This is a genomic window from Pseudomonas sp. NFACC41-3, from assembly GCF_900109505.1.
Taxonomy (GTDB): domain Bacteria; phylum Pseudomonadota; class Gammaproteobacteria; order Pseudomonadales; family Pseudomonadaceae; genus Aquipseudomonas; species Aquipseudomonas chlororaphis.
Genome location: NZ_FOAE01000003.1, coordinates 731,341 through 789,011, shown reverse-complemented (window position 1 = coordinate 789,011; position 57,671 = coordinate 731,341). Strand labels below are relative to the sequence as shown.

General features: G+C 61.8%; 48 protein-coding genes and 1 tRNA gene (2 of these 49 only partly in view). 30 read left to right on the top strand and 19 right to left on the bottom strand.

All coding sequences use genetic code 11. The features are described 5' to 3' along the window. From BMY68_RS17885 to BMY68_RS17865, 5 genes are all read right to left on the bottom strand, one after another. Nucleotides 1-21, bottom strand: the 5' end (the start) of a protein-coding gene (locus BMY68_RS17885; protein ID WP_009045872.1) for an ABC transporter permease. It extends 1,227 nt beyond the left edge of the window; 21 of the gene's 1,248 nt are visible here — the first part of the coding sequence; it begins with the start codon at nt 19-21; its stop codon lies beyond the left edge, outside the window. A 68-nt stretch (nt 22-89) separates the two neighbouring features. Further along, nucleotides 90-1,133 carry an ABC transporter substrate-binding protein gene (locus BMY68_RS17880; protein ID WP_009045873.1) on the bottom strand — a complete coding sequence of 348 codons (1,044 nt, stop codon included), beginning with the start codon at nt 1,131-1,133 and terminating at the stop codon, nt 90-92. Between the two features lie 44 nt (nt 1,134-1,177). After that, nucleotides 1,178-2,302 carry an ABC transporter ATP-binding protein gene (locus BMY68_RS17875; RefSeq protein ID WP_007926151.1) on the bottom strand — a complete coding sequence of 375 codons (1,125 nt, stop codon included), beginning with the start codon at nt 2,300-2,302 and terminating at the stop codon, nt 1,178-1,180. A gap of 318 nt (nt 2,303-2,620) precedes the next feature. Next, a complete protein-coding gene (locus BMY68_RS17870) occupies nt 2,621-3,250 on the bottom strand; it encodes a response regulator (RefSeq protein WP_007926150.1) in 630 nt (209 codons plus the stop codon). Nucleotides 3,251-3,305: 55 nt separating this feature from the next. Continuing rightward, a complete protein-coding gene (locus BMY68_RS17865) occupies nt 3,306-5,699 on the bottom strand; it encodes a PAS domain-containing sensor histidine kinase (RefSeq protein ID WP_085533148.1) in 2,394 nt (797 codons plus the stop codon). Nucleotides 5,700-5,773: 74 nt separating this feature from the next. On the opposite strand from BMY68_RS17865, the gene BMY68_RS17860 reads away from it, so the two are divergent. After that, entirely contained in the window at nt 5,774-6,772 is a 999-nt protein-coding gene (locus BMY68_RS17860; RefSeq protein WP_085533146.1) for an alpha/beta hydrolase family protein, read from the top strand. 93 nt (nt 6,773-6,865) lie between these two features. Here BMY68_RS17860 and BMY68_RS17855 read toward each other — a convergent pair whose 3' ends face one another. From BMY68_RS17855 to BMY68_RS17845, 3 genes are read right to left on the bottom strand one after another with little or no spacing between them, the layout of a single operon-like run. Next, on the bottom strand, nt 6,866-7,633 hold the full coding sequence (locus tag BMY68_RS17855) for a TerB family tellurite resistance protein (RefSeq protein ID WP_085533144.1): 768 nt from the start codon (nt 7,631-7,633) through the stop codon (nt 6,866-6,868). Between the two features lies 1 nt (nt 7,634). Beyond that, complete coding sequence (murU, locus tag BMY68_RS17850; RefSeq protein ID WP_085533142.1) at nt 7,635-8,306, bottom strand: N-acetylmuramate alpha-1-phosphate uridylyltransferase MurU; 672 nt, start codon at nt 8,304-8,306, stop codon at nt 7,635-7,637. Beyond that, nucleotides 8,303-9,328 carry an aminoglycoside phosphotransferase family protein gene (locus tag BMY68_RS17845; protein WP_085533140.1) on the bottom strand — a complete coding sequence of 342 codons (1,026 nt, stop codon included), beginning with the start codon at nt 9,326-9,328 and terminating at the stop codon, nt 8,303-8,305. The genes murU and BMY68_RS17845 overlap by 4 nt, the downstream gene beginning before the upstream one ends. A gap of 130 nt (nt 9,329-9,458) precedes the next feature. Here BMY68_RS17845 and BMY68_RS17840 point away from each other — a divergent pair, with 130 nt between their 5' ends. From BMY68_RS17840 to BMY68_RS17790, 11 genes are all read left to right on the top strand, one after another. Then, nucleotides 9,459-12,260: an LPS-assembly protein LptD gene (locus BMY68_RS17840; RefSeq protein ID WP_085533138.1), complete on the top strand. Its 2,802-nt coding sequence runs from the start codon at nt 9,459-9,461 to the stop codon at nt 12,258-12,260. Then, a complete protein-coding gene (gene surA, locus BMY68_RS17835; RefSeq protein ID WP_037005327.1) occupies nt 12,241-13,557 on the top strand; it encodes a peptidylprolyl isomerase SurA in 1,317 nt (438 codons plus the stop codon). Before BMY68_RS17840 ends, surA begins: the two co-directional genes overlap by 20 nt. After that, on the top strand, nt 13,554-14,543 hold the full coding sequence (pdxA, locus tag BMY68_RS17830) for a 4-hydroxythreonine-4-phosphate dehydrogenase PdxA (protein WP_085533136.1): 990 nt from the start codon (nt 13,554-13,556) through the stop codon (nt 14,541-14,543). Before surA ends, pdxA begins: the two co-directional genes overlap by 4 nt. Beyond that, nucleotides 14,540-15,358 (top strand): 16S rRNA (adenine(1518)-N(6)/adenine(1519)-N(6))-dimethyltransferase RsmA, encoded by an 819-nt coding sequence (rsmA, locus tag BMY68_RS17825; RefSeq protein WP_007926129.1) that lies wholly within the window; start codon nt 14,540-14,542, stop codon nt 15,356-15,358. Before pdxA ends, rsmA begins: the two co-directional genes overlap by 4 nt. A gap of 122 nt (nt 15,359-15,480) precedes the next feature. Then, nucleotides 15,481-15,861, top strand: coding sequence for a Co2+/Mg2+ efflux protein ApaG (gene apaG, locus BMY68_RS17820; RefSeq protein WP_007926128.1), 381 nt, complete (start codon nt 15,481-15,483; stop codon nt 15,859-15,861). Beyond that, nucleotides 15,861-16,742: a symmetrical bis(5'-nucleosyl)-tetraphosphatase gene (locus tag BMY68_RS17815; protein WP_053262878.1), complete on the top strand. Its 882-nt coding sequence runs from the start codon at nt 15,861-15,863 to the stop codon at nt 16,740-16,742. The genes apaG and BMY68_RS17815 overlap by 1 nt, the downstream gene beginning before the upstream one ends. Before the next feature lie 32 nt (nt 16,743-16,774). Beyond that, on the top strand, nt 16,775-17,104 hold the full coding sequence (gene glpE / locus BMY68_RS17810) for a thiosulfate sulfurtransferase GlpE (protein ID WP_009045885.1): 330 nt from the start codon (nt 16,775-16,777) through the stop codon (nt 17,102-17,104). Nucleotides 17,105-17,398: 294 nt separating this feature from the next. Beyond that, nucleotides 17,399-19,321 (top strand): PrkA family serine protein kinase, encoded by a 1,923-nt coding sequence (locus tag BMY68_RS17805; RefSeq protein WP_007926124.1) that lies wholly within the window; start codon nt 17,399-17,401, stop codon nt 19,319-19,321. Between the two features lie 189 nt (nt 19,322-19,510). Continuing rightward, nucleotides 19,511-20,782, top strand: a complete 1,272-nt coding sequence (locus BMY68_RS17800) for a YeaH/YhbH family protein (RefSeq protein WP_007926123.1) — start codon at nt 19,511-19,513, stop codon at nt 20,780-20,782. Beyond that, nucleotides 20,779-22,341 carry a SpoVR family protein gene (locus BMY68_RS17795; protein WP_007926122.1) on the top strand — a complete coding sequence of 521 codons (1,563 nt, stop codon included), beginning with the start codon at nt 20,779-20,781 and terminating at the stop codon, nt 22,339-22,341. The genes BMY68_RS17800 and BMY68_RS17795 overlap by 4 nt, the downstream gene beginning before the upstream one ends. 64 nt (nt 22,342-22,405) lie before the next feature. Next, nucleotides 22,406-23,635 carry a multifunctional CCA addition/repair protein gene (locus BMY68_RS17790; protein ID WP_085533134.1) on the top strand — a complete coding sequence of 410 codons (1,230 nt, stop codon included), beginning with the start codon at nt 22,406-22,408 and terminating at the stop codon, nt 23,633-23,635. 67 nt (nt 23,636-23,702) lie between these two features. Here BMY68_RS17790 and folK read toward each other — a convergent pair whose 3' ends face one another. Further along, entirely contained in the window at nt 23,703-24,221 is a 519-nt protein-coding gene (gene folK, locus BMY68_RS17785) for a 2-amino-4-hydroxy-6-hydroxymethyldihydropteridine diphosphokinase (RefSeq protein ID WP_007926120.1), read from the bottom strand. Beyond that, complete coding sequence (folB, locus tag BMY68_RS17780) at nt 24,212-24,565, bottom strand: dihydroneopterin aldolase (protein ID WP_007926118.1); 354 nt, start codon at nt 24,563-24,565, stop codon at nt 24,212-24,214. Before folB ends, folK begins: the two co-directional genes overlap by 10 nt. A 74-nt stretch (nt 24,566-24,639) precedes the next feature. Between folB and plsY the strand changes: the two genes are divergently transcribed. Next, complete coding sequence (gene plsY / locus BMY68_RS17775) at nt 24,640-25,209, top strand: glycerol-3-phosphate 1-O-acyltransferase PlsY (RefSeq protein ID WP_085533132.1); 570 nt, start codon at nt 24,640-24,642, stop codon at nt 25,207-25,209. Between the two features lie 41 nt (nt 25,210-25,250). On the opposite strand, the gene tsaD is transcribed toward plsY, so the two are convergent. Next, nucleotides 25,251-26,276, bottom strand: coding sequence for a tRNA (adenosine(37)-N6)-threonylcarbamoyltransferase complex transferase subunit TsaD (gene tsaD, locus BMY68_RS17770; protein ID WP_085533130.1), 1,026 nt, complete (start codon nt 26,274-26,276; stop codon nt 25,251-25,253). 200 nt (nt 26,277-26,476) lie between these two features. Between tsaD and rpsU the strand changes: the two genes are divergently transcribed. From rpsU to BMY68_RS17740, 6 genes are all read left to right on the top strand, one after another. Next, complete coding sequence (gene rpsU, locus BMY68_RS17765; RefSeq protein WP_002551877.1) at nt 26,477-26,692, top strand: 30S ribosomal protein S21; 216 nt, start codon at nt 26,477-26,479, stop codon at nt 26,690-26,692. Nucleotides 26,693-27,161: 469 nt separating this feature from the next. Further along, the gene (gene dnaG, locus BMY68_RS17760; protein ID WP_009045891.1) at nt 27,162-29,126 is read left to right on the top strand and encodes a DNA primase; all 1,965 of its coding nucleotides are present in this window, start codon (nt 27,162-27,164) and stop codon (nt 29,124-29,126) included. A gap of 67 nt (nt 29,127-29,193) precedes the next feature. Further along, entirely contained in the window at nt 29,194-31,041 is a 1,848-nt protein-coding gene (gene rpoD / locus BMY68_RS17755; RefSeq protein ID WP_007926106.1) for an RNA polymerase sigma factor RpoD, read from the top strand. A gap of 122 nt (nt 31,042-31,163) precedes the next feature. Further along, complete coding sequence (locus BMY68_RS17750) at nt 31,164-34,907, top strand: bifunctional diguanylate cyclase/phosphodiesterase (RefSeq protein WP_085533128.1); 3,744 nt, start codon at nt 31,164-31,166, stop codon at nt 34,905-34,907. A 15-nt stretch (nt 34,908-34,922) separates the two neighbouring features. After that, nucleotides 34,923-34,999: transfer RNA gene (locus BMY68_RS17745), tRNA-Ile, on the top strand. 289 nt (nt 35,000-35,288) lie between these two features. Then, the gene (locus BMY68_RS17740; protein ID WP_239694100.1) at nt 35,289-36,074 is read left to right on the top strand and encodes a lipopolysaccharide biosynthesis protein; all 786 of its coding nucleotides are present in this window, start codon (nt 35,289-35,291) and stop codon (nt 36,072-36,074) included. An 82-nt stretch (nt 36,075-36,156) separates the two neighbouring features. Here BMY68_RS17740 and BMY68_RS17735 read toward each other — a convergent pair whose 3' ends face one another. Beyond that, nucleotides 36,157-38,532, bottom strand: coding sequence for a glucose/quinate/shikimate family membrane-bound PQQ-dependent dehydrogenase (locus BMY68_RS17735; RefSeq protein WP_085533124.1), 2,376 nt, complete (start codon nt 38,530-38,532; stop codon nt 36,157-36,159). A gap of 214 nt (nt 38,533-38,746) precedes the next feature. On the opposite strand from BMY68_RS17735, the gene BMY68_RS17730 reads away from it, so the two are divergent. The 10 genes from BMY68_RS17730 (at nt 38,747) to BMY68_RS17685 (ending at nt 49,871) form a co-directional block, all read left to right on the top strand. Then, nucleotides 38,747-39,208: an Lrp/AsnC family transcriptional regulator gene (locus BMY68_RS17730; RefSeq protein ID WP_007926099.1), complete on the top strand. Its 462-nt coding sequence runs from the start codon at nt 38,747-38,749 to the stop codon at nt 39,206-39,208. A gap of 235 nt (nt 39,209-39,443) precedes the next feature. Beyond that, entirely contained in the window at nt 39,444-41,126 is a 1,683-nt protein-coding gene (locus BMY68_RS17725; RefSeq protein ID WP_062824422.1) for a flavin monoamine oxidase family protein, read from the top strand. Between the two features lie 109 nt (nt 41,127-41,235). Then, nucleotides 41,236-42,030, top strand: coding sequence for a carbon-nitrogen hydrolase family protein (locus BMY68_RS17720; RefSeq protein WP_007926096.1), 795 nt, complete (start codon nt 41,236-41,238; stop codon nt 42,028-42,030). Between the two features lie 48 nt (nt 42,031-42,078). Then, complete coding sequence (gene pqqF, locus BMY68_RS17715; RefSeq protein WP_085533122.1) at nt 42,079-44,544, top strand: pyrroloquinoline quinone biosynthesis protein PqqF; 2,466 nt, start codon at nt 42,079-42,081, stop codon at nt 44,542-44,544. 156 nt (nt 44,545-44,700) lie between these two features. Continuing rightward, nucleotides 44,701-44,775, top strand: coding sequence for a pyrroloquinoline quinone precursor peptide PqqA (gene pqqA, locus BMY68_RS17710; RefSeq protein WP_009045898.1), 75 nt, complete (start codon nt 44,701-44,703; stop codon nt 44,773-44,775). A gap of 71 nt (nt 44,776-44,846) precedes the next feature. Then, the gene (pqqB, locus tag BMY68_RS17705; protein ID WP_053262888.1) at nt 44,847-45,758 is read left to right on the top strand and encodes a pyrroloquinoline quinone biosynthesis protein PqqB; all 912 of its coding nucleotides are present in this window, start codon (nt 44,847-44,849) and stop codon (nt 45,756-45,758) included. Nucleotides 45,759-45,895: 137 nt separating this feature from the next. Then, nucleotides 45,896-46,648 carry a pyrroloquinoline-quinone synthase PqqC gene (gene pqqC / locus BMY68_RS17700; RefSeq protein WP_085533120.1) on the top strand — a complete coding sequence of 251 codons (753 nt, stop codon included), beginning with the start codon at nt 45,896-45,898 and terminating at the stop codon, nt 46,646-46,648. Continuing rightward, nucleotides 46,645-46,920 (top strand): pyrroloquinoline quinone biosynthesis peptide chaperone PqqD, encoded by a 276-nt coding sequence (pqqD, locus tag BMY68_RS17695; protein WP_009045900.1) that lies wholly within the window; start codon nt 46,645-46,647, stop codon nt 46,918-46,920. Before pqqC ends, pqqD begins: the two co-directional genes overlap by 4 nt. Beyond that, nucleotides 46,892-48,064, top strand: coding sequence for a pyrroloquinoline quinone biosynthesis protein PqqE (gene pqqE / locus BMY68_RS17690; protein WP_085533118.1), 1,173 nt, complete (start codon nt 46,892-46,894; stop codon nt 48,062-48,064). The genes pqqD and pqqE overlap by 29 nt, the downstream gene beginning before the upstream one ends. After that, nucleotides 48,030-49,871, top strand: coding sequence for a S9 family peptidase (locus tag BMY68_RS17685; protein ID WP_085533116.1), 1,842 nt, complete (start codon nt 48,030-48,032; stop codon nt 49,869-49,871). Before pqqE ends, BMY68_RS17685 begins: the two co-directional genes overlap by 35 nt. Nucleotides 49,872-49,921: 50 nt before the next feature. On the opposite strand, the gene BMY68_RS17680 is transcribed toward BMY68_RS17685, so the two are convergent. The 5 genes from BMY68_RS17680 to BMY68_RS17660 form a co-directional block, all read right to left on the bottom strand. Continuing rightward, entirely contained in the window at nt 49,922-50,080 is a 159-nt protein-coding gene (locus BMY68_RS17680) for a YqaE/Pmp3 family membrane protein (RefSeq protein ID WP_003228885.1), read from the bottom strand. A gap of 127 nt (nt 50,081-50,207) precedes the next feature. Then, nucleotides 50,208-50,528, bottom strand: a complete 321-nt coding sequence (locus tag BMY68_RS17675) for a helix-turn-helix domain-containing protein (protein ID WP_007926083.1) — start codon at nt 50,526-50,528, stop codon at nt 50,208-50,210. Next, nucleotides 50,506-50,877, bottom strand: coding sequence for a type II toxin-antitoxin system RelE/ParE family toxin (locus tag BMY68_RS17670; protein WP_053262890.1), 372 nt, complete (start codon nt 50,875-50,877; stop codon nt 50,506-50,508). Before BMY68_RS17670 ends, BMY68_RS17675 begins: the two co-directional genes overlap by 23 nt. A gap of 278 nt (nt 50,878-51,155) precedes the next feature. Further along, the gene (locus BMY68_RS17665; protein WP_085533114.1) at nt 51,156-52,439 is read right to left on the bottom strand and encodes an aspartate aminotransferase family protein; all 1,284 of its coding nucleotides are present in this window, start codon (nt 52,437-52,439) and stop codon (nt 51,156-51,158) included. Further along, nucleotides 52,436-53,134, bottom strand: coding sequence for an MOSC domain-containing protein (locus BMY68_RS17660; protein WP_007926077.1), 699 nt, complete (start codon nt 53,132-53,134; stop codon nt 52,436-52,438). Before BMY68_RS17660 ends, BMY68_RS17665 begins: the two co-directional genes overlap by 4 nt. Nucleotides 53,135-53,236: 102 nt before the next feature. Here BMY68_RS17660 and BMY68_RS17655 point away from each other — a divergent pair, with 102 nt between their 5' ends. Next, on the top strand, nt 53,237-54,166 hold the full coding sequence (locus tag BMY68_RS17655) for a LysR family transcriptional regulator (RefSeq protein ID WP_009045905.1): 930 nt from the start codon (nt 53,237-53,239) through the stop codon (nt 54,164-54,166). 237 nt (nt 54,167-54,403) lie between these two features. Here BMY68_RS17655 and BMY68_RS17650 read toward each other — a convergent pair whose 3' ends face one another. Beyond that, on the bottom strand, nt 54,404-56,182 hold the full coding sequence (locus BMY68_RS17650) for an acyl-CoA dehydrogenase C-terminal domain-containing protein (RefSeq protein ID WP_085533112.1): 1,779 nt from the start codon (nt 56,180-56,182) through the stop codon (nt 54,404-54,406). A gap of 201 nt (nt 56,183-56,383) precedes the next feature. Beyond that, nucleotides 56,384-57,671 carry the 3' portion of an acyl-CoA dehydrogenase C-terminal domain-containing protein gene (locus BMY68_RS17645; protein WP_085533110.1) on the bottom strand. 509 nt of this gene lie beyond the right edge of the window, so the window shows 1,288 of its 1,797 coding nt (coding positions 510-1,797); the start codon falls outside the window, past its right edge — the gene reads right to left on this strand; the stop codon is at nt 56,384-56,386.

Sequence of the window (57,671 nt, the reverse complement as noted above, 5' to 3'; positions counted from 1 at the left end):
CAGGGGAACGCTAATGGCCATGACGAACTCCGCAAATCTTTAAACGGTAACGGCGTCACCCGCGGGTGACGCCGCCCATGCATGGCGCCTTACTTGGCCGCCCACGAGTTGAAACGCTGTTCCAGTTGTTCACCGTTGTCAGCCCAGAAGCTGACGTCGATCTGCACCTGGTTGGCGATGTTTTCCGGGGTGGTCGGCATGTCTTTCAGGATGTCCTTGGCCAGCAGCGGTACCGCCTGGGTGTTGGCCGGACCGTAGGCGATGTTTTCCGAGTAGGTCTTCTGCTGCTGCGGCTGCACCGAGAAGGCGATGAATTTCTTCGCCGCTTCGGCACGGGTCTTGTCCAGGCCCTTCGGAATGGCCCAGGCGTCGAAGTCGTAGATGCCGCCGTTCCACACGACTTTCAGGTTGCTTTCCTTCTGTACCGCGGCGATCCGGCCGTTGTAGGCCGAGCTCATGACCACGTCACCGGAAGCCAGGTACTGCGGCGGCTGGGCGCCGGCTTCCCACCACTGGATGCTCGGCTTGAGTTCATCGAGCTTCTTGAAGGCACGATCCTGGCCGTCCTTGCCGGCCAGCACCTTGTACACATCCTTGGGCGCGACGCCGTCGGCCATCAGGGCGAATTCCAGGGTGTACTTGGCGCCCTTGCGCAGGCCGCGCTTGCCCGGGAATTTCTTGGTGTCCCAGAAATCCGCCCAGCTGGTCGGCGCGGTCTTCAGCTTGTCGGCGTTATAGGCCAGGACGGTCGACCAGACGAAGAAACCCACGCCACAAGGCTGGATCGCGCCCTTGACGTAATCCTCGGGCTTGCCGAACAGCTCGGGGTCGAGCTGCTCGAACATGTCTTCGTCGCAACCGCGGGACAGTTCCGGCGATTCGACTTCCACCAGGTCCCAGGACACGCTCTTGGTGTCGACCATGGCTTTGACCTTGGCCATCTCACCGTTGTATTCGCCAGCGACGATCTTGCCGTTGCCCGCGGCTTCCCACGGGGCATAGAAGGCCTTGACCTGGGCCGCCTTGTTCGCCCCGCCAAAGGACACCACGGTCAGGTCCGGGCCCGCCGCCATCGCGTGCGATGCGCCCATCAGGCCCAATGTCAAAGCGGTGAATTTCAGGGATCTCAACATTTATTGTTCTCTCCACGTGCAGGGTTGGTGAAGCAAGGGGGCGATCAATGCGCCTCTAGAAGTGGGTCGAGCGCGCGAACGTGTTCGACCTGCCAGCCAAGCGGAACCACATCGCCCACCGCCAGCTCCGGATCGAGCTCGGCAATCGGTTGTTTCACGAAGAAGTCGGTCTTGCCACAGACTTCCAGGCGAACCCGGACGTGGTCGCCCAGATAGATGAATTCCGCCACCCTCCCTGAGAAGCGGTTGACACAGCTTTCACTGGAGCCGTTGAGGCTCACGCGCTCCGGACGAATCGACAGGGTCACCGGCTCGCCGGTCTTGCCGACGTTGACCGCCAGCGCCTCGACCTTCTCGCCGCGCCCCAGCTCGACCACGCAGCGGTCACCGCTGTGGCTGTGCAGGCGGCCGTTGAGACGGTTGTTCTCGCCGATGAAGTTGGCGACGAAGGTGTTCTTCGGCTCTTCGTAAAGGGTCCGAGGCGGGGCGATCTGCTGGATTTCGCCCTGATGGAACACCGCGACCCGGTCGGACATGGTCAGGGCTTCGCCCTGGTCGTGGGTCACGTAGACCACGGTCACGCCGAGGCGCTGGTGCAGGTGCTTGATTTCCATCTGCATGTGTTCGCGCAGCTGTTTGTCCAGCGCGCCGAGGGGTTCGTCCATCAGTACCAGCTGCGGCTCGAACACCAGCGCCCGGGCCAGGGCCACCCGCTGCTGCTGGCCACCGGACAGTTGCGCCGGATAACGCTGGGCGAAGGACTCGAGCTGGACCATGCTCAGCACGCGTTTGACCCGCTCGCTGATATCGGTCTTGCTCAGGCCACGCACCGACAGCGGGAACGCCAGGTTCTCGGCCACGGTCATGTGCGGGAACAGCGCATAGTTCTGGAACACCATGCCGATATCGCGCTTGTGCGGCGGCACGTTGTTGATCGCCCGCCCGGCCAGCTGGATCTCCCCGGCGGTCGGGGTCTCGAAGCCGGCCAGCATCATCAGGCTGGTGGTCTTGCCGGAGCCGGATGGCCCGAGCAGGGTAAGGAACTCGCCTTTGCGAATGTCCAGGTTGAGGTCTTTGACGATCAGGTTTTCGCCGTCGTAGCTCTTTTGCACACCACGGAAACTGACCAGTACATCACTCGTCCCAGCGCTTGAATCGACCTCGCTCATACCCACACCTTTTGTTTTTTGACGGCTGTGGACTAAGCCTAGTGGAGGCCACAAGCCGCGCAAATCGGGGGGTATGAGAGATTGGCCTCAGCCGGATGGAAGGTTCCTTGTAGGAATCCCCCTACAAGAATGGCGCGATTGGACAAGTTCCGGCGCACGCCCGGCGCAGATCATGGCCAGAAGCCTGTTTGCATGTCGCAAATGGGTACGTGTAGCCGCTGCCGCAGGCTGCGATCGGCCCGAAGGGACGCCTGCGGCCTTGAGTCCGTCGAGGTCCTGCGGACCTATCGCAGCCTGGGGCAGCGGCTACAGATCCACTCAGAGCAGCTTATGCTCCATCGCGTACTTCACCAGCTCGGCCAGGGAGGTGATGTTGAGTTTCTGCATCAATCGCGCCTTGTGGGTGCTGATGGTCTTGCTGCTCAAGGCCAGCTGTTGGGCGATATCGTTGACGTTGGCGCCCTGGGCCAGCCGCTCGAACACGGAAAACTCGCGCTCCGACAGCAGGGAATGCAGGGGCCGGGTGTCCGTCAGGCCGACTTCGAAGACCATCCGGTCGGCCAGTTCCGGGTCGATGTAACGCCCGCCCGCCGCCACTTTGCGGATCGCCGTCAGCAGCAGCGCCGGGTCGCTGTCCTTGGTGGCATAACCGGCCGCCCCCACCTTCAGCGCCCGGGCCGCCATCTGCGCCTCGTCGTGCATTGACAGCACCAGGATCGCCGGCGGATTGTTCAGTGCGCGGATCCGCGGGATCGCCTCCAGGCCGTTGACGCCAGGCATGGAAATATCCAACAGCACCACCTCGCAAGGCACGTGGCGCAGGGTTTCCAATAGCTGCTCGCCATTGCTCGCCTCCCCCACCACCGTCAGGTCCTTGGCCAGGCCAATCAACTGCTTGATGCCTTCGCGAACGATGGTGTGGTCTTCGGCTACCAGTACACGGATCACAGCTCGTACCTCTTCTTATTAGTGATGATCTCTGCAGCGGCGAGCTTGCTCGCGCCTACAAGTCCAGCGGCACAGTCACGCTCAGGGTGGTGCCTTCGCCCAGCTGACTGTCCAGGCTCAGGCTGCCGCCCATGATCAGTACCCGCTCGCGCATGCCCACCAGACCGAAGGACGTCGGCCGCCCGGCCTCGACCACGAAACCCTGGCCGTCATCGCTGATGGTCATGCACAGTTGGTTCTGCTCGAGACTCAGGGTCAGTTCGACAGTATGCGCCTGTGCATGGCGCATCACGTTGGTCAGCGCCTCCTGGAGGATACGGAACAGACCGATGGCCTTGGCATCGCTGAGCACCGGCAGATTGTCGGGCACCTGCACCAGGCAAGGAATCTGTGTGCGCGCCTCGAAACGCCGCGCCTGCCACTCGATGGCCGACGCGATCCCGGCATCGAGAATCGGCGGGCGCAGGGCCGTGGCCACATCGCGTACCAACTGGAACAGCTGGGCGATCAGGCGCTTCATGCTGTTCAAGCGTTCGTGCAGCCCCGGATCGAGCTGCGCGTAGGCCAGCTCGCACATCGAGGTCTCCAGCTTGAGCACCGTGAGCATCTGCCCCAACTCGTCATGCACTTCCCGGGCGATACGCGCCTTTTCCTCTTCGCGCACGCTTTCCAGGTGCGCCGACAGCTCGCGCAGTTGCTCCCGCGAGCTGGCCAGCTCCAGTTCGATGCGCTTGCTTTCGCTGATGTCCCAGACGATGCCGTCCCAGACATAGGCGCCATCCTCGAGCTGGCGGGTGATGGCCTTGATTTCCGCCCAGCGCTGTTCGCCCTGGCGGGTCAGGATCCGTCCCTGCCAGGACCAGTCGCTGTCGGTGTCCAGGGCGTGGTCCTGGGTCTGGTGATAACTGGCCCGGTCCCCAGGGTGCACCAGGCTGCGCAGCCCTATGTCGCGATGGCTGAGGGTCGCCGGGGAATAACCCACCAGGCTCTCGCTGCCTTCGCTGATGTAGGCGAAATCGATCTGCCCGGTCACCGGTGCCCGTTCCAGGCGGAACACCAGCCCCGGCACATTGGCGGCGATCCCCTGCAACCGCGCTTCGCTCTCCTGCAGGGCGGCCAGGGCGCGACGACGCTCGGTGACGTCTGTGAGGTAAACCACCAGGTACTCGCCATCGCGAAAGCGCAGAAAACTCAGCGACACATCGGCCGGCAGGATGCTGCCGTCGGCGCGGACACACTGGGTCTCGAAGCTGGGCGGCGCGTCCTCGCTGGCCCGGGCACGCTTCCACAGGCCAAGCCAGCGGTCCATGTGCAGGTTGGGCTCGAAATCGCTCAACGGTCGGTCGACCACCGCCCCCGGGGCATAGCCCAGCATGCTTTCGGCCGCGCGGTTGGCGTAGCGCACATGGCTGTCCCAGTTGACCCAGAGAATGCCCACCGTGCTCTGGTCGATGGAAAACTGGGTCAGACGCAAGGCTTCTTCGCTGGCCTCGCGCCGGGCCAGGTCCTCGCGGGTGGTCAGCAGGCGCTGCTCGAGCGTCTGTTGCTGGCGGCGCTGCCAGATAACGATGGCCATGCTCGCCAACAGCAGCACGGCCAGCAACAGGCTGAGGTTCTGCCAGAAACCGCGGGACTCGCTCAGCCGCGGATACTTGGGTTGCAGCCAGCGATTGTGCAACTGCTCCAGGTCCTTGGCGGCGATACCGTGCAAGGCGCGTTGCACGATGTCCGCCAGCTCGGGCCAGTCGCGCCGGGTCGCCACCCGCAGCAGTTGCGGCAATCCGATATCGCCCACCACCGCCAGGCCGGCGAACTCCGGCTCCGCCGACAAGCGACTGAGCTGTGCTTCATCGATCACCGCATAACGCGCCTGCTGGCTGAGCAGCAATTGCAGGGCCTGGCGCTCCAGGGGCACACCCTGCAGATTGAGGTTGGAATAGGTCGCCCGCAGGTAGTCCGCCACCGCGCTGGGCATGCGCACCGCCACGCGGGTCTGGCTGTCGAGCTTTTCCAGCTCTACCGCGCCGGCGCCCTTCTGCTCGCCGACCACCAGTTGCGGCACGCGCATATAGGGATCGGAAAACTGCCAGAGCCGCAGGCCGGCCGGGGTCTGGCTCAGGCCCGGGGCCATATCCACTTCACCGGCGCGCACCGCCGCTTCCAGTTGCGCCTGATCGGCAAAGTTGCGCCAGCTCAGCTCGACCTTCATCGCCTGGGCCAGCCACTGCATCAGTTCAATATTGGCGCCGGACAAGCGTTGCAGCCGTCGGTCGTACTGGGCGTAGGGAACCTGGAGCACCACGCCGACCCGCAATTCCCGATGCTGCTCCAACCACTGCTGTTGTGCGGGGCTCCACTGCGCCTGGGCGATATGTGGCGCAGGCACCGCCCGGGCCATCAAGGGAAGGCAGATACAGCCGATAACCAACAGGCAGCGAAAACGCATCATCTGAAGTCTCACACACTGACAAATACTGACCAACCCATTAGGCTGCCGGGATTACTTCTGGCCTGGAATAACCGATGTCCCTTGTCCACCGCACGGCACTGCCCGCATTGTGCCTGTCGCTGATCCTGCCTTGTGCCTTTTCGGTCGAGGCCGCCGATCCGCAAGCCGCCCCGGCAGAACAGCCTGCCGCGGAAAAACCGGCCGAACGCCAGCCGCTCCTTGAGCGTAGCCAGGAAGATGCCGCAGCCCTCGAACGGGTCCTGCCATCCAGCGAACAACAGTCACTGCAAGCCGGCAGCGAGAGCTTTCTGGCCCTGTGGAAACCAGCCAACACCAGCGACCCCAAGGGCGCGGTGATCATCATCCCGGGCGCTGGCGAAACCGCCGACTGGCCTCAGGCAATCGGCCCTTTGCGCAACAGATTGCCGGATGCCGACTGGAGCAGCCTGAGCCTGACCCTGCCCGACCTGCAGAGCGATGCGGCGCAACCACGCATCGTCGAGGCCGAACCTGTGCCCGCGACCGCCGACACTAGCAGCAAAGATGCCGCCACGGCAGCGCCCAAGCCAATCGAACAGGCCGCCGGTGGCGAAGCCGAGATCGCCGATCGCGCGGTGGTGGAGAGTAGCGAAGAACAGGCCAAGGCCGACGCCGAGCGGATTTTTGCCCGTATCGACGCCGCGGTGACCTACGCCCAGCAGCAGAACGCCCGCAGCATTGTGTTGCTGGGCCATGGCAGCGGCGCCTACTGGGCCACGCGCTACCTGAGCGAAAAACAACCGCCGGAGATTCAAAAACTGGTGCTGGTGGCTGCCCAGACCCCGTCCATCGGCAAACCCGGGCTGGCGGAACTGACCCCGACCCTGAAGCTGGCGACCGCCGATTTTTTCTACAAGGACAACGCGCAGGCTCGCAAGAACGCCCTGGAACGCCTGCAGGCGAGCAAGCGCCTGAAGAACGCCAACTTCACCCAGGTCTCGCTCAACGCCCTGCCGGGCAACAGCACGGCTGAAAACGAGCAGCTGTTCAGACGCGTACGCGGCTGGCTGAGCCCGCAACCCGTGCAAGACTGAACCCAGCCGCGCCCGGTCCCGCTCCTGTTTTTGGCAAGGTACGGGGCCGGGCGTGGGGCATTTCCCTCTAGCGAATCTCTCTAACGAGTCTCTCTAACGAAAATCCCGACGCTCGCGGATCAGTGCGTAAGCGCTGTGCAGCTCGCGGGTTTTCTCCGTGGCTTCACGCACCTGCAAGGGGCTTGCGCCGCTGCCGGCAATCTTGTCCGGGTGATGGCGGCTGAGCAGGCGCCGGTAGGCGCGCTTGATCTGCGACGGCTCGCTGGTCGCCGAGACACCGAGCAGGCGCAACGCGTCCTGATAGGTGCCACTGCTGTTGGCCAACGGTTTTTTACTCGGCTCGTAGTCCGCCGCCAATGCCTGCACCTGCTGCACAGTCCAGCCCAGCCACTTGCCCCAAAGCTGGATCAGCTCGCGCTCGGAGGGGCTGGCCCGGCCATCGGCCCAGACCATCCGCCAGCAAGCGCGCAACACACCCTCGGCAGCATGGGGCTGCGTCGCCAGGCGCTGCAAGTAGCCTCGTAGCCGATCGTTACCCGACTTGCCCCGATTGAACGCGGCAATGGCGCGGCGCTGCGCGGCTTCGCTCATATCCAGCGAACGCATTTCCAGACGCGCCTGCTGGATATGCCCATCGACCACCCGGCCATCGCTTTTCGCCAACCGCCCCAAGAGCACGAACAGCAGTTCATCGTTGCGCAACGCCGGTCGACCGCCCAGACGCTCACGCACCTGGGCCCAACTATGCAATTGCAAACGCCGGTCCAGCGCCTGTCCCAGCAACGCTCCCAGCATGGCCCCCGGGATACTGGCTATGGCAAAGCCAGCCCCGGCTCCGATCAGAGTCCCTGGCCACAACATATCAACGACTCGCTTCTAACAAGGTTTCGACTTCCGCCAGGCGCTCATGGGTGCCGACATCGACCCAGTGTCCCTGCAAACGCTCGCCGCTGACCTGTCCATCGGCCATGGCCTTGCGCAGCAGGGGCGCCAGTTTGAACGCACCCGGTGTGCAGCCCTGGAACAGGTCCGGGTGCAACACCGCGATGCCGCTGTAGGTCAGGGTCTGCGCACCCGGCTCGGCGTCCCGCACCCAGGCATCGCTGAGGATGAAATCCCCGGCGGTGTGATGAGCCGGGTTATCCACCAGCACCAGATGCGCCAACGCATCCAGCGGACGGTTCAACGAGCGGAAATCGTAATCGGTCCAGACATCGCCATTGACCACCACAAAGGGCTCGTCGCCCAGCAAGGGCAAGGCGCGGAAAATACCGCCGCCGGTTTCCAGCGGCTCGCCCTCCGGCGAATAGCGGATGCTCAAGCCAAAGCGCGAGCCATCGCCCAGATGATCTTCGATCTGCTGCCCCAGCCAGGCGTGGTTGATGACGATTTCGGTAAAACCCGCCCGGGCCAGTGCCCGCAGGTGGTACTCGATCAACGGCACACCGGCGGCGCGGATCAATGGCTTGGGCGTGGTCAGGGTCAAGGGGCGCATCCGTTCGCCCTTGCCCGCGGCCAAAATCATTGCCTTCATACACAGGCTCCGACCGGTTGACGCAGGCTGGCCAACAGCTCACCCAACTCCGCCAGCTCCGGCCGACGGGCCAGGACGGCTTCTATATAAGCGAAGAAACGCGGCACGTCGCCCAGGTAACGGGGCTTGCCGTCGCGGTGGCAGATCCGCGCGAAGATCCCGATCACCTTGAGATGGCGTTGCACACCCATCAGGTCGCTCGCGCGCAGGAAATCCTCGAAATCGGGTTGCACCGCGATCCCGAGCCGGGACGCTTGCTGCCAGTAGTCTTCCAGCCAGCCGCGCACCCGTGCTTCGGGCCAGCTGAGAAAGGCATCCTTGAACAGGCAGGTGACGTCATAGGTCACCGGGCCATAGACCGCGTCCTGGAAATCCAGCACGCCCGGATTGGGTTCGCTGAGCATCAGGTTGCGCGGCATATAGTCACGATGCACCAGCACCTTGGGCTGGGCCAGGGCGCTTTCGATCAACAGCTCGCTGACCCGCTGCCATTGGCCACGCTGGCGCTCATTCAGCTCGACGCCCAGCTCGCGCCCCACGTACCACTCGGGGAACAGTTCCAGTTCACGGCGCAGCAAAGCGACGTCATAACTGGGCAACGGCGCATCCATCGGCAACTGCTGGAAAGCCAGCAAGGTTTGCAGCGCATCCTTGAACAGGGCGTCGGCATTTTCGCTGTCGATCACGTCCAGATAGGTTTTGTTGCCCAGGTCATTGAGCAAAAGAAAGCCGCGCGGCAAATCTTCTGCATAAATTTTCGGCACATTGGTTGCGGATTTTGCCAACAGATGGGCGATATCCACGAAGGGTTTGCAGTTTTCCTGGGGCGGTGGAGCATCCATCACGACAAAGCTGCGGCCTTCGCCTTCCCAGCGGAAATATCGCCGGAAACTCGCGTCGCTGCTGGCCGCGGTCAATGTGGCCGGGGGCACGGGGCCCCAACCGTTGGAGGCATAGACAATCGACAACTGCTCATCGAGCCAAACTTTCAGGTGTTGCAAGCGTACATCTTGGTCAGGCATTGCAAGGGTCTCCGACGGCGCTAGCCGTCAAGCGGGTCATGCTTTATTATCCAGCATCTTTTTCAGACCATCGAGAGGCGTGCGGCCCACACCGCGGGCAGATGGCACGCAGGAAGCCCGGACTAATAAGATGGCATTGAAATCCCCCGCGTTTCGTAAAAAATTTCCGTTGTTGGTTACTGGCAGTCTGCTGGCCCTGCAACCCCTAGCCACTTCGTTCGTGGTCGCCGCAGAACAGTATGACTGCTCAGTCTCTGCTTCGGGTGGCTGGGACTGCGCGCCGAAAACCAGCGCCGCTCAACTGCCTCCGCGCCCCGTGCATGACGCGAGTGCGGTCAGCTCGAGCACCGCTGCATCGGCCGAAGGCGGCGAAACCAGCGAAGACACCGGCGCCAAGCCGATGCTGGTTACCGAGTCCAAGGGCCGCGGCCTGAAGTCCCGCAGCGAAGACTACAGTCACCTCGACTGGGTTCCGCGCGAGAAGCTCACCGCCGCCCAGTTGGCCGAGACCGGTCCTTACTGTGCTGGTGCTTATATCGAACCGATTCGTCCTGGCATGAATGACAAGACGAATAAAAGTGACGCCCCGACCTTTATCGGCGCCAAGGCTTCGCGTTACCAGCAGGAGCAGCAGATCGCCACCCTGGCCGGTGATGTGGTCATGCGCCAGGGCAGCATGCAGGTCGAGGCCGACGAGGCCAACCTGTACCAGGCCGAAAATCGTGGCGAGCTGAACGGCAACGTCCGCCTGCGCGACAACGGCGCCCTGCTGGTCGGTGATCACGCCGACGTGCAGCTGGACACCGGCGAGGCCAAGGTCGACAACGCCGAATACGTGATGCACAAATCGCGCATCCGCGGTAACGCGCTGTACGCCAAGCGTGCCGAGAACGCGATCATCCGTCTCAAGGACGGTACCTACACCACGTGCGAACCGAGCAGCAACGCCTGGCAGCTCAAGGGCAACAACATCACCCTGAACCCGGCGACCGGCTTCGGCACCGCGACCAACGTGACGTTGCGCGTCAAGGACATTCCGGTCCTGTACACGCCGTACATCTATTTCCCGATCGACGACCGTCGCCAGTCCGGCTTCCTGCCGCCGACCATCGGCAGCGGCAGCGATACCGGCTTCATGCTGGTCACCCCGTACTACTTCAACCTGGCGCCGAACTACGACGCCACGTTGTACCCGCGCTACATGAGCAAGCGCGGCCTGTTGATGGAAGGCGAATTCCGTTACCTGACCAAGTCCAGCGAAGGTCAGTTCGGCGCGGCGTACCTCAACGACGAAAACGATGACCGCAAACTGCAGTCGGACTACGAAAAAACCCGCTACATGTACAACTGGCAGCACAAGGGCGGGCTCGATTCGCGCCTGATGACCGAGGTCGACTACACCAAGATCAGCGATCCGTACTACTTCCAGGATCTGCAGACCGACCAGATCGGTGTGGAAAGCCGTGATTACATCAACCAGCAGGGTGCTGTGACCTACCGTGGTGATACCTACACCGCACGCCTCAATGCCCAGGCTTATGAACTGGCCACGGTTTCCAACATCACGCCTTACAACCGTCTGCCGCAAATCACCTTGAATGGCTTCTTACCGCAGCATCCGGGCGGGCTGGACTTCAAGTACGAAACCGAGATTGTTCGCTTTGATCGCGACCTGCAGAACGGTACGTTCTTTGATGAGAATGGTGTCGGTGCACCGCGACTCGACCGCAATGTTCAAGGTTTGGCGCGTGCCAATGGTAATCGCCTGAACCTTGCACCGTCTGTGAGCCTTCCGCTTAACTGGACCTATGGCTTCCTGAAGCCATCCCTCAAGTATCAATACACCCAGTACGATCTGGATCTGGACAGTATCGGCAAGAGCCAGGTTGCTGCACAGACCGCGGAACAGAATCGTCTTGACGGTACTTACAGCAGCAATCAGAACCGTGGCGTGCCTATCGCCAGTATCGACAGCGGCCTGTACTTCGACCGCAACACCCAATGGTTCGGCAAGAACTATCGCCAGACCCTGGAACCACGCCTGTACTATCTCTATGTACCGGAAAAAGACCAGAGCGACATCCCGGTATTCGATACCAGCGAGTCCACCTTCAACTACTCGTCGCTGTTCCGTGATAATCGTTTCACCGGCTCCGACCGTGTAGGCGACGAGAACAAACTGTCCCTCGGCGTCACCAACCGCTGGATCGAAGAGAACGGCTTTGAACGTCAACGCATCAGCATCGGTCAGGCCTTGTACTTCAAGGACCGCGAAGTCCAGTTGCCGGGTATTGATGCGAAAACCCGAGACGACGCGCACTCCAATGTTTCGCCTTATGCACTGGAATACGAGTACCGCTGGAACCGCGACTGGCGTACCACTGCCGACTACAACTGGGACCCGGACAGCCACAGCCCACGCTCCGGCAGCGCAATGTTCCACTACCAGCCGGAAGACAACCCGAACAAGGTCATCAACGCCGGTTATCGCTATCGCAACGACCTGGTTCGTTACGACCAGTCCACGGGTAAATGGTCGGTGGGTGGCGGTGACTATGGCACCCCAGGCACTCCTGGCTACGTGAAGGACTATTACAAGATCAAGCAGCACGACTTCTCGGTGATCTGGCCGATCGTGCCGCAGTGGAACCTGATCAGCCGCTGGCAGTACGACTACAACCGCAACCGTACCCTCGATGCCTTCGGTGGTTTCGAATACGACAACTGCTGCTGGAAACTGCGCCTGATCAACCGTTACTGGGTCAAGTATGACGAGTTCAGTCAAGACGCCCCGCAGAACGAGAAAGGCGACCATGGCATCTTCCTTCAAATCGTCCTGAAAGGACTCGGCGGCCTTACCGGCGCCAAGGTAGAGAGCTTCCTCGACAAAGGCATTCAAGGTTACCGTGAACGTGAAGACCAAGCTTTCTGATTGTCTGCGCCCGCTGATGCTGGGCGCGTTGTTCCTGGGTACCGCGGCGAGCGCCGCGGTACAACCCATCGACAAAGTGGTGGCCATCGTCGATAACGACGTGGTCATGCAGAGCCAGCTGGACCAACGGGTTCACGAAGTTCAGCAAACCATCGCCAAGCGCGGCGGCGGCATGCCACCCGCCGAGGTCCTGAACCAGCAGGTACTGGAACGCCTGATCGTCGAAAACCTGCAACTGCAGATCGGCGAACGCTCCGGCATCCGCATTACCGATGAAGAGCTGAACCAGGCCGTCGGCACCATCGCCCAACGCAATAACATGACGCCCGATCAGTTCCGCGCCGCCCTGGCGCGTGATGGCCTGTCCTATCAGGACGCCCGTGAGCAGATTCGCCGCGAGATGATCATCAGCCGCGTGCGCCAGCGCCGTGTTGCCGAACGCATTCAGGTCTCCGAGCAGGAAGTGAAAAACTTCCTCGCCTCCGACCTGGGCAAGATGCAACTGTCCGAAGAGCTGCACCTGGCCAATATCCTGATTCCAACCCCGGAAAGCGCCAACTCCGAAGCGATTCAGAGCGCCGCGCGCCAGGCCATGGACATCTACCAGCAGCTCAAGCAAGGCGCCGACTTCGCTCAGCTGGCCATCGCCCGTTCCGGCAGCGACAACGCCCTGGAAGGTGGTGACATGGGCTGGCGTAAAGCCGCTCAACTGCCCCCTCCGTTCGACCGCGAACTGAGCGCCATGGCAGTGGGCGATATCACCCAGCCAGCTCGTACCCCAGGCGGCTTCATCATCCTGAAGCTGTTGGAAAAACGCGGCGGCGGCAATCAGATGCGTGACGAAGTGCATGTCCGTCATATCCTGATCAAGCCAAGTGAGATTCGCAGCGAAGAAGAAACCAAGCGCCTGGCCCAGAAGCTCTACGAGCGCATCGAAGCCGGCGAAGACTTTGCCGAACTGGCGAAAAGCTACTCGGAAGACCCGGGTTCCGCCCTCAATGGCGGCGACCTCAGCTGGATCGACCCGAATGCCCTGGTTCCCGAGTTCCGCGACGTGATGGCCAAGACCCCGCAAGGTCAGCTGTCCAAGCCGTTCCAGAGCCCATATGGCTGGCACGTATTGGAAGTCCTTGGCCGCCGCGCCACTGACAGCACCAGCCAGGCCCGCGAACAGCAAGCGATGACCGTGCTGCGCAACCGTAAATACGACGAAGAGCTGCAAACCTGGCTGCGCCAGATTCGCGATGAAGCCTACGTCGAGATCAAACTTCCTGGCGCCGACCAGGCGGCCCAGTGAAACCCAAGCGTTTCGCGCTCACCCCCGGCGAGCCAGCCGGCATAGGTCCCGACCTGTGCCTGTTGCTCGCCTCGCAACAACAGCCATACCCCCTGATCGCCATCACCAGCTGCGACCTGCTTACCGAGCGGGCCGCGCAGCTGGGTGTGGCCGTCAGCCTGATTGCGGTCGGCCCCGACAACTGGCCAAACCAGCCGGCCGCCGCCGGTAGCCTCTACGTCTGGGATACCCCGTTGGCGACCAAAGTCGTCACCGGCCAGCTCGACAAGGCCAACGCCGCGTTCGTTCTGGAAACCCTGACCCGGGCCGGCCAAGGCTGCCTGGACGGACATTTCGACGGCATGATTACCGCCCCAGTCCACAAGGGTGTGATCAACGAAGCCGGCATTGCCTTTTCCGGCCATACCGAGTTTCTCGCCGACCTGACGCATACCGAACAAGTGGTGATGATGCTGGCCACCCATGGCCTGCGCGTGGCACTGGTGACCACTCACCTGCCACTGCGGGACATCGCCGACGCCATTACCCCGGAGCGCCTGGAGCGGGTTACGCGCATTCTGCATGCGGACCTGCACAACAAATTCGGCATCGCCCAGCCACGCATCCTGGTCTGCGGGCTCAACCCGCATGCCGGCGAAGGCGGACATCTGGGCCATGAAGAAATCGATATCATCGAACCCACCCTGGAGCGTCTGCGCAACGAAGGCATGGACCTGCGTGGCCCCCTGCCCGCCGACACTCTGTTTACCCCCAAATATCTGGAGCACTGCGACGCAGTGCTAGCGATGTACCACGACCAGGGGCTGCCCGTGCTGAAATACAAAGGCTTCGGCGCCGCGGTCAACGTGACGTTGGGCTTGCCGATCATCCGCACCTCGGTCGACCACGGCACTGCCCTGGATTTGGCCGGCAGCGGCAAGATCGATACCGGCAGCCTGAAAGTCGCCCTGGAAACCGCCTACCAGATGGCCGAGACCCGTTTATGACCGAGCAATACCAACACCGGGCGCGCAAGCGCTTCGGCCAGAACTTCCTGCATGACGCCGGCGTGATCGACCGCATCCTGCGCTCCATCAATGCCAAATCCGGCGACCGCATGCTGGAAATCGGCCCGGGCCAGGGCGCCTTGACCGAGGGCCTGCTCAACAGCGGTGCCCAACTGGATGTGGTCGAACTGGACAAAGATCTGGTGCCGATCCTCAACCAGCAGTTTGCTGGCCGGGATAATTTCAGCCTGCACCAGGGCGATGCCCTGAAGTTCGACTTCAACAGCCTGAATGCCGCGCCCGGCAGCCTGCGGGTGGTTGGCAACCTGCCCTACAACATCTCCACCCCGCTGATCTTTCACCTGCTGCAGAACGCCGGACTGATCCGCGACATGCACTTCATGCTGCAGAAAGAAGTGGTCGAGCGCCTCGCCGCGGGCCCGGGCGGTGGCGACTGGGGCCGCCTGTCGATCATGGTCCAGTACCACTGCCGCGTGGAGCATCTGTTCAACGTCGGCCCTGGCGCGTTCAATCCGCCACCGAAAGTCGACTCGGCAATCGTCCGCCTGGTGCCACACGCCGTGCTGCCGCATCCGGCCAAGGATCATCGCCTGTTGGAGCGCATCGTCCGCGAAGCCTTCAACCAGCGTCGCAAGACCCTGCGCAATACCCTCAAGGCCCTGCTCACAAGCGCCGAGATCGAAGCCGCCGGCGTCGATGGCAGCCTGCGTCCGGAGCAACTGGACCTGGCAGCCTTCGTTCGCCTGGCCGACAAGCTCAGCGAACAAGCCGCGGACACCGCCAGCGCAAGCTGACACGCCACCAGCGTTATCGGGTAAGACGCCAGGCTCCATGTCTGGTTTACTACCCGATACTTGGCCTAGACTGACCTCCATCAGCTTTGTCCCGCGTCCCGCTTCGTTTTAAGGCCCCTTGCATGTCCGATCCCCGCTATCAGATCGACGTCAGCGTCGTCACCCGCTTTCTCGCAGAACAGTCGCAACCCGAGCAGAACCGCTTTGCCTTCGCCTACACCATCACCGTGCAGAACAATGGCCTGCTGCCCGCCAAACTGCTCTCGCGGCACTGGGTGATCACCGATGGCGACGGGCACGTCGAGGAAGTTCGCGGCGCCGGCGTCGTCGGCCAGCAACCGCTGATCGCGGTGGGCAAAAGCCACACCTACAGCAGCGGCACGGTCATGACCACACGCGTCGGCAATATGCAGGGCAGCTATCAGATGCTCGCCGAAGACGGCAAACACTTCGACGCCATCATCGCCCCCTTCCGCCTGGCCGTGCCCGGAGCCCTGCACTGATGACGACTTACGCCGTCGGTGACCTGCAAGGCTGCCTGGGGCCTTTGCAGTGCCTGCTTGAAAAGGTCGCTTTCGACCCGACCAAGGATCGCCTGTGGCTGGTCGGCGACCTGGTCAACCGCGGCCCCCAGTCGCTGGAAACCCTGCGCTTTCTTTATGCCATGCGCGACTCCCTGGTCTGCGTACTGGGCAATCACGACCTGCACCTGCTGGCCGTCTGGCGCAATATCGAGCGCCTGAAGAAAGCCGACACCCTGCGCGAGATCCTCAACGCGCCGGATTGCGAAGAGTTGCTCCAGTGGCTGCGCCAGCAAAAGCTGATGCACTATGACGAACAGCGCAACGTCGCCCTGGTGCACGCGGGGATACCGCCACAGTGGTCGCTGAAGAAAGCCCTCAAGTGCGCCACCGAAGTCGAAGAGGCGCTGCGGGACGACAACCGCTTCGAGCCCTATCTGGACGGTATGTACGGCAACGACCCGACAAAATGGGACAGCGAACTCAAAGGCGTGACCCGTCTGCGGGTGATCACCAACTATTTCACCCGCATGCGTTTCTGCACCAGCGATGGCAAGCTCGACCTCAAGGGCAAGGAAGGGCCGGACACCGCCCCACCGGGTTACGCCCCATGGTTCGAGCACAAGGAACGCAAGACCCGGGACGTGAAAATCATCTTCGGTCACTGGGCCGCCCTCGAAGGCAATTGCAACCAGCCCGGCGTTGTCGCCCTGGACACCGGCTGCGTCTGGGGCGGAGCCCTGACCTTGCTGAACGTCGATACCGGCCAACGCCTCGAGTGTGAGTGCGACGCCCACGGCCACATCAAGCCCCAGGCCAATCAACCCTCCCCTGAACCCACACCAATCACCGCCAAGCGCTAGACGGCGCTTGCCACCAGGCCCAGGAGCCCGCCATGAGCGAATTCAAACGCATCCCCCCAGAACAGGCCCAGGCACTGCGCGAGCAAGGCGCCGTGGTGGTCGATATCCGCGACCCGCAGACCTTTGCCCTGAACCACATCAGCGGCTCTCTGCACCTGGATAACCACTCCATCTCCGACTTCATCCGCAACGCCGATCTCGACGCCCCGCTGGTGGTCGTCTGCTATCACGGCAACTCCAGCCAAAGCGCAGCGGCCTACCTGATCAGCCAGGGCTTCTCCGACGTCTACAGCCTGGACGGTGGTTTCGAATTGTGGCGGACCACCTACCCTGCGGAAATTGCCCAGGGCAGCGCCGAATAATTTTTCTGCGCGCCAGCCCGCGTCATTCGCGGGCTGGCGCCATGACCGACGAACGGTCACTTGAACAAATTGCGTATTCCACCTTTACCTCCCCGATTCCGAACTATCCTTAGCCTCAGGCCATCCAATCAGGGGAGAGCCGGTACACCGGCGTGCGGGTCATCGGTACTAGCTTTCAAGGTCGATAGCTTTGAAAGTGTTCTGGGGGGTAAACATCAGCCGGATTCCCGGCTGCATGCCAGCACTTGACTGACTGATCCGGCGTCGGCTCCACGTATCGAGCGAGGTGACGTCATGAGTATTTTTAGCCACTTCCAACAACGCTTCGAATCCACACGCCAGGAAGAGTTCTCGCTACAGGAGTACCTGGAGCTCTGCAAAAAGGACCGTAGCGCCTACGCATCGGCCGCTGAACGCCTGCTTCTGGCTATCGGCGAACCGGAGCTGCTGGACACGTCGACCAATTCGAGACTGTCACGGATCTTCTCCAACAAAGTGATCCGTCGCTATCCGGCCTTTGAAGACTTCCATGGAATGGAAGAATGCATCGACCAGATCGTCTCCTACTTCCGCCATGCCGCTCAGGGCCTGGAAGAGAAGAAACAGATCCTCTACCTCCTCGGCCCCGTCGGTGGCGGTAAATCATCCCTGGCCGAGAAACTCAAACAACTGATCGAAAAGGTGCCCTTCTACGCCATCAAGGGCTCTCCGGTATTCGAGTCGCCTCTTGGGTTGTTCAACGCCACGGAAGATGGCGCGATCCTCGAAGAAGACTTCGGTATCCCACGGCGCTACCTGAACACCATCATGTCGCCCTGGGCCACCAAGCGCCTGTCCGAGTTCGGTGGCGACATCAGCCAGTTCCGGGTGGTCAAGCTCTATCCTTCGATCCTCAACCAGATCGCCGTCGCCAAGACTGAACCTGGAGACGAGAACAACCAGGACATTTCCGCACTGGTGGGCAAGGTCGATATTCGCAAGCTGGAGGAATTCCCGCAGAACGACGCCGACGCCTACAGCTATTCGGGCGCACTGTGCCGGGCCAACCAGGGCCTGATGGAGTTCGTCGAAATGTTCAAGGCACCGATCAAGGTGCTGCACCCATTGCTGACGGCCACCCAGGAAGGCAACTACAACAGTACCGAGGGGCTGGGCGCGATCCCCTTCACCGGCATTCTGCTGGCCCACTCCAACGAATCGGAATGGCACACCTTCCGTAACAACAAGAACAACGAAGCCTTCATCGACCGGATCTATATCGTCAAAGTCCCGTACTGCCTGCGGGTCAGCGACGAAGTCAAAATCTACGACAAGCTGCTGTTCAACAGCTCCCTGTCCAAGGCGCATTGCGCTCCCGACACCCTGAAAATGCTCGCTCAGTTCACCGTGCTCTCGCGTCTCAAGGAGCCGGAGAACTCGAACATCTACTCGAAAATGCGCGTCTACGACGGCGAGAACCTCAAGGACACCGATCCGAAAGCCAAGTCGATCCAGGAATACCGCGACGCCGCCGGCGTGGATGAAGGCATGAACGGTCTGTCGACCCGCTTCGCCTTCAAGATCCTGTCGAAAGTCTTCAACTTCGATCCCCACGAGATCGCGGCGAACCCGGTGCACCTGCTTTATGTGCTCGAACAACAGATCGAACAGGAACAGTTCCAGGCGGAAACCCGCGAACGCTACCTGCGCTTCCTGAAGGAATACCTGGCTCCGCGGTATATCGAGTTCATCGGCAAGGAAATCCAGACGGCGTACCTGGAGTCCTACAGCGAATACGGCCAGAACATCTTCGACCGCTATGTGCTGTATGCGGACTTCTGGATTCAGGATCAGGAATACCGCGATCCGGAAACCGGCGAGATCCTCAATCGGGTCGCGCTCAACGAAGAGCTGGAGAAAATCGAGAAACCGGCCGGCATCAGCAATCCGAAGGACTTCCGCAACGAAATCGTCAATTTCGTATTGCGGGCCCGAGCCAACAACAACGGCAAGAACCCGACCTGGCTCAGCTACGAAAAACTGCGGGTGGTCATCGAGAAGAAAATGTTCTCCAACACCGAGGACCTGCTCCCGGTCATCAGCTTCAATGCCAAGGCCAGCAAAGAGGATCAACAGAAACACAACGACTTTGTTACCCGAATGGTCGAGCGCGGCTACACCGACAAACAGGTACGACTGCTGTCCGAGTGGTATCTGCGGGTCAGAAAATCGCAGTAACCCGCCGGTTGCACCGGTTGTCGTTAGCCAGGAGCCTGTCTTAGCGATTTCTGCTACACAGGCTTCAGGAAGCGCGTTTGAACGTTCGCAGCGAGGCTCGGGCAGAGGACCGACGGGCAAGACACTTTGCCGCCCCCTCCCCCCGTCCGGGCCGCTTGCGAGCTTCAAGACCGCTTCTAAGGAGCAGTCATGAGTTATGTGATCGACCGACGTCTCAATGGCAAGAACAAAAGCACGGTAAACCGTCAGCGGTTTCTGCGGCGTTATCGTGACCACATCAAGAAGGCCGTCGAAGAGGCGGTCAGCCGCCGTTCCATCACTGACATGGAGCATGGCGAACAAATCAGCATTCCAGGCCGGGATATCGATGAACCGGTGCTCCATCATGGGCGCGGCGGCAAACAGACCGTGGTGCACCCGGGAAACAAGGAGTTCACGGCCGGCGAGCACATCGCACGCCCTCAAGGCGGTGGTGGCGGAGGTGGCCGGGGCAAGGCCGGCAATTCCGGCGAAGGCATGGACGAGTTCGTTTTCCAGATTACCCAGGAAGAATTCCTCGAGTTCATGTTCGAAGACCTGGAACTGCCGAACCTGGTCAAACGCAACCTGAGCGGAACCGACACCTTCAAGACCGTCCGGGCCGGGATCAGCAACGAAGGCAATCCCTCGCGCATCAACATCATTCGAACCCTGCGCTCGGCCCATGCCCGGCGCATCGCCCTGTCCGGCAGCAGCCGGGCAAAACTGCGCGAAGTCAAAGAGGAACTTGAACGCCTGAAACGCGAAGAACCGGACAACTTCGGCGATATTCAGGAAATGGAAGCGGAAATCGAGCGTCTCAGCGCCCGTATCCATCGGGTGCCGTTCCTCGACACCTTCGACCTCAAGTACAATCTGCTGGTCAAACAGCCCAACCCCAGCTCCAAGGCCGTGATGTTTTGCCTGATGGACGTTTCCGGCTCCATGACCCAGGCCACCAAGGACATCGCCAAGCGCTTCTTCATCCTTCTGTACCTGTTTCTCAAGCGTAACTACGACAAGATCGACGTAGTGTTCATTCGCCACCACACCAGTGCGCGTGAAGTGGACGAGGAGGAATTCTTCTACTCCCGGGAAACCGGTGGCACCATCGTCTCCAGCGCCTTGAAACTGATGCAGGAGATCATGGCCGAGCGCTATCCGAGCAACGAGTGGAACATCTACGCCGCCCAGGCTTCCGATGGCGACAACTGGAACGACGACTCGCCGATCTGCCGCGACATCCTGATCAACCAGATCATGCCTTTCGTGCAGTACTACACTTACGTGGAGATTACCCCGCGCGAACATCAGGCCCTGTGGTTCGAATACGAGCGCATCGCCGAAGCCTTTTCCGATACTTTCGCCCAGCAGCAACTGGTCTCGGCCGGAGATATCTATCCGGTCTTCCGTGAACTCTTCCAGCGCAGGTTAGTGACATGACCGCCAGAGAGCAGAAACGCCAACCTATCTCCACCGGTTCGGAATGGACGTTCGAGCTGATCCAGGCCTACGACCGCGAAATCAGCCGTATCGCGGCGCGTTACGCCCTGGATACCTATCCCAACCAGATCGAAGTGATCACCGCCGAACAGATGATGGACGCCTACGCCTCTGTCGGCATGCCCCTGGGTTATCACCATTGGTCCTATGGCAAACACTTCCTTAGCACCGAAAAGTCCTACAGCCGCGGCCAGATGGGGCTGGCCTACGAGATCGTGATCAACTCGGACCCATGCATTGCCTACCTGATGGAAGAAAACACCATCTGCATGCAGGCACTGGTAGTGGCCCATGCCTGCTATGGCCATAACAGCTTCTTCAAGGGCAACTATCTGTTCCGCACCTGGACGGATGCCAGTTCGATCATCGATTACCTGGTGTTCGCCAAGCAGTACATCATGCAGTGCGAAGAGCGTCACGGCATCGACGCCGTGGAGGACCTGCTGGACTCCTGCCATGCCCTGATGAACTACGGGGTGGACCGCTACAAACGTCCTTATCCGATCTCCGCGGAAGAAGAGCGACGTCGGCAAAAGGACCGGGAAGAACACCTGCAGAAACAGATCAACGACCTGTGGCGCACCATTCCCAAAGGCACGGACAAGTTCAGCGACAAGGACAACGCGCGCTTCCCCGCCGAGCCGCAGGAAAACATCCTGTACTTCATCGAGAAGCACGCGCCTCTGCTGGAACCGTGGCAGCGGGAAATCGTGCGGATCGTGCGCAAGATCGCCCAGTATTTCTACCCGCAACGCCAGACCCAGGTGATGAACGAAGGCTGGGCAACGTTCTGGCACTACACCCTGATGAACGACCTGTATGACGAAGGCCTGGTGACCGACGGCTTCATGATGGAATTCCTCGCCTCCCACACCAGCGTGGTCTTCCAGCCTGGCTTCGACAGCCCTTACTACAACGGCATCAACCCCTACACCCTCGGTTTCGCCATGTACCGCGATATCCGGCGCATCTGCGAAGAACCGACTGAAGAAGACCGTCGCTGGTTCCCGGAACTGGCCGGGACCGACTGGCTTTCCAGCATCAAGTTCGCCATGAGCAGCTTCAAGGACGAGAGTTTCATCCTGCAGTACCTGTCGCCCAAGGTGATCCGCGATCTCAAGCTGTTCAGCATCCTGGACGACGACCAGAAAGACGACTTGCTGGTACCAGCCATTCATGACGAAAGCGGCTATCGAGTCATCCGCGAAACCCTTGCAGCCCAGTACAACCTGGGTAACCGCGAGCCCAACGTGCAGATCTGGAGCATCGATAGACGGGGCGACCGCTCGCTGACCCTGCGCCACCAACAGCACGACCGCAAACCATTGGGTGACTCCACCGACGAAGTCCTCAAGCACCTGCACCGGCTATGGGGGTTCGACATCCATCTGGAAACCCTGCAGGGCGACCAGGTGATGAAAACCCATCACGTACCGCCAAGAAGCGATCACAACGAAGGGGACTATGGCCGCCTGGACCTGGCTGTCATCCACCTCTGAGCGCATGACAAACCTCCGAAAGCTCGGCGCAAGGGTTATTCTGTCGGGCTAACGGAGGTTTTTTATGCAGATTTACAAGGTCGGCGGTGCGGTACGCGATCGCCTGCTGGGCAAACCGGTAACCGACATCGACTGGGTGGTAGTCGGTGCCACGGCCGAAGAAATGCTCGCCAACGGCTTTCGGCCGGTAGGCTCAGACTTTCCGGTCTTTCTTCACCCCAAGAGCGGCGAGGAATATGCCCTGGCCCGCACCGAACGCAAAAGCGGTCGGGGTTATGGCGGCTTCACCTTTCACGCCAGCCCCGAAGTCACCCTCGAAGAAGACCTGATCCGCCGCGACCTGACAATCAACGCCATGGCGGAAGACGACCATGGCGTGCTGACGGATCCATATCACGGCCAGCAGGATCTGGAAAACCGCCTGCTGCGCCATGTTTCCCCCGCATTCGCCGAAGATCCGCTGCGTGTCCTGCGCGTTGCCCGCTTTGCTGCTCGCTACGCTGGGCTCGGTTTCCGGGTGGCGCCTGACACCCTCGAATTGATGCGCCAGCTCAGCGAATCAGGCGAACTGGAAGCCCTGACGCCGGAGCGCAGCTGGAAGGAAATCTCCCGCGCACTGATGGAAGATCACCCCCAGGTGTTCATCCAGGTGCTGCGCGACTGTGGAGCGCTCAAAGTCCTGCTGCCTGAAATAGAGGCGCTGTTTGGCGTTCCGCAACCCGCCGCCCATCACCCGGAGATCGACAGCGGTGTGCACACACTGAGCGTTCTCGAGCAGGCGGCACTGCACAAGCAGCCATTGAGCGTGCGCTGGGCGTGCCTGTTGCACGACCTGGGCAAGGGCCTGACACCGCAAAGTGAATGGCCACAGCACATCGCACACGAGCACAAGGGCCTGAAGCTGATCAAGTGCGTCAACGAACGCTTCAAGGCGCCACGCGACTGCCAGGAACTGGCGCTGCTGGTGGGTCAGTACCACACCCATGGCCATCGCGCCCTCGAACTGAAACCTTCGACACTGGCGGAGCTGCTGCAAAGCTTTGACGTGTACCGTCGGCCGCAGCGGTTCGAGGAGTTTATCGCCGCCTGTGAAATGGATGCTCGCGGTCGTCTCGGATTGGAGGAGCACGCCTATCCCCAGGCGGACTATTTGCGCGGCGCGGCCACCGCAGCACGAACGGTAGCGGTGCAGCCGCTGCTGGAGCAGGGATTCAAGGGGCCGGAGTTGGGAGAGGCGCTGAAACGGGAGCGACTGAAGGCGCTGAAGGCCTACAAGGAACAGCACCCGCGGTAAGAAACATCACGAGCTAGCTCCACTGTAGGAGCTAGCTTGCTCGCAAACCGATAGCAATCAGCCAGAGCTATCCCAGCTCCGGTGGCGTCAGCTGCCTGCCCCGCCACTCAAAGGCCACGGGCGCCAGCACCTGGTCGATTTGGGCTTCGCGCCAGAGGGTGGCGAAGTCCTGTCCGGCCAGCGGATGAACCCTTTCCGGCGCCATCAGCGACAAGGGCCAGAGCACAAAGGCATTCTTCAGAATCTCGGCGCGCGGCAGGATCAAGCCGTCGAAATTGCCCACCAGATCGCCGTACAGCAGCACATCGATATCCAGCGGCAGGCCCTTGCGGTCCGGGGCATAACGACCGTTGTCCGCTTCGATGAACTTCAACCGACGATCCAGTTCCATCAGTGGCAAATCGGTAAAGGCCGAAACCACCAGATTGAAGAAAGGCCCGCTCTTGATCCCGACCGGCTGGCTTTCGAACACTGCCGAGCAGCGCATGTCCTGCAGGAAGCCCGCCAGGGCATCGAGCCCGGCCAGCAGATGGGTTTCGCGCTCGATATTGCTGCCGAGCCCAAGAAATACCTGAGTTAGCGACATCCGCGCTCGATCTCCACGCCCACACCTTTGGCGGCCGCAACAGCACCGGGTTTGGTCAGCTTGAGGTGCAACCAGGGAATATGGAACTCGCTCATCAGGACTTCAGCCAGACGCTCGGCAAACGTTTCCACCAGCTGGAATTGCGCCTGTTCAGCAAACGCCTGGATCCGCGAAGACACGCTGGCGTAGTCGAGCGCCAGGGTCAGGTCGTCACCAGCCGCGGCCGGGCGGTTGTCCCAGGCGAAGCTCAGGTCAAGGCGCAGGCACTGTCGGATGCCTCGCTCCCAGTCGTAGGCACCGATCACCGTGTCGACTTCCAGACCCTCGATAAACACTCTGTCCAAGCACTCTTCTCCGCAGCACGACAAGGGCGCAATGCGCCGTTAGAATCAGGGCGTCCTCGCCCGGAATAGTTAGCATGTTTTGGTTACTGGCGATCTTCGCCTACCTGCTCGGCTCGCTGTCCTTCGCCATCTTGCTCAGCCGCCTGACCGGTAAACCCGATCCGCGAATGAGTGGCTCGGGCAATGCCGGCGCCACCAACATGTTGCGCCTGGCCGGCAAGAAACTTGCGGTACTGACCTTGCTCGGCGATCTGCTCAAAGGGCTGTTGCCCGTGCTGATCGCCAGTTTCGCAGGCCTTTCGCTCCAACAACAGGCCTGGATCGGGCTCTACGCCGTACTGGGCCATCTGTTCCCGGTGTACTTTCGCTTTCGCGGCGGCAAGGGTGTCGCCACCGCCGCCGGGATGCTGCTGGGGCTTTATCCGCCAGCGGCGCTCCTGGCCATTGCCGCCTGGCTCCTGACCTTCTACCTGACCCGCACCAGCTCGCTGGCGGCCTTGATCGCCACGCCCCTGACCCTGCCATTGCTGGCCTGGCAGGCGCCGGCGGCGCTACTGCCGATGAGCGTGCTCACACTGCTCATCGTCTGGCGCCACCGCGGCAATCTACGCGACCTGTTTGCCGGGCGCGAACGGCATTTCTGAATCCTGAAGATGAACCGGGCTCAGGTCGGGAAATTACCGACTCACAACGGCGACAACTGCTCCATCGGCCAACGCGCCTGCACACTGATCGCCAGGCTCTCCTGCTGACCGGCCTGCAAACGCTGGCAACCGGCAAACGCGATCATCGCGCCGTTATCGGTACAGAACTCAGGACGGGCGTAAAACACATTCCCCTTCATCTCGCCGAGCATTTTTTCCAGCGACGTGCGCAGAGCCTTGTTGGCGCTCACGCCACCAGCAATGACCAGACGCTTGAGTCCGGCCTGCTTCAAGGCTCGCTTGCATTTGATGGTCAGAGTTTCCACCACCGCCTGCTGGAAGGCGAGCGAGATGTCGCAACGGGTTTGTTCGCCGTCGTCCCCAGCGCTGACACATTGCTGCCAGGTATTCAGGGCAAAGGTTTTCAAGCCACTGAAGCTGAAATCCAGCCCTGGACGATCGGTCATCGGCCGCGGGAAAACAAAGCGCCCGGCCACACCTTGTGCGGCCAGGCGAGCGATTTCCGGACCGCCCGGATAATTCAGGCCGATCATCTTCGCCGTCTTGTCGAAGGCTTCACCGGCAGCATCATCCAGGGTTTCGCCCATCAGCTCGTATTGGCCGATGCCATCGACCCGCACCAGCTGCGTATGACCACCGGAAACCAACAAAGCGACGAACGGAAATTCCGGCGGTTGTTCTTCCAGCATAGGGGCCAGCAGGTGCCCTTCCATATGGTGCACACCCAGCGCCGGGATCCCCCAGGCGAAGGCCAGCGCCTGGGCGCAGGAGGCGCCCACCAAAAGGGCTCCGACCAGGCCCGGGCCAGCGGTATAGGCAATGGCGTCGATTTCGGTCGGCACACAGTCCGCCTCGGCCAGAACTTGGCGAATCAGCGGCAGCATGCGCTTGACATGGTCGCGAGAGGCCAGCTCCGGCACCACACCACCATAGGCCCGATGCAGGTCGATCTGACTGAACAGCGCATCGGCCAGCAGGCCCCGTTCGCTGTCGTAAAGCGCGACGCCGGTTTCGTCGCAGGAAGTTTCTAATCCCAGTACTAGCATGGGTTTGCGCCTTGTAGAGGCTAAATTCGAAGGCGCGCATAATAGTCGCCACTCCCTCAGCCGACCAGCGGTTTTCGATCAGAGGCTTTGCATTCCGAGCGATGAGGGGTTAACATCCGCAACCCTTAAAAACCGACGACCTCAGCCGCGATTTTTGCGACGAGAACGTTGACCCCGGTAATGAATGAAGGTAGCTCTGGATGCCAGCCGTCAAAGTTAAAGAGAACGAACCCTTCGACGTAGCTCTGCGTCGTTTCAAGCGCTCCTGCGAAAAAGCCGGTGTTCTGGCTGAAGTTCGTAGCCGCGAATTTTACGAGAAGCCGACTTCCGAGCGTAAGCGCAAAGCAGCTGCTGCTGTTAAGCGTCACGCCAAGAAAGTTCAGCGCGAACAGCGCCGCGCCGTACGTCTGTACTAATACACAGACGTTCGCTGCAAGCTTCTGCCAAGCCCGGCCCTCAGCCGGGCTAATGGCATTTGCGGACAACGCTTGATGCTTCACCGTCAACGCCGCGCATGCGACCGAGACAATCCGCTTCACCACGTCAGACCTGGCTTCCTGCCAGCGGTGCACGTCTCTTCTGACGAGCCTTCCAAGGCTACTGACGAGCACATTTTTATTCTGATTCCTCAACAGACTCAGCCCAAGGCGCCCTTCTCCAGCGCCCGCTTATGAGCCATCCGAGACCTGTCGGACTCAGAGCAATATCTTCAAATAGTCGAAGACTGATTGAAACTAACGTCAGTGGACTTTCGGCAGATACACTTCCCGATAGCGATCAAGCCGACGACAGATGGTCGAACGCGCAGCCGTTGCGTCTCGAGCAGCCCACTTTCGAAGCCTTCGCATTGGTCCAATTCTTTCGCGCAGTGATGACGAGAACGCCATGGCCGGGCTGATTCCCCAGAGCTTTATTGACGACCTTCTGAACCGCACCGACATCGTCGATGTTGTCAGCTCGCGCCTGCAGATGAAAAAGGCCGGCAAGAACTACACCGCCTGCTGCCCGTTCCACAAGGAAAAGACCCCCTCCTTCAGCGTCAGCCCTGACAAGCAGTTCTACTACTGCTTCGGCTGTGGCGCGGGCGGCAACGCCCTCGGCTTCATCATGGACCACGACAACCTGGACTTCCCCCAGGCAGTCGAGGAACTGGCCAAAGCCGCCGGCATGGAGATCCCGCGCGAGGAAAGCGGCCGTTCGCACAAGCCCCGGCAGCCAACCGACTCGCCGCTCTATCCGCTGCTGACCGCCGCCGCCGATTACTATCGCCAAGCCCTGAAAAGCCATCCGGCCCGCAAGGCCGCGGTCGATTACCTCAAGGGGCGCGGCCTGACCGGCGAGATCGCCCGCGACTTCGGCCTCGGCTTTGCACCGCCCGGCTGGGACAACCTGTTCAAGCACCTGAGCAGCGATACCCTGCAGCAGAAAGCCATGATCGACGCCGGTCTGCTGATCGAAAATGCCGAAACCGGCAAACGCTATGATCGCTTTCGCGACCGGGTGATGTTTCCGATCCGCGACAGCCGCGGCCGGATCATCGCCTTTGGTGGCCGGGTACTGGGCGACGACAAACCGAAGTACCTGAACTCGCCGGAAACGCCGGTTTTTCACAAGGGCCAGGAGCTTTACGGCCTGTTCGAAGCCCGCAAGAACAACCGCAACCTCGACGAAATCATCGTCGTCGAAGGCTACATGGACGTGATTGCCCTCGCCCAACAAGGCCTGCGTAACGCCGTTGCGACCCTGGGTACCGCCACCAGCGAAGAACACCTCAAGCGCCTGTTCCGTATCGTGCCCAGCGTCCTGTTCTGTTTCGACGGCGACCAGGCCGGGCGCAAGGCCGCCTGGCGCGCGCTGGAGGCAACCCTGTCCAGCCTGCAGGACGGTCGCCGGGCGCGTTTTCTGTTTCTTCCCGAAGGGGAAGACCCGGACACCCTGGTCCGCTCCGAAGGCACCGACGCCTTTCGCGCACGCATCAATCAACACGCTCAACCGCTGGCCGATTACTTCTTCCAGCAACTGACGGACGAAGCCGATCCACGCTCGCTCGAGGGCAAGGCCCACCTGGCCACCCTGGCTGCACCGTTGATCGACAAGGTCCCCGGAGCCAACCTGCGGACCCTGATGCGCCAGCGCCTCAGTGAAATTACCGGGCTCAACAACGAAACCGTCAACCAGTTGGTGCACAGCGCCCCACAAGAAGCGCCACCGGCGTACGACGCCGGCATCGATTACGACGCCATGCCGGACTATGCCGACTACCACGAGCCGCAAGAGGCCTATGTGCCGCAGCAGGAGTGGACGCCGAAGAAAAGCGGTGCCGGCGGCAAGAAGTGGGAGAACAAGCCTTGGGACAAAAAGGGCAAGCGTAATGGCGATCGTGATCAACCACGTGCCCCGCGCGTTCCGGCCGCCGTCGAACCTCCTACACTGTCAGCCCTTCGAACATTGCTGCATCACCCGCAACTGGCCGAGAAAGTTGAAGACGCCGGGCATTTCGCCGCCGACGACAACACCAATACCCAGTTGCTGGTCGCCCTGATCGAAGCCGTGCAGAAAAATCCTAAGCTACGCTCTATTCATCAACTGATGGCGCGCTGGCACGGCACGGAGCAGGGCCGCCTGATCAAGGCGCTGGCAGAAAAGGAATGGTTGATTGAGGGCGATAACCTTGAACAACAGTTTTTCGACACCATTAAAAGCTTGTCCGCTCGCCAAAGTGAGCGTGCTTTGGAACAACTTCTCAGGAAATCGCGTCAAAGTGAATTGAGTGGCGAAGAAAAAATTCAGCTACTTGAGCTTTTAAAACGCAATGTTCCCGCATCAAACCCGACCTCAACTGGCGCGTGAGGTCATAGCTCGGGTATAATCCTCGGCTTGTTTTTTGCCCGCCAAGACCTTCAGTGGATAGGGTGTTATGTCCGGAAAAGCGCAACAGCAGTCTCGCCTCAAAGAGTTGATCAGCCGTGGTCGTGAGCAGGGTTACCTGACTTACGCGGAGGTCAACGACCACCTGCCGGAGGATATTTCAGATCCGGAACAGGTGGAAGACATCATCCGCATGATCAACGACATGGGGATCAACGTATTCGAGAGTGCTCCGGATGCGGATGCCCTTTTGTTGGCCGAAGCCGATACCGACGAAGCAGCAGCTGAAGAAGCCGCCGCAGCGTTGGCGGCTGTGGAAACCGACATTGGTCGCACTACCGACCCAGTGCGTATGTACATGCGCGAAATGGGTACGGTAGAGCTGCTCACACGTGAAGGCGAAATCGAAATCGCCAAGCGTATCGAAGAGGGCATCCGTGAAGTGATGGGCGCGATCGCGCACTTCCCTGGCACGGTTGAGCACATCCTCTCCGAATACACTCGCGTCACCACCGAAGGTGGTCGCCTGTCCGACGTCCTGAGCGGTTACATCGACCCGGACGACGGCATCGCGCCGCCTGCCGCCGAAGTACCACCGCCTGTCGATGCCAAGGCCGCGAAAGCGGACGACGACACCGACGACGATGACGCCGAAGCCAGTGACGACGAAGAAGAAGCCGAAAGCGGTCCGGATCCGGTCATTGCAGCCCAGCGCTTTGGCGCCGTTGCCGACCAGATGGAAATCACCCGCAAGGCGCTGAAAAAGCACGGTCGTGAACACAAGCAAGCCCTGGCTGAAATGCTGGCCCTGGCTGAACTGTTCATGCCGATCAAACTGGTTCCGAAGCAATTCGAAGGCCTGGTTGAACGCGTTCGTAGCGCCCTGGATCGCCTGCGTCAGCAAGAGCGCGCGATCATGCAACTCTGTGTTCGTGATGCTCGCATGCCACGCGCCGACTTCCTGCGCCAGTTCCCTGGCAATGAAGTGGACGAAAGCTGGTCCGACGCACTGGCCAAAGGCAAGGCCAAGTACGCCGAAGCCATCGGTCGCCTGCAACCGGACATCATCCGTTGCCAGCAGAAGCTGACCGCGCTCGAGACCGAGACCGGCCTGACGATCGCCGAGATCAAGGACATCAACCGTCGCATGTCGATCGGCGAGGCCAAGGCCCGTCGCGCGAAGAAAGAGATGGTCGAAGCCAACTTGCGTCTGGTGATCTCCATCGCCAAGAAGTACACCAACCGTGGCCTGCAGTTCCTGGACCTGATCCAGGAAGGCAACATCGGCTTGATGAAAGCGGTAGACAAGTTCGAATACCGTCGCGGCTACAAGTTCTCGACTTATGCCACCTGGTGGATCCGTCAGGCGATCACTCGCTCGATCGCCGACCAGGCCCGCACCATCCGTATTCCGGTGCACATGATCGAGACGATCAACAAGCTCAACCGTATTTCCCGGCAGATGCTGCAGGAAATGGGTCGCGAACCGACCCCGGAAGAGCTGGGCGAACGCATGGAAATGCCTGAGGACAAGATCCGCAAGGTATTGAAGATCGCTAAAGAGCCGATCTCCATGGAAACCCCGATCGGTGATGACGAAGACTCCCATCTGGGCGACTTCATCGAAGACTCGACCATGCAGTCGCCAATCGATGTCGCCACCGTTGAGAGCCTCAAGGAAGCGACTCGCGAAGTACTCTCCGGCCTCACTGCCCGTGAAGCCAAGGTGCTGCGCATGCGCTTCGGCATCGACATGAATACCGACCACACCCTCGAGGAAGTCGGTAAGCAGTTCGACGTTACCCGTGAGCGGATTCGCCAGATCGAAGCCAAGGCACTGCGTAAGCTGCGCCACCCGACGAGAAGCGAGCACCTGCGCTCCTTCCTCGACGAGTAATACCAAGACCCCCAGCCCTGCTGGGGGTCTTGTTTTGTGCAGTTTAAAACTCCCCGCGCCTCACTCCCTCCGGATTGCCCGTCTACACTCGAAACATTCCCCCGTGTCATAACGAGACCGTTATGCCCAGACTGCCGACCGTGCTGGTGCTGTCGCTGCTCGCCTGGACCGCAACGGCCGGCGCGCTGACACTCACCGATGAAGAACGTGGCTGGCTTTCAGCCCATCCGGAATTGCGCCTGGGCGTCGACGCTTCGTGGCCGCCCTTCGAATATCGCGATGAGGAAGGGCGCTACCAGGGCCTTGCGGCGGACTATATCCATCTGATCCAGGATCGCCTGGCGATCACGCTCAAACCGATAGAACCCGCCAGCTGGAGCGAAGTGCTCGAAGCCGCGAAAAAGGGCAAGCTGGACCTGCTGCCAGGCATCATGTCGACCCCGGAGCGGCAAAACTATCTGGCCTTCACCCGTCCGTACCTCGACTTCCCCATCGTGATCCTGGCCCATAAAGGCGGCGCGCAACCTCGCAAGCTCCAGGACCTGTACGGCCTGAAGATCGCCGTCGTGGAGAATTACGCCCCCCATGAACTGCTACGCACCCACCATCCCGACCTGAACCTGGTTGCCCTGCCCAATGTGAGTTCGGCCTTGCAGGCGCTGGCCCTCAATCAGGTCGATGCCGTGGTCGGCGACCTGGCTTCCAGTGTCTGGAGCCTGCGGCAGCTGAAGCTGGATGGGCTCTATGTCAGCGGCGAGACGCCCTACCGCTATCAGCTGGCCATGGGCGTCCCCCGCGACAGCAAGATACTGGTAAGCATTCTCGACAAGGTGCTGGCTGACATAAGCCCAGCGGAGGTCAACGAGATCCAGCAGCGCTGGGTGGGCAATGTGCTCGACCACCGTTCGTTCTGGTCGGACCTGCTGTTCTATGGCCTGCCAGGGCTGCTCCTGCTGTTTGCCATTCTGGCGGCAGTGATCCGCATCAATCGCCGGCTGAGCTCCGAGATCGCAAGGCGCGTGGCCCTGGAACAGGAACTGCGTAGCAGCGAATACCATTACCGCGGCCTGGTCGAAAGCCTTTCGGCGATCGCCTGGGAAGCGCGCATCAGCGACTTCACCTACAGCTACGTGTCGCCCCATGCCGAGCAATTGCTGGGCTATCCCCTTTCGCACTGGCTGATTCCCGGATTCTGGAGAAACATCATCCACCCCGCCGACCTGACGCGCGCCCAGCACTTCTGCGACCACGAAGTCCTGGCCGGGCGCGATCACAGCCTGGATTACCGAGTAATCACCGCCGACGGCCGCTGCCTGTGGGTTCGCGACATCGTCAGCCTGATCGAGCATGGGCATGAACCGATCATGCGCGGCCTGATGATCGACATCAGCGAGACAAAACGCACCGAAGAGGCCCTGCAGCTCTCGGAACAGAAATTCGCCTCGGTCTTCCAACAGTGCCCGGACATCCTGGTCATTGCCCGCCTGTCGGATGGCTGCTTGCTGGAGGTCAACGAGGCGTTCGAAGAACAGATCGGCCTGAGTGCCTCGCAAGTCGTGGGCCAGACGGCCACCGAGCTGAATATCTGGGGTATTCAGGGCGTCGGCCCGGGGCTGCTGCAACGCTTGCAGGCCGGCAGTATCCGTAACCTGGAAATGCCCTTTCGGCGCAGCAACGGCCAGCTGTTCACCGGGCTGATCTCCGCCGAACCCTTCGACCTCGACACTACGCCCGCCCTGGTCGTGGTGGTTCGCGACATCAGCCAGTTGAAGGAAACCCAACAGCAGCTGCAAACCTCAGAAGAGAAGTTCGCCAAGGCTTTTCACGCCTCGCCGGACGGCCTGCTGCTAAGCCGCCAGCGCGACGGCTTGCTGATAGAGGTCAACGAAGGTTTCAGTCGTATCACCGGCTTCAATAGCGCCATGTCCGTCGACCGTTCCACGCTGGAGCTGGGCATCTGGGTCAACCTCAACGAGCGCCGGCAGATGCTCGACCTGATGCAGCGGGATGGCTTCGTACGCGACTTCAGCTGCCATATTCGCCGCAATGACGGTCAGATCCGCCTCTGCGAGCTCTCGAGCCGGCCGCTGCCGATCGGCGACGAAGACTGCATGCTGACCATCGCCCGCGACATCACCGAGCGCCACCTGATGCAGGAGAAGCTGCAACAGGCCGCCACCGTGTTCGAGAGCACCGCTGAAGGCGTACTGATCACCGATACCCAGCAGCACATCAGCGCGGTCAATCGGGCATTCACCGAAATCACCGGCTACAGCGAAACCGAAGCCCTGGGCCACACCCCGCGCCTGCTGGCTTCCGGCCTGCATGACAGCGCCTTTTACGCCGCCATGTGGCACCAACTGACCGCCGAAGGTCATTGGCAAGGGGAAATCTGCAATCGACGCAAAAATGGCGAGCTGTATCCCAGCTGGCTGACCATCAGCGCGGTGCGCAACAAAGACCGGTTCATCACCCACTTCGTCGCGGTATTCGCCGATATTTCCAGCCTCAAGCACGCCCAGGCCAAGCTCGATTACCAGGCGCACCATGATCCGCTGACCGGCCTGCCGAACCGCACCCTGTTCGAAAACCGCCTGCTGACCGCCCTCAACAACCAGCAGGAGAACGGTGGCCAGGGCGCCGTGCTGTTTCTCGACCTGGACCGCTTCAAGCACATCAACGATAGCCTCGGCCACCCGGTCGGCGACCTGCTGCTCAAGGGCATTGCCGTGCGCCTGAAAGAACAGCTGCGGGATATCGACACCGTGGCCCGCCTGGGTGGCGACGAGTTCATCATCCTGCTACCCGGACTGCAGCAGCCCAGCGATGCCGACCACATCGCCAACAAGCTGCTGAACTGCTTCACCGCGCCGTTCCAAGCCGGCGAGCACGAGTTTTTCATCAGTGCCAGCATCGGTACCAGCCTCTACCCCAAGGACGGTTGCGACGTGGCCACCCTGGTCAAGAATGCCGACGCCGCCATGTACCGCTCCAAGGCCAAGGGTCGCAACCGGGTCGAAAGCTACACCCGCGACCTGACCGCCCAGGCCAGCGAGCGCGTGGCCCTGGAATATGAACTGCGGCGAGCCATCGAGCGCAACGAGCTGTATCTCTACTACCAACCCAAGATCAGGCTGGGCGACCACGAACTGGTAGGCGCCGAAGCCCTGATCCGCTGGCATCACCCGACCTTTGGCGATGTCCCGCCCGAGCACTTCATCCCCCTGGCCGAAGAGAACGGCATGATCCTGCAGATCGGCGACTGGGTGCTGGAACACGCCTGCCAACAGTTGCGCAAGTGGAACGAGCGCTACGACAGCTTCGGCCCGCTTTCGGTCAACCTCGCCGGCGCCCAGTTGCGCCAGCCGAACCTGCTGGGGCGGATTGAACAATTGCTGAAAGACAACCGCCTCAAACCCGGCTTCCTGCAGCTGGAAATCACCGAGAATTTCATCATGAGCCAGGCCGAGGAAGCCCTGGAGGTCCTGCACCAGCTCAAGCGCCTGGGCGTTCAGCTGGCCATCGACGATTTCGGTACCGGCTACTCGTCCCTGAGCTACCTCAAGCGCCTGCCGCTGGATTTCCTGAAAATCGATCAATCCTTCGTCCGCGGCCTGCCCGACGACCCCCATGATGTGGCGATCGTGCGAGCCATCATCGCCCTGGGCCGCAGCATGCAATTCACCGTGATCGCCGAAGGCGTGGAAACCCATGACCAGCAGGTATTCCTCGGGAACGAAGGCTGCGAACAGATCCAGGGCTACATCATCAGCCTGCCGCTGAGCGCCGACGAATTCGCCGCGACCTTTCTACGCCTTCCCGTTTCGGATTTTTCGGATAGCACAGCCGAGAAACCGTCGCTATAATCCGCGGCCTACTGAGGGCCTATAGCTCAGTCGGTTAGAGCAGAGGACTCATAATCCTTTGGTCCACGGTTCGAGTCCGTGTGGGCCCACCACCTTGAAAGCCGCGCATTGCGCGGCTTTTGCGTATTCAACGCGCTGCAAATCCCGCCATTCGGCCGCCAGGCCGGCAAAGCGCCCGATCGTTTTTTCCAAAAAATCAGCCCTACCGCACAACTATTAAAAACCGCGACGGTCATAACCGTTCGGAAGTCGTGCATGGCCTTCGTTTGGTCCTAAACTGCACTTCTATGAATGGGGGAGAGCCTGTCCTTTCCCCGACGCGATGCACCACTTAAGCCACCCCATAATAATCAGAGTGGCCTGATGATTCGGACACAACACATGGAAGTAGTATCTACGGCGCCTTCGCCTGGCCGGGCAACGGGTTTTGCACGTTGCCGAAATATTCAGCAAGGCCCTGTTTTCATCATTGCATCCGGTAGTTCGGCAAAGGACTTCCCTATCGAAGCCTTCTCGAACATCCCGATGATCACCATGAACGGGGCCATCTCGATGTTCCGTGGCACCGGCATACAGCCCTTTTTTTATGTCTGCACCGACACCAGCTTCTCCCTCCAGCAACCCGAGCTCTTCACCCAGGCAATGGCTGTCAGTCAGCATGTGGCGCTCTGGGAAGAACATGCCCGCACTGTTCCAATCCAGCCTCGCGGCGAGCTGTTTCTGCTGAAGAAGGCGCCACGACAGACCTGGACGCAGCGGTTGCTCAGGAGCAACCGCGACCTGGTTCGCCCTCCCCTGTTCTGGGGCAACAGGAGCCGGACCATCGGCTTCAGCAAGAATCTCGAACTGGGTTTCTTCGACGCCCGCACGGTGGCTTATCTGGCACTGCAACTCGCCTATCACGCCGGCTTCAATACGGCGATCCTGGTGGGCGTCGACCTGAATCCTGCCCAGGGGCGTTTTTATGAAACGCCAGATACCTTCAAGTCGCCCTGCGGCCTGGACCAGCACCTGCAATCGCGGATCCTGCCGTCCTTGAAGCTGATGTCGGACAAGGTCATGGGCAAGGATTTTTCGGTCTACAACCTGTCCCCCACGTCGAGCATCCCTACTTCGATCATTCCCAAGATCAGTCTCGACGAACTCGACAAGCTGGTTAATCGCTGAGCACTTCATGCTCGGACGGATTGTATTCGCCCACAAAAAAACCGCGCCTTGCGCGGTTTTTCTGTAAGGCCAGGATCAGCCGTTATTCGGGCAATGCATAAGCGATCACATAGTCCCCACGGTCCGGCGACTGACGCGCGCCGCCTGCGGTCAGCAGGATGTACTGCCGGCCGGTCTTGGGCGAAACGTAGGTCATCGGCCCCGACTGGCTGCCCACCGGCAGGCGGGCTTTCCAGATTTCGTTGCCGTTGCCGGTATCGAAGGCGCGCAGGTAGAAGTCCTGGGTGCCGGCGAAGAACAACAGGCCGGACTGGGTTGCCAGGGACGCCCCCAGGGTCGGCATGCCGATCGGGATTGGCATGTGCATGCGAATACCCAGGGGACCGGTGTCTTGCACGGTACCGACCGGCACCTGCCACACCAGCTTCCTGGTTTTCAGGTCGATGGCCGACATGGTGCCGAACGGTGGCTTCTGGCACGGAATACCGGCAGGCGAGAGGAAACGCTGGCGCATCGCCCCAAACGGCGTGCCGTCCTGGGGCACTACGCCCATTTCGATACCGCTGGCCCCGGCCGCGATCTGCGCCCGCGGGATCATGTAGTTGGCCAGGCCCAGGCGCATGTCGTTGACGAACATATAGTTGCTGTTCGGGTCCACCGACACGCTGCCCCAGTTCATGCCGCCCAGGGAGCCCGGGAACTGCAAAGCATGATCCAGGCCCGGCGGGGTGTAGACACCTTCATGGCGCATGCCCTTGAACTGGATACGGCACATCAACTGGTCAAATGGCGTGGCGCCCCACATGTCCGACTCGGTCAGGGTCTGGTTGCCGATCGACGGCATCTCCACCGAGAACGGCTGGGTTGGCGAGTAGCGTTCGCCCGGCATATTGCCCTGCGGCACCGGACGCTCTTCCACCCGGGCGATAGGCACGCCGGTTTCGCGGTTGAGCAGGAAGATCTCACCCTGCTTGGTGACCTGCGCCAGCGCCGGCTGCACCCCGCCCTTGTCGTCCGGCAGGTCGTACAGCAGCGGCTGCGCCGGCAGGTCGAAGTCCCACAGGTCGTGGTGAGTGGTCTGGAAGTGCCAGCGCACCTGACCGGTCTTCACATCCAGGGCGACGATGGACGAACTCCACTTGTCGTCGAACTCCGTGCGCTGGCCAGCGAAGAAGTCTGGCGTGGCGTTGCCGGTTGGCAGGTAGACCAGGCCGAGCTTGGCGTCATAGGACATGGCCGACCAGACGTTCGGCGTACCGCGGGTGTAGGTCTCGCCCGCCGGTGGACGCTTGGTGGTGTTCGGGTTGCCCGGATCCCAGGCCCAGACCAGCTCGCCGCTGCGCACGTCGAAAGCGCGGACCACGCCCGGTGGCTCGCCGATGGAGTAGTTGTCCGCCACCCGGCCGCCGACGATGACCACATTGCCGGCCACCAGCGGGGTCGAGGTCTGCTGGTAGTAGCCAGGCTTCACTTCGCCCATGTCGGTTTTCAGGTCGACCGTGCCTTTGTCGCCGAAGTCTTCGCACGGCTTGCCGGTTTGCGCGTTGATCGCGATCAGTCGCGCATCGCCGGTCGGCAGGAACAAACGCTTGGTGCAGGCGGCCGGAGCAGCCGGAGCGGCCGTTACCTCGGCGCCAGGCTCGGCGGAGGCATCGAAGTAACCCAGGCCGCGGCACCGCTGCCAGTTAGGCGCCGAGCCTTGTGGATCGAACTTCCAGCGTTCGGCGCCGGTGTCGGCGTCCAGGGCGAACACCTTGCCGTAGGCGGTGCAGGTATAGACCGTGTCACCGATCTGCAGCGGTGTGTTCTGGTCTTCGGCGCCCGCGCCGGTGCTTTGCGGAATATCGCCGGTGCGGAAAGTCCAGGCCACCTGCAACTGGTCGATGTTGCCCTTGTTGATCTGGTCCAGCGCGGCAAAACGATTGCCGGCGGTGGTGTTGCCCCAATGGGCCCAGTCTTTCTGCTCGGTACCTGGAGCCACAGGCTTGATCGCCGGCTCGCTGCTGGCCTTGACCACATGGGTCGGCACAAACATGTAGGCCAGGGTCGCCACGACGCCAATGCCCAGCACACCCGCCAGGCCATAAGCGCCACGCCCGGCGGTCGCGCCCGAAGCCCGCACCAGGGTCGGGTAGATCAGCGCCACCACCAGGCCGATAACGGCGAAGGTCAGCACCCGCGAAACCAGCGGCCAGTACTCCAGCCCGGCATCCCAGACCGCCCAGATCGCCGTCAGCACCAGCGCCACCCCATACAGCCAGGCACCGCGCGGGTTACGCCGGGCGATCAGCAGCCCGGAAACGATCATCGCCAGGCCCATCAGCAGGAAGAACCAGCTGCCGCCCAGGCTGACCAGGTACCCACCCCCGCCGGCCAGCCCCAGACCGATCAGGGCGATCAGGACACCCAGCGCCCACAACAACCATTTGCTGCCGGTGGCAGCCCCAGAATTATTCATGTCGGAAATTTCTCCCATTCTTTGCGTGGCGCAAGAATGTACTAACCAGTTACTTATGACAACTTGTCGCAGGCAATTCGTGGCAAAAAATCTCATCTGTGCTACTGAGCCTAGCCGTCATAGCGCAGTCCGCAGCCAATACGCCATGCCACGAGCATCGCCCCCAGCGAGCCTGTAACATGCTCGGCCACCGTTGCCCGCGCCGGAGTTCACCTTGTCTGACAGCCGCCCTCCCGTCCTCGACGAAATCGACCGCCAACTGATCGCGGCCCTGCAGATCAATGCCCGCGAAAGCGTGGCCATGCTCGCCAGGCAGCTGGGGATCGCCCGTACCACCGTGACCTCGCGCCTGGCGCGGCTGGAAAAGGCGCGGGTGATTACCGGTTATGGCGTGCGCCTGGGTCAGCGGGTCATCGATGGCGGCTTGCAGGCCTACGTCGGGATCAAGGTGCAGCCGCGTTCCGGCAAGGAGGTCCTGCGGCGCCTGAGCGCCATGGCCCAGGTCCAGCAGCTCTGCGCGGTCAGTGGGGAATTCGACTATGTCGCCTGGCTGCGCACCGATTCGCCGGAACAGCTGGACCAGTTGCTTGACCAGATCGGCAGCGTCGACGGTGTGGAAAAGACCACCACCTCGATCATTCTCAGCAGCAAGATCGACCGTGGGCAGCCCGTCTGAAGGTTTTTCCAGGCACGGTAACCCGCTGTTTTGCGAGCGCTTCGCGCTCGATCGCAGCCTTCGGCAGCGGCTACAGAGATTTCTCGTCAGTTAGCTAAAAAACATCGTCAGATTGAAATAAAATCATTCAAAACGACGACACTTTGCGTCTTATTAACGTAAGCAACGCTCCCTAGAATGGCTGCCATCTTTTCCTATACTCAGCGCTCTGCTCGAGTCGCCAGCAAGGTCAGCCATGAACAAGAACAATCGCCATCCTGCAGACGGTAAGAAACCCATCACCATTTTCGGCCCGGACTTCCCGTTCGCCTTCGACGACTGGATCGAGCACCCCGCCGGCCTGGGCAGCATTCCCGAAGCCAACCATGGCGCCGAAGTGGCGATTGTCGGTGCCGGTATCGCCGGGCTGGTGGCGGCCTACGAGCTGATGAAGCTGGGCCTCAAGCCCGTGGTGTACGAAGCCTCGAAAATGGGCGGCCGGCTGCGCTCCCAGGCGTTCGAAGGCGCCGAAGGGATCATTGCCGAACTGGGCGGCATGCGCTTTCCGGTGTCCTCCACGGCCTTCTATCACTACGTCGACAAGCTGGGTCTGGAGACCAAACCCTTTCCCAACCCGCTGACCCCGGCTTCCGGCAGCACGGTGATCGACCTCGAAGGCCAGACTCACTACGCGCAGAAGCTCGCCGACCTGCCGGCGCTGTTCCAGGAAGTGGCCGACGCCTGGGCCGATGCCCTGGAAGACGGTTCGCGCTTCAGCGAAATCCAGCAGGCCATCCGCGAGCGCGACGTACCGCGCCTCAAGGAATTGTGGAACACCCTGGTGCCGTTGTGGGACGACCGCACCTTCTATGACTTCGTCGCCACCTCGAAGGCCTTCGCCAAGCTGTCGTTCCATCACCGCGAAGTGTTCGGCCAGGTTGGTTTCGGCACCGGCGGCTGGGATTCGGATTTCCCCAATTCGATGCTGGAAATCTTCCGTGTGGTGATGACCAACTGCGACGATCACCAGCACCTGGTGGTCGGCGGTGTCGAGCAGGTGCCGCTGGGCATCTGGCGCCATGTGCCGGAGCGCTGCGCCCACTGGCCACAAGGCACCAGCCTCAGCTCGCTGCACCATGGCGCGCCGCGTCCCGGGGTGAAACGTATCGCCCGAGCCGCCGATGGCCGCTTCAGCGTCACCGACAACTGGGGCGATACCCGCGAATACGCAGCAGTGCTGACCACCTGCCAGAGCTGGCTGCTGACCACCCAGATCGAATGCGAAGAGTCGCTGTTCTCGCAGAAGATGTGGATGGCCCTGGACCGCACCCGCTACATGCAATCGTCGAAGACCTTCGTCATGGTCGACCGGCCGTTCTGGAAAGACAAAGACCCGGAAACCGGTCGCGACCTGATGAGCATGACCCTCACCGATCGCCTGACTCGCGGCACCTACCTGTTCGATAACGGCGACGACAAGCCTGGGGTCATCTGCCTGTCCTATTCGTGGATGAGCGACGCCCTGAAGATGCTGCCGCACCCGGTGGAAAAACGGGTCAAGCTGGCCCTCGACGCCCTGAAGAAGATCTACCCGAAAGTCGATATCGCGGGACGCATCATCGGCGATCCGATCACTGTGTCCTGGGAAGCCGATCCGCACTTCCTCGGCGCGTTCAAGGGCGCGCTACCCGGCCACTACCGCTATAACCAGCGCATGTACGCGCACTTCATGCAGGACGACCTGCCCGCCGAGCAGCGCGGTATCTTCATTGCCGGCGACGATGTGTCCTGGACTCCGGCCTGGGTCGAGGGCGCGGTACAGACCTCGCTCAACGCGGTCTGGGGCATCATGAAGCACTTCGGCGGGCAGACCCACGCCGAAAACCCGGGCCCGGGCGACGTGTTCCACGAAATCGGCCCCATCGCCCTGGCCGACTGAAACCCTGTAGCCGCTGCCGCTGGCTGCGATCGAGCGCAACGCTCGTCGCCTTTGAGCAGCCCGCGGCAACGGCTACAGTGACAGTCCAGCGCACAGAGGAGTCATCACCATGCGTGTAGCGCTTTATCAATGTGCCCCACAACCGCTGGATGTCGCCGGCAACCTGCAACGCCTGCAGAAGGTCGCCGTGGAAGCTTCCGGCGCCGACCTGCTGGTGCTGCCGGAGATGTTCTTGAGCGGCTACAACATCGGCGTAGAAGCGGTGGGCGCCCTGGCCGAGGCCCAGGATGGCCCGTCGGCACAATACATCGCCAATGTCGCCCAGTCGGCGGGTATCGCGATTCTGTATGGCTACCCGGAACGCGCCGACGACGGCCAGATCTACAACGCCGTGCAACTGATCGACCGCAACGGCCAGCGCCTGTGCAACTACCGCAAGACCCACCTGTTCGGCGATCTCGACCGCTCGATGTTCAGCGCAGGTCCAGACGATTTCCCCCTGGTGGAACTCAACGGCTGGAAGCTCGGTTTCCTGATCTGCTACGACATCGAATTCCCGGAGAACGCCAGGCGCCTGGCGCTGGCCGGGGCCGAACTGATTCTGGTGCCCACCGCCAACATGCTGCCTTACGACTTCATCGCCGATGTCACCGTGCGTTCGCGCGCCTTCGAAAACCAATGTTATGTGGCCTACGCCAACTACTGCGGCCACGAAGACGAGATCCACTACTGTGGCCAGAGCAGCATCGCCGCCCCCGACGGCCAGCGGATTGCCCTCGCCGGGCTGGATGAAGCCCTGATAACCGGCACGCTGGACCGTCAGTTGATGCTCGATTCCCGCGCCGCCAACCGCTACTTCCATGACCGTCGCCCGGAGCTTTACGACGACCTGAACAAGCGCTGATCCGGGGTTATCCGCTAGCATGGGCGCTTCACTGTTCTGGAAGTGCTCATGCCCGCGCTGAACCACCCTCTGCCTCATCGGGAAACCCTGGCCAACGGCCTGCGGGTTTCACTTCACCATGTCCCTCGATTGAAGCGCTGCGCGGCAGCCCTGCGGGTCTCGGCCGGCAGTCACGACGTACCGCTGGCCTGGCCCGGGCTGGCGCACTTTCTCGAACACCTGCTGTTTCTCGGCACCGAGCGTTTTCCCGCGCAACAGGGCCTGATGGCCTATGTGCAACGCCACGGCGGCCAGGTGAACGCCAGCACCGGCGAACGCCACACCGACTTCTTCTTCGAACTGCCCCCCGCGGATTTCGCCGGCGGGCTGGAGCGCCTGGCCGACATGCTCGCCCACCCGCGCATGAGCCAGGAAGACCAGTTGCGCGAGCGCGAGGTGCTGCACGCGGAGTTCATCGCCTGGTCGCGGGATGCCGCGGCGCAACGGCAATTGGCCTTGCTCGACGGCCTGTCCACGGAGCATCCCCTGCGGGCGTTCCACGCCGGCAATCGCTACAGCCTCAACGTGCCGCGCCCGGCGTTTCAACAGGCGTTGCAAGCCTTCTATCAGGCTCACTACCACAGCGGGCAAATGTCCCTGAGCCTGGCTGGCCCACAGTCGCTGGAAGAGCTGAAGGCCCTGGCACAAGGTTTTGGCGCCGTCCTCGCCGTCGGTAAAGCGCAACCGCAAGCAGCCCCGGTGCCCTTGCTGACGTCTGCACAGCAGCATTATCAGCAGCTCGACGGGCGCCACCTGAACCTGCTGTTCGCCTGCGAGCAACTGCCCACGGCCGCCCGCGAAGCGCTGGATTTTCTCTGCACCTGGCTGGCCTGCGGCAAATCCGGCGGGCTGCTGGCCATGCTCAAGGAGCGCAAGCTGGTCGAAGGGTTGAAGGCCGCGCCGCTGTATCAGTTTGCCGGCCAGGCGCTGCTGCATATCCAGTTCGACTTGACCGAGCAAGGCGCCCAACAGCCGGAGCAGGTGAGTGAGTTGTTCTTCGATTGGCTGGCCTTTTTCAGCAGCCAGGACGACTGGCCGGCACTGCGCGACGAATACGCCCTGCTGCAACAGCGCCAACGCCAGGTCGCCAGCGCACTGGCGTTGGCAAGACTGAACAACGAGCAGTTGGAACCGCAGCTGTCCGACCGCGGCGTCACGGCCCTCAAGGCCCTGCTGTCGCAGCTTCAAGCCCCGTCGGCAGCCAGCGACATCAGCTGGCAACTGCCTGCGCCCAATCCGTTCCTGCGCAGCTCGGCGCCAGCCGCCCGGGCCGGCCTGATTCGCGGGCAAACCAGCGCCCACCGCGGCTTGCGCACCTTCGCCCAGGATCGCTTGCGGCAGCGTCGCGAATCCTCGGCGATGACCTTCAGCCAAGCCATCGCCGACGACGCTGGCGAGGCGGCCCTGTACTTGCGCTGGCGCCTGCCAAGCGTGTTGCCGCAGGAGCTGCGCAACCGCTTGCAAAACCACCTGAGCAACCTGCGGGATGACGGACTTCAGGCGGGCGTCGAGCTGTCCCTAGGTGTCTCGGGCAACCAGTGTTTGCTGACGCTGAAGGGGCTTTCCGAACCGATGCCGGCCATGCTCCAGCAGGCTCTGCTGGAACTGAGCGAACCCGGCGCGGCGTTCTGGCAAATCCCCCCAACTGCTCCCGCGCCGCTGTTGCCGATCCGCCAATTGCTTCAGGAACTGCCCGAGCGCTGCCTGGACATACCCGCCAGCGAGGAGCCGCATCCACTGGATGAACAAGGCTGGCAAACGCTGTGGGAGGGCGCCCACTGGGATGGCCTGGCCATCGGCCTGGCCCATGCCCAAAGCGCGATCAGCGCGGCATTGAGCAAAGCCCCGGGCACCGCCGACAGCCAGCTTTCTGCGCCACCCTCGATAGCCGCGCAGCAGCACTGGAATGAGGTCGCAACCAGCTCCGGGGGCGAGCAGGCCCTGCTGCTGTTTTGCCCGGCACCGGACACCACCCTTCAGCAGGAAGCCGCCTGGCGACTATTGGGGCAGCTTGGCCAGATGCCGTTCTATCAGCGCCTGCGGGTCGAGTTGCAACTGGGCTATGCAGTGTTCAGCGGTGTGCGACAGATCAATGGCCAGACCGGCCTGCTGTTCGGCGTGCAGTCTCCCAGCGCGTCACTGAGCGAGATCCTCGAGCATATCCGGGGGTTCCTGGCGCAGTTGCCCGAGTTGATCGAGGCACTGGAGGACGCCTCCCTGGACGACTTGAAAGCTAACCTGGCCGCCCAGTTCGATGCCCGTGCATTGCCCGTGGCACAACTGGCCGAGCTGCTCTGGCAGGGCCGACTGGCCGGCCATCCGTCGGATTACCTGGAGCAATTGCAACAGGAAATCATGGCGGCGCCCCGGCCACAGCTGTTGCTCGCGGCCGAACAATTGCAGCAGGCGCAAGGCGGCTGGCGCTGCCTGGCCAGCGGTGCCTGCCCGGGCGAACCCTGGCAAGCGGGAAAATGATCGTTACCCTGGCTGCAACGAGCTTTCTTCAACAATTGCAGTCATTCCCCGGGGGGAATTTAGTAAGATAGCCCCCTAAGCATCTGAACATCTCCAGTTGGAGGTGGACTATATGTATAGATCTCAACCGTCCCACCCACCTGAAGGAGCACCTCTATGTCCTGGTCCAAACCGGCTTACACCGACCTGCGTATCGGCTTTGAAGTCACCATGTACTTCGCCAGCCGTTGATTGCCCGCGCAGTGCAACGCCTCGGCTCGCCGGGGCGTTTTTATTTTCAGCTTTAACCTGATGGAGCGGCCATGTTTGTCCAGATTCTAGGTTCCGCCGCCGGTGGCGGTTTTCCGCAGTGGAACTGCAACTGCGCGAACTGCGCGGGCTTTCGCGACGGCAGCCTGCGGGCAAAGGCTCGCACCCAATCGTCGATCGCCATTTCCGATGACGGCGTGAACTGGGTCCTGTGCAACGCCTCGCCGGACATCCGCGCCCAGCTCCAGGGCTTCGCCCCGATGCAACCGGGCCGCGCCCTGCGCGACACCGGGATCAGCGCAATCATCCTGATGGACAGCCAGATCGACCACACCACCGGCCTGCTCAGCCTGCGCGAAGGCTGCCCGCATCAGGTCTGGTGCACCGACATGGTCCATGAAGACCTCAGCAGCGGTTTCCCGCTGTTCACCATGCTCACCCACTGGAACGGCGGGCTGGACTGGAACCGCATCGAGCTCGACCGGAGCTTCACCATCCCGGCCTGCCCGAACCTGCGCTTCAGCCCGCTGCCGCTGCGCAGCGCCGCGCCGCCCTATTCGCCCCATCGCTTCGATCCGCACCCGGGCGATAACATCGGCCTGATCGTCGAAGACCTGCGCACCGGCGGCAAGCTGTTCTACGCCCCGGGGCTGGGCAAGGTCGACGCGGCGCTGCTGGAAATCATGAGCGGCAGCGACTGCCTGCTGGTGGACGGCACCCTGTGGGAAGACGACGAAATGCAGCGACGCGGCGTCGGCACCCGGACCGGGCGGGAAATGGGCCACCTGGCGCAGAACGGCCCTGGCGGCATGCTGGAAGTGCTGGAGCAGTTGCCAGAGCAGCGCAAGATTCTTATCCACATCAACAACACCAACCCGATCCTCGACGAGGATTCCGCCGAACGCGCGGAGCTGGCGCGGCGTAACGTTGAAGTGGCTTACGACGGCATGAGTATCGAGCTGTAATTGCCGGGACCGCTTCGCGGTCTATCGCGAGCAAGCTCGCTCCTACAAAAGATTGCGCTGTCCTGTAGGAGCGAGCTTGCTCGCGATAAGTCCAGAATAGACACCACAGATCCAGGACCTCCCTGCGGAGAACCGCAATGACTGACACAGCAATGTCCCCCGCCGAATTCGAGCAGGCCCTGCGGGCCAAGGGCGCCTACTACCACATCCACCATCCGTACCATGTGGCCATGTACCAGGGCCAGGCGACCCGCGAGCAGATCCAGGGCTGGGTCGCCAACCGCTTCTACTACCAGGTGAATATCCCACTCAAGGACGCGGCGATTCTCGCCAACTGCCCGGATCGGGAAATTCGTCGCGAGTGGATTCAGCGCCTGCTGGACCACGATGGCGCCCCCGGCGAAGACGGTGGCATCGAAGCCTGGTTGCGCCTGGGGCAAGCGGTCGGTCTCGACCCGGACCAGCTGCGCTCGCAAGAGCTGGTGCTGCCGGGCGTGCGTTTCGCCGTCGATGCCTACGTCAACTTCGCCCGCCGCGCCAGCTGGCAGGAGGCCGCCAGCAGCTCGCTGACCGAGCTGTTCGCGCCGCAGATCCACCAGTCGCGTCTCGACAGCTGGCCCCAGCATTACCCATGGATCGACCCGGCTGGCTATGAATACTTCCGCACCCGCCTGGGCCAGGCACGGCGCGATGTCGAGCACGGGCTGGCAATCACCCTGCAGCACTACACCACCCGCGCCGGGCAGGAGCGCATGCTGGAAATTCTCCAGTTCAAACTGGACATCCTTTGGAGCATGCTCGACGCCATGAGCATGGCCTATGAACTCAACCGCCCGCCGTATCACAGCGTCACCACAGAACGGGTCTGGCATAAAGGAATCACCCTATGAGCTTCGATCGCAGCAAGACCCCGACCTGGCGCCCCGGCTACCGCTTCCAGTACGAACCGGCGCAGAAGGGTCATGTACTGCTCTACCCTGAAGGCATGATCAAACTCAACGAGAGCGCCGCGCTGATCGGCGGGTTGATCGACGGCGAACGGGATGTCGCGGCGATCATCCAGGCACTGCAAGTCCAGTTCCCCGACGTGCCCGAACTCGGTGACGACATCGAGCAATTCATGGAGGTCGCCCGTGCACAGCACTGGATCGAACTTGGCTGATTCGCCAGCGCCGATACCGCCCAAACCGGAAGTCGGCCTGCCGCTGTGGCTGCTGGCCGAGCTGACCTACCGCTGCCCGCTGCAATGCCCGTACTGCTCCAACCCGCTGGATTTCGCCGAGCAGGGCAAGGAGCTGAGCACCGAGCAGTGGCTCAAGGTGTTTCGCGAAGCCCGGGAGATGGGCGCCGCGCAGCTGGGCTTTTCCGGTGGCGAACCGCTGGTGCGCCAGGACCTTGCCGAGCTGATCGGCGAGGCGCGCAAGCTGGGCTTCTACACCAACCTGATCACCTCCGGCATCGGCCTGACCGAGCAGAAGATCAGCGACTTCAAGAAGGCCGGGCTCGATCATATCCAGATCAGTTTCCAGGCCAGCGACGAGCAGGTGAACAACCTGCTGGCCGGCTCGAAGAAAGCCTTCGCCCAGAAGCTGGAAATGGCCCGGGCGGTGAAAGCCCACGGCTACCCGATGGTGCTGAACTTCGTCACCCATCGCCACAACATCGATCGGATCGACCGCATCATCGAACTGTGCATCGCCCTGGAAGCCGACTTTGTCGAGCTCGCCACCTGCCAGTTCTACGGCTGGGCCCAGCTCAACCGCGTCGGCCTGCTGCCGACCAAGGAACAACTGGTACGCGCCGAACGCATCACCAACGAATACCGCGCCAGGCTGGAAGCCGAAGGGCATCCGTGCAAACTGATTTTCGTCACCCCGGATTACTACGAGGAACGCCCGAAAGCCTGCATGAACGGCTGGGGCAGCATCTTCCTCACGGTCACGCCGGACGGCACCGCCCTGCCCTGCCACGGCGCCCGGCAGCTGCCCGTGCAGTTCCCCAATGTGCGCGACCACAGCATGCAGCACATCTGGTATGACTCCTTCGGCTTCAACCGCTTCCGCGGCTACGACTGGATGCCCGAGCCATGCCGCTCCTGCGATGAAAAGGAAAAGGACTTCGGTGGCTGCCGCTGCCAGGCCTTCATGCTCACCGGCGACGCCAGCAACGCCGACCCGGTCTGCAGCAAGTCGCACCATCACGGCGCGATCCTCAAGGCCCGCGAAGAAGCCGAGCACGCCACCCAGACCATCGAACAACTGGCCTTCCGTAATGAACGAAACTCGCGCCTCATCGCCAAGGGCTGAATCCTTCAGCGCCGCCAAAGCCGTCGCCGCCGGCATCGATTTCGCCGAGCTGCGACTCGGTGCCAACGGCCTGTTCTGGAACGAATACCGCCCCGAAGACGCCGCCTGCCGGATCTGGCACTGGCGCGACCACCAGGCCCGCTGCCTGACGCCGCAAGGTTTCAGCGTGCGCAGCCGGGTTTATGAATACGGCGGCGGCGCCTTTTGCCTGAGCGATGACGGGCTAGTGTTCGTCAACGAGGCTGATCAGCAGCTCTACCGACAGTCCCTGCAAGGCGAAGCGCCGGTAGCCCTGACCTGCGGCGAGTGCCGTTATGGCGACCTGCAGTTCGCCGCCGGCCAGGTGCTGGCGGTGGAAGAGCACAACAACCGGCATTGCCTGGTGGCCATCGACTCCGGTAGCGGAAAACGCCAGCTGCTGGCCGAAGGGGCGGACTTCTACGCGGCGCCCACCTTGAGCCCGGACGGCCAGCGCCTGGCATGGATCGAATGGGATCGGCCGCATCAGCCCTGGACCTCGACCCGCCTGATGGTCGCCGAGCGCCTGGCCAACGACCGCTGGGATGACCCTCGGTGCCTGGCCGGCGATGGCGAGGAAGAGTCGCTGCAACAACCATGTTTCGATGAAGCCGGGCGGCTGTACTGCCTGACCGACCGCGCCGGCTTCTGGCAACCCTGGGGTGAAACCCCAAGCGGCCTGCAAGCGCTGCCCTGCGCCGCCGCCGATCACGCCCCGGCGCCCTGGCAATTGGGCGGCTGCACCTGGCTGCCGCTGGGCGGCGACAGCTGGCTGGGTACCTGGACGCAAGCCGGTTTTGGCCGCTTGGGGCTGCGCCTGGCCGAGGGTGAGCAACAGGACTTCAGCGGCGACTACAGCCGCTTCCGCAACCTGGCGCTGGATGAACGGTTTATCTACTGCATCGCGGCGTCGCCTGTGAGTCCGTCCGCGGTGATCGCCATTGACCGCCAATCACAGCAGGTCAAGGTCCTGGCTGGCGGCGTGGCGCCTCTGCTGCCCGAGCAGATCAGCCGCCCGCAAACCCTGCGTTACCCCAGCGGCCAGGGCGAGGCCCACGGCTTTTTCTACCCGGCCATGAGCGATGACGACCGGCCGCCGCTGGTGGTGTTCATCCACGGCGGCCCCACCTCAGCCTGTTATCCGATACTCGACCCGCGTATCCAGTACTGGGCGCAACGGGGGTTCGCCGTGGCCGACCTGAACTATCGCGGCAGCACCGGCTATGGCCGCGAGTACCGGCAAGCCCTGCACCTGAGCTGGGGCGAAGTGGATGTGGAGGACGCCTGCGCAGTGGTCGCGTATCTGGCCCGACAAGGCCTGATCGATGGCGACCGGGCGTTCATCCGCGGTGGCAGTGCCGGCGGCTACACCACCCTTTGCGCCCTGGCCTTCGCCGATGTGTTCCGTGCCGGCGCCAGCCTGTATGGCGTCAGCGACCCCGTGGCCCTGGCGCGAGACACCCACAAGTTCGAAGGCGACTACCTTGACTGGCTGATCGGCGACCCCGACCAGGATGCCGAACGCTACAAGGCCCGCACCCCACTGCTGCATGCCGGCAATATCCGCGTGCCAGTGGTTTTCTTCCAGGGTGAACTCGACGCCGTGGTAGTGCCCCAACAGACCCGGGACATGCTCAAGGCGTTACAGGACAACGGCATTACGGCCCAAGCGCACTATTACCCGGACGAGCGCCACGGTTTTCGCAAGGCCGCCAATCAGGCGCACGCCCTGGAACAGGAATGGCTGTTTTATCGGCAGGTAATGGAACAGACGGACGCACCGGAATAATCGGCGTCCAAGGGGAACCAGCCCGCTCCTCTGCGGAGCGGGCGCCAGGCTCAGCGCTTGGCGATGATGTACACCGCATGCACGATGCCCGGGATGTAGCCGCACAGGGTCAGCAGGATATTCAGCCAGAACGCGCCGCCGAACCCCACTTGCAGAAACACGCCCAATGGCGGTAACAGAATGGCGATGATGATGCGGATAAAGTCCATGGGGCAGCTCCTGATAGCAATCGACTCGTATGAGCCTCACCGCTAATCGACCCATGGCGTTCGGCAGGGTTCAATCGATTCTGGCCAAGGGCCAGATCCCCAGGCTGGCCGGTGTCTCAGTGCCGGCTCACGCCAGTATTTCAAGGCCGTGCTTCTGCACGATGCTCAGCAGTTTCAACGCCATGCCGCTCGGGTGCTTCTCGCCAGACTCCCACTGCTTCACCGTGGACGCGCTGGTGTTCAGGTAGCGGGCAAAGACCGGCTGGCTGACGTTACTACGCTCGCGCAGCAGCTTGATCTGCTCCGCCGGAATATTCGCCGGTACTGGCGCGATACATGCCTCATCGAACTGGCGCATGGTGGTTTTGCCGATGGCGCCGATGGCGTGCAGGGCACTGGCCGACTCGTGTATCGATTCAAGGGCTTCAGTCTTGAATGGCTTGCTCATGTCTGATCTCCACAAACGCTTTCATCTCGAGTAGCTGCTGGACCTGCCAGCCATCCAGCCCTTCGTAGGCCTTGGCCAGCGCGCGGAATGCCTGCAGTTCCTGGTGGCTGATATTGCTCTGGTCCTGCTTGGCGAACAGGAATTGGAACACCCAGTAGCGCCGCCCCCTGGCCAGGACGATCGAACGATGGCGGTTGGCGTTCAGGCGTTTTTTCCAGACCCCGCCACCCAGGTCATCAGCCTGGCCTTTGCATAACTCGCTGAATGCGGCCAGCAACTGGTCGTCATGGATCAAGGCTTTTTTAGCCGCAACAGCAAAACCTTTGGTTTTGAACAACCTGATTGTCATGGCTTCCCTTCCCAAAAACATACCACTCAGTGGTATATGTATTCAACCCAGGCTGCCCGGTGGTCTTGCGCCCCAGCAGCCCCCCACCGTCCTGGTGGATGAGCCTAAGGAACCTTGCCTGGATGATGGCCTTCAAGGCCTGATGGTGGTTTTGCAAAAGCCCGAGACAAAAAAACGCCCCGTGCGAAAGATCGGACACGGGGCGATGCGTTATACCGCGAGACGGTTCGGGAATTTCTGTCAGTGCAAGATCGGGAGTGGCGGGACCAGGCCAGGCTTCAAACCACCAGCCCCTTGCGGCATTGCAGCTGCGCGGTGCGTACTCGCGAAAAGGCCCGCGCCAGGCGCAGCAGCATTTCGTCGATGTTGGCCTTGCTCACCGTCAACGCCGGGGTAAAGCGCAGGCAGTCCGGTTGGGTTGCGGCCAGCAACAGACCTTCGTAGCGGGCCGCCTTGACCACGGCCTCGGCCGAGTCGTCGGCCAGGCTCAGGCCCCAGAACAAGCCCTGCCCGCGCAATTCTCCCTGGGCATAACGGTTAGCCAGGCGGGCCAGCCCTTCGCGCAAGTACTGGCCGTTGTCCCGCACATGCTCGAGAAAGCTGTTGTCCAGTACGCTATCGAGCACCGCCAGGCCCGCGGCGGTCATCAGCGCATTGCCATGATGGGTGCCGTTCAGCTCACCCACCTCGAAGCAACAGGCCTTGCCACGCGCCAGCAAGGCCGCCAAGGGCACGCCACCACCGAGACCTTTGCCCAGGGCCACGATGTCGGCGCGCACGCCATAGACTTGTTCGGCCAGCAAGGTGCCGCAGCGGCCGATGCCGGTCTGCACTTCATCCAGGATCAGCAGGATGCCCAGCTCGCGGCACAGGCGCTCGACCCCCTTGAGGTAATGCTCGGTCGCCGGAATCACCCCGGCCTCGCCCTGGATCGGCTCGAGCATGATCGCTACGGTCTGCGCGTCCACTGCGGCATGCAACGCCGGCAGGTCGTTGAAGGGAACATGACTGAAACCCGCCAGCTGTGGCTCGAAGCGATTGGCGATATGGGTGCTTGCCGACGCCGACATTGCCGCGAAGCTACGACCATGACAGCTGCCGCTGGCAGTGATGATCTTCGCGGCCCCACCGCGGTGCAGCTGGCCCCATTTGCGGGCCAGCTTGATCGCCGCCTCGCAGGCTTCGCTGCCACTGCTCAGCAAATAGGCCTGGTCGCTGCCGGTGCTGCGGCACAAACGCTCGCTGAGGTTGAGCATGCCGCGGTTGTAAAAGCCCGAGCCGGGGTTGATCAGTGACTGGGCCTGGGCCGTCAGCGCCTTGACCAGCGCCGACGGGCTATGGCCAAGGCTGTTGGCGGCGTTGCCCTGGACGAAGTCGAGGTAGGCGCGGTCATCGCTGTCCCACAGCCATGAGCCCTGGCCACGTACAAACACTGGGTGGGGTCGCTGGACGCTGGGCATCAGGCACTCACTGGAAAGGTTGTCGCTCATCGGCGACGGGCAGGGCTCGGCCGCCAGATCATCAAGGCTCGCCTGAGGGCGGCGCAGGCTGAACAGGTTCATGCGCTCAACCCCTGCAGTGGCAGGCCCAGCAGGCGCGCGGACCAATCCTCGATCAGGCCGGTGCGCATGCGCTTGATCGCGATGTCGCGCCAACGCGACGCCAGTGCCGGACAGTCCACCAGTTTCTTCAAGCCCGCATGCTCCAGAGGTTCTCGATAAAAACAGCGCAAGGCCCAGGCCACGGTCAACCCCGGGTAACTGCGCTGGATCAGCTCGAAGGGCTGATCGGCACTGACGAAGCCGGGCTTGAGCACTCGGTAGAACCAGCCGCAGCGACCATTGTTTTGCGCCTGTTGCGGCAGGTCGGGGATGCCCCAGCGGTGGCTCAGGCGATAACAGGGCGAACGCGGCTGGCTGACCTGCAGCAGCGCGCCGCCCCAGCGGAACATATCGCCGAGGCAGACCTGCTCCTCGGTCAGGCCGTGGGTAGACAGGTTTTCGCCAAAGGCCGGGGCACACCAGTCGATCTGTGGATAACGCTTGCGCCAGTAGCTGTAGTGTTCGGCGGGGTAATGGTGCAGCGCCCGCTCCGGGCCGGTATGAAAGCGCGGGTCGCCGTGTTCGTCGCTGCCCAGGCCCTGCGGCCATAACCAGAGTCGGTTTGCAACCGGACGTTTGTCCGTATCACTGATCAAACCCTGTCCGAGGTTTTTTGCCTTGCCTATGTAAACACCATCCACGTAAACGGTATTCATCTCGCCTTCTGGCCCTGTAAGCCCTGTGAATAGGGGTTAGACTAGGCCTCTGCGGCCTATCGAGCCATTTCGATTTTCCAGCTTTTTCGATAAGCAGAACTTATGGATTTTAAACAACTGCGTTATTTCGTCGCGGTGTATGAAGAAGGTCACGTGGGACGAGCCGCCGAGCGCCTGTCGATCTCCCAACCCGCGCTCTCGCAACAGATCCGTCAGCTGGAACAGAACCTCGATGTCAGCCTGTTCGAGCGCAGCAGCAAGCGCCTGTTGCCGACCCTGGCAGCCCATACCCTTTACAACCATGCCCTGCCCTTGCTCGACGGCATGCAACGGGCTCGTGAAGCCCTGGGCAACTTCAAGGGCCAGGCCCTGCGTACGCTGGCGATCGGCGTACTGCAAACCGTGCACAGCAGCCTGGTGCCGCAAATGCTTGAGCGGGTGCGCAAGGCCCAGCCACATCTGGTGGTGCAGATCTACGAACTGACCGGCCTGGAAATCGAACGGCGCCTGCTCAATGGCTCATTGGATATCGGCATCAGTTATCTGCCGCCGCGCCAGCCAGGGTTGCACGGTGTGCAGCTCTACGAAGACGAGTTGACCCTGGTGATTCCTGCCGAACATCCCCTGCGCGAATTCAAGAAGGTCTCCATGAGCCAGGCTGCGGAGCTGCCCATGCTGTTGCTGGGCGAGGAGTTCCAGATACGCCAGATCTGGCAGGCGCAACTGGCCAACCTCGGACGCCGGCCGCAAGTGCAGGCGGAGCTGAACAACATGGCGGGGATTCTCGACAGCTTGCCCAACACCCGCCTGGCGACGGTCTTGCCGGGGCGATCGCGGCAGACCCACAGCCATACGGACCTGCTATGGAAACCGCTGAGCGAACCAAGGGTGCCGTTGAAAGTGGGGCTGGTATGTCGTGATGTGCAGCGTCAGCAGGCAACCCTGGAATTGCTGCGAACCTTGCTGGAAGAAGAGATGAGCGGCCCGGATGGGCGGATGACAGGCCCGGCGACGCTGGAAGGGCTGGGTTGAAGCAGCGCAGATAAAAAACGCGGACAAAAGAAAACCCCGCCGAAGCGGGGCTTTGCAGACTGTTTCCCTGACATCCTTTTCACTCCACCATCCTGGCGGAATCCTACGTGTCCGTGTTATTGCTTTGCGCTTCCTGCGCGACGTCCATGTGAAGTAGATTAGCTCTGGATCCAATCTGCCGATATGGGTGATTAGCAGCACGTCATGTAAGAGAATGCTTACATGACGTAGCCATGCTCAGAACTGCGCCGCATCCAGCAGGAACAGTGACTCACTACCCGCCTTCACCGATGCGCTCAGCGAGTGAATACGCGGCAGCAGACGGGCGAAGTAGAAGCGCGCGGTACCCAGCTTGCTGGCGTAGAAATCGTCTTGCGACTCCTTGCCTAGGGCGGCTTTTGCCATCAACGCCCACATGTAGGCGTACGCCGTGTATCCGAATGCTTGCAGGTATTCGACCGAGGCCGCGCCGATTTCGTTCGGATTGGTCTTGGCCCGATCCAGCAGCCAGGCAGTCAGTTCGTCCAGGTTATCCAGTGCGTCGTTCAACGGCTTGGTGAACTCGGCCAGATCGGCGCTGGCGGTCGCGGTGAAATGGCGAATCTCGTCAGCGAACAGCTTGTAGAACGCCCCGCCGCTGCCAACGATCTTGCGCCCGACCAGGTCCAGCGCCTGGATGCCGTTGGTGCCTTCATAGATCTGGGTAATGCGCACATCGCGCACCAGCTGCTCCTGGCCCCATTCACGGATGTAGCCGTGGCCGCCGAAAACCTGCTGGCCGTGAACCGTGGTTTCCAACCCCAGGTCGGTGAGGAAGGCCTTGGCCACCGGCGTCAGCAGGGCCACCAGATCTTCCGCACGCTTACGCACCACCGCGTCTTCGCTGAACTTGGCGGTATCCAGCTGCATGGCCACATAGGTGGAGAACGCGCGGCCACCTTCGTTCGCGGCTTTCATGGTCAGCAACATGCGGCGCACGTCGGGGTGCACGATGATCGGGTCAGCGACCTTGTCCTTGGCTTGCGGGCCGGTCGGCGAACGGCTTTGCAGGCGATCGCGGGCGTATTCCACGGCGTTCTGATAGGAACGCTCACCCGAGGCCAGGCCTTGGATACCAACGCCCAGACGCTCGTAGTTCATCATGGTGAACATTGCCGCCAGGCCCTTGTTCGGCTCACCGACGATGTAACCGACGGCTTCGTCGAAGTTCATCACACAGGTGGCCGAGGCCTGGATACCCATCTTGTGTTCGATCGAACCGCAGTTGGCCGGGTTGCGTGCCCCCAGGCTGCCGTCGGCGTTGACCAGGAACTTCGGCACCAGGAACAACGAAATGCCCTTCGGCCCCGCCGGTGCGTCCGGTAGTTTGGCCAGCACCAGGTGGATGATGTTCTCGGTCAGGTCGTGCTCACCGCCGGTAATGAAGATCTTGGTGCCGCTGACCTTGTAGGAGCCGTCGGCCTGCGGCTCGGCCTTGGTGCGAATGATGCCCAGGTCGGTGCCGGCATGCGGCTCGGTGAGGCACATGGAGCCGGCCCAGACGCCTGCATACATGTTCGGCAGGTAGGCCGCCTTCAATTCTTCGCTGGCGTGGGCATTGATCGACAGGCAGGCGCCCGCGGTCAGCATCGGGTACAGACCAAACGACAGGCTGGCCGAGTTGACCATTTCCTCGACCTGGGCCGATACCGCCTTGGGCATGCCCATGCCGCCATAGGCTGGATCGCCGCCGACGCCGACCCAGCCGCCTTCAGCGTAAGTCTGATAGGCCTGTGGAAAACCTGCTGGCGTGGTCACCGCGCCGTCGCTCCAGTGACAGCCCTCTTCGTCGGCGCCGCGGCTCAGCGGGGCGATACTTTTGCCGGTGACTTTGCCGGCTTCCTCAAGAATCGCTTCGACGGTTTCAGCGTCGACGGTGTCGGCCAGAGCAGGCAGTTCGGCCCAGAGTTTGGCGACCTCGAAAACTTCATTGAGGACGAAGCGCATATCGCGCAGGGGCGCTTTGTAGTCAGCCATGGCAAACCTCGCAAGATCTAAACAAGTGGACCCGAACGGCCCCAGTTACGAAAGCTCGAGTGTACCCGAACAACTTTTGCGACACATAGGGTCAACTCATGACTTTAATGTAATTTTTAGTCACCAAAGGTCGCGAGCAAACACACTCCCACAAATATCTGCAGGAGCAGGCTTGCCCGCGATGGACGATTACATGAAAACCTAGAGCGCAAACAGCTCCGCCGGCAACTTCATCAGGCAGTCACTGCCCGCCTCGATCGCCGCCAGATGGGCCGCGGTACGCGGCAGCAAGCGCTTGAAGTAGAACTCGCAGGTCGCCAGCTTGGCCTGGCAATAATCGGCATCCTCTTCACCGGCGTCGAGCCGGGCCTGGGCCACCAGCGCCATGCGCAGCCACAGGTAGGCGAGGATGATGTAACCGCTGTACATCAGGTAATCCAGCGCCGCGGCGCCGACTTCGTCGGGGTTCTTCATCGCCGCCATCCCGACCTTGGTGGTCAGCGCGCCCCACTGCCGGTTGAGCCCGTCGAGTTGCGTCACATAACCCTTGAGTTGTGGATGCTCGGCATTGGCCGCGCAGAATTTGTGGACGATCTTGGTGAAGCCCATCAGCAACTTGCCCTGGCTGCCGAGCACCTTGCGTCCCAGCAGGTCCAGGGCCTGGATGCCGTTGGTGCCTTCATAGATCGGGGCGATGCGGCAGTCGCGCACCAGTTGCTCCATGCCCCATTCGCGAATGAAGCCATGCCCGCCAAACACCTGCATGCCGTGGTTGGTCACCTCCAGCCCGGTTTCAGTCATGAAGGCCTTGCAGATCGGTGTCAGGAAAGCCAACAGGTTCTCGGCATCCTGGCGCTGGGTTTCATCGGCAGCGAGGTGTGCCACATCCAGCAACTGCACGGTGAAATAGGCCAGGGCGCGATTACCTTCGTTGAAGGCCTTCATGGTCAGCAGCATGCGCCGCACATCGGGGTGGACAATGATCGGGTCGGCGGCTTTGTCCGGCGCCTTCGGCCCGGTCAGGGAGCGCATCTGCAGACGGTCGTTGGCGTATTTGATTGCGCCCTGGAAGCTGGTCTCGCCCAGGCACAGGCCCTGCATTCCGGTACCGAGGCGTGCGTGGTTCATCATGGTGAACATGCAGTTCAGGCCCTTGTTGGCCTCACCGATCAGGAATCCCTTGGCGCCATCGAAGTTGAGCACGCAGGTGGCCGAAGCCTTGATGCCCATCTTGTGTTCGATGGAGCCGCAACTCACCCCATTGCGCTCGGCCGCCTCGCCGTCGGCGTTGGGCAGGAACTTGGGCACGATGAACAGCGAAATGCCCTTGGTGCCCGCCGGCGCATCCGGCAGCTTGGCCAGCACCAGGTGGATGATGTTTTCACTCATGTCGTGCTCGCCGGCCGAGATGAAGATCTTGCTGCCGGAGACCGCATAGCTGCCGTCGGCCTGGGGCACGGCGCGGGTCTTGATGATGCCCAGGTCGGTG

Bases quoted from the DNA above. Each gene is read 5' to 3' on its own strand.
- BMY68_RS17880 (WP_009045873.1), bottom strand. From the start codon at position 1,133: ATGTTGAGATCCCTGAAATTCACCGCTTTGACATTGGGCCTGATGGGC.
- BMY68_RS17875 (WP_007926151.1), bottom strand. From the start codon at position 2,302: ATGAGCGAGGTCGATTCAAGCGCTGGGACGAGTGATGTACTGGTCAGT.
- BMY68_RS17865 (WP_085533148.1), bottom strand. From the start codon at position 5,699: ATGATGCGTTTTCGCTGCCTGTTGGTTATCGGCTGTATCTGCCTTCCC.
- BMY68_RS17860 (WP_085533146.1), top strand. From the start codon at position 5,774: ATGTCCCTTGTCCACCGCACGGCACTGCCCGCATTGTGCCTGTCGCTG.
- BMY68_RS17855 (WP_085533144.1), bottom strand. From the start codon at position 7,633: ATGTTGTGGCCAGGGACTCTGATCGGAGCCGGGGCTGGCTTTGCCATA.
- murU (WP_085533142.1), bottom strand. From the start codon at position 8,306: ATGAAGGCAATGATTTTGGCCGCGGGCAAGGGCGAACGGATGCGCCCC.
- BMY68_RS17845 (WP_085533140.1), bottom strand. From the start codon at position 9,328: ATGCCTGACCAAGATGTACGCTTGCAACACCTGAAAGTTTGGCTCGAT.
- BMY68_RS17840 (WP_085533138.1), top strand. From the start codon at position 9,459: ATGGCATTGAAATCCCCCGCGTTTCGTAAAAAATTTCCGTTGTTGGTT.
- rsmA (WP_007926129.1), top strand. From the start codon at position 14,540: ATGACCGAGCAATACCAACACCGGGCGCGCAAGCGCTTCGGCCAGAAC.
- apaG (WP_007926128.1), top strand. From the start codon at position 15,481: ATGTCCGATCCCCGCTATCAGATCGACGTCAGCGTCGTCACCCGCTTT.
- BMY68_RS17815 (WP_053262878.1), top strand. From the start codon at position 15,861: ATGACGACTTACGCCGTCGGTGACCTGCAAGGCTGCCTGGGGCCTTTG.
- glpE (WP_009045885.1), top strand. From the start codon at position 16,775: ATGAGCGAATTCAAACGCATCCCCCCAGAACAGGCCCAGGCACTGCGC.
- BMY68_RS17805 (WP_007926124.1), top strand. From the start codon at position 17,399: ATGAGTATTTTTAGCCACTTCCAACAACGCTTCGAATCCACACGCCAG.
- BMY68_RS17800 (WP_007926123.1), top strand. From the start codon at position 19,511: ATGAGTTATGTGATCGACCGACGTCTCAATGGCAAGAACAAAAGCACG.
- BMY68_RS17795 (WP_007926122.1), top strand. From the start codon at position 20,779: ATGACCGCCAGAGAGCAGAAACGCCAACCTATCTCCACCGGTTCGGAA.
- BMY68_RS17790 (WP_085533134.1), top strand. From the start codon at position 22,406: ATGCAGATTTACAAGGTCGGCGGTGCGGTACGCGATCGCCTGCTGGGC.
- folK (WP_007926120.1), bottom strand. From the start codon at position 24,221: ATGTCGCTAACTCAGGTATTTCTTGGGCTCGGCAGCAATATCGAGCGC.
- plsY (WP_085533132.1), top strand. From the start codon at position 24,640: ATGTTTTGGTTACTGGCGATCTTCGCCTACCTGCTCGGCTCGCTGTCC.
- tsaD (WP_085533130.1), bottom strand. From the start codon at position 26,276: ATGCTAGTACTGGGATTAGAAACTTCCTGCGACGAAACCGGCGTCGCG.
- rpsU (WP_002551877.1), top strand. From the start codon at position 26,477: ATGCCAGCCGTCAAAGTTAAAGAGAACGAACCCTTCGACGTAGCTCTG.
- dnaG (WP_009045891.1), top strand. From the start codon at position 27,162: ATGGCCGGGCTGATTCCCCAGAGCTTTATTGACGACCTTCTGAACCGC.
- rpoD (WP_007926106.1), top strand. From the start codon at position 29,194: ATGTCCGGAAAAGCGCAACAGCAGTCTCGCCTCAAAGAGTTGATCAGC.
- BMY68_RS17750 (WP_085533128.1), top strand. From the start codon at position 31,164: ATGCCCAGACTGCCGACCGTGCTGGTGCTGTCGCTGCTCGCCTGGACC.
- BMY68_RS17740 (WP_239694100.1), top strand. From the start codon at position 35,289: ATGGAAGTAGTATCTACGGCGCCTTCGCCTGGCCGGGCAACGGGTTTT.
- BMY68_RS17735 (WP_085533124.1), bottom strand. From the start codon at position 38,532: ATGAATAATTCTGGGGCTGCCACCGGCAGCAAATGGTTGTTGTGGGCG.
- BMY68_RS17725 (WP_062824422.1), top strand. From the start codon at position 39,444: ATGAACAAGAACAATCGCCATCCTGCAGACGGTAAGAAACCCATCACC.
- BMY68_RS17720 (WP_007926096.1), top strand. From the start codon at position 41,236: ATGCGTGTAGCGCTTTATCAATGTGCCCCACAACCGCTGGATGTCGCC.
- pqqF (WP_085533122.1), top strand. From the start codon at position 42,079: ATGCCCGCGCTGAACCACCCTCTGCCTCATCGGGAAACCCTGGCCAAC.
- pqqB (WP_053262888.1), top strand. From the start codon at position 44,847: ATGTTTGTCCAGATTCTAGGTTCCGCCGCCGGTGGCGGTTTTCCGCAG.
- pqqC (WP_085533120.1), top strand. From the start codon at position 45,896: ATGACTGACACAGCAATGTCCCCCGCCGAATTCGAGCAGGCCCTGCGG.
- pqqD (WP_009045900.1), top strand. From the start codon at position 46,645: ATGAGCTTCGATCGCAGCAAGACCCCGACCTGGCGCCCCGGCTACCGC.
- BMY68_RS17685 (WP_085533116.1), top strand. From the start codon at position 48,030: ATGAACGAAACTCGCGCCTCATCGCCAAGGGCTGAATCCTTCAGCGCC.
- BMY68_RS17680 (WP_003228885.1), bottom strand. From the start codon at position 50,080: ATGGACTTTATCCGCATCATCATCGCCATTCTGTTACCGCCATTGGGC.
- BMY68_RS17675 (WP_007926083.1), bottom strand. From the start codon at position 50,528: ATGAGCAAGCCATTCAAGACTGAAGCCCTTGAATCGATACACGAGTCG.
- BMY68_RS17670 (WP_053262890.1), bottom strand. From the start codon at position 50,877: ATGACAATCAGGTTGTTCAAAACCAAAGGTTTTGCTGTTGCGGCTAAA.
- BMY68_RS17665 (WP_085533114.1), bottom strand. From the start codon at position 52,439: ATGAACCTGTTCAGCCTGCGCCGCCCTCAGGCGAGCCTTGATGATCTG.
- BMY68_RS17660 (WP_007926077.1), bottom strand. From the start codon at position 53,134: ATGAATACCGTTTACGTGGATGGTGTTTACATAGGCAAGGCAAAAAAC.
- BMY68_RS17655 (WP_009045905.1), top strand. From the start codon at position 53,237: ATGGATTTTAAACAACTGCGTTATTTCGTCGCGGTGTATGAAGAAGGT.
- BMY68_RS17650 (WP_085533112.1), bottom strand. From the start codon at position 56,182: ATGGCTGACTACAAAGCGCCCCTGCGCGATATGCGCTTCGTCCTCAAT.